This window comes from Pseudomonas sp. FP603 (genome assembly GCF_030687415.1).
In the GTDB taxonomy this organism is placed as follows: Bacteria; Pseudomonadota; Gammaproteobacteria; order Pseudomonadales; family Pseudomonadaceae; genus Aquipseudomonas; species Aquipseudomonas wuhanensis.
Map to the genome: position 1 here is coordinate 346,029 of NZ_CP117431.1, position 56,791 is coordinate 402,819.

A 56,791-nucleotide genomic window follows, 5' to 3' on the forward strand; every position below is an offset into this window, starting at 1 on the left:
CCTGCGGGTTCCGGATGCCGGGCCGCAGAATCGTCGGGTGGAAAACCGTCTGCCGGGCGCCGATGCCAACCCTTACCTGGCCATCGCCGCCAGCCTGTTGTGCGGCTTTATCGGCATGGTCGAAGGGCATAACCCGAGTGCTCCGGTCGTGGGTCGTGGTTACGAGCGGCGCAACCTGCGCCTGCCACTGACGATTGAAGACGCCCTGGATCGCATGGAAAACAGCAAGACCATCGAAAAGTACCTGGGCAAGAAATTCATCACGGGCTACATCGCGGTCAAGCGGGCCGAGCATGAAAACTTCAAGCGCGTGATCAGTTCGTGGGAGCGGGAATTCCTGCTCTTCGCCGTCTGATGCGCCGGGCGCTGCGCTTGGCGGCGCCCTCCACTCGAATCTTAGGAGAATTCGCATGACCAGCAACAACCCGCAAACCCGTGAATGGCAAGCCCTGAGCAGCGATCACCACCTGGCCCCGTTCAGCGACTTCAAGCAGCTGAAAGAGAAAGGCCCACGAATCATTACCAATGCCAAGGGTGTTTACCTCTGGGACAGCGAAGGCAACAAGATCCTCGACGGTATGGCCGGCCTGTGGTGCGTCGCGATCGGCTACGGTCGCGATGAGCTGGCCGATGCCGCCAGCAAACAGATGCGCGAACTGCCTTATTACAACCTGTTCTTCCAGACGGCTCACCCGCCGGTGCTGGAGTTGGCCAAGGTCATTGCCGACGTTGCGCCTGAAGGCATGAATCACGTGTTCTTCACCGGTTCCGGTTCCGAAGGCAACGACACCATGCTGCGGATGGTTCGCCACTACTGGGCGATCAAGGGCCAGCCGAAGAAGAAAGTCATCATCAGTCGCAAGAACGGCTATCACGGTTCCACCGTGGCCGGCGCGAGCCTGGGCGGCATGACGTACATGCACGAACAGGGCGACTTGCCGATCCCGGGCATTGTCCACATTGCCCAGCCGTACTGGTTCGGCGAAGGCGGCGACATGACGCCGAACGAGTTCGGTATCTGGGCGGCCAATCAGCTGGAAGAGAAAATCCTCGAAGTCGGCGTCGACAACGTCGGTGCCTTTATTGCCGAGCCGATCCAGGGCGCCGGCGGCGTGATCATTCCGCCAGACAGCTACTGGCCGCGCATCAAGGAAATCCTCGCCAAGTACGACATTCTGTTCGTGGCCGACGAAGTGATCTGCGGTTTCGGCCGTACCGGTGAGTGGTTCGGTACCGATTTCTACGACCTCAAGCCCCACATGATGACCATCGCCAAAGGCCTGACCTCCGGCTACATCCCGATGGGTGGCCTGATCGTGCGTGACGACGTGGTCGAGGTGCTTAACGAAGGCGGTGATTTCAACCACGGTTTCACGTATTCCGGGCACCCGGTGGCCGCTGCGGTGGCGCTGGAAAACATCCGTATCTTGCGCGATGAGAAAATTGTCGAGCGCGTGCGTACAGAAACGGCACCTTATTTGCAGAAGCGTCTACGGGAGCTGAGCGATCACCCGTTGGTGGGGGAAGTGCGCGGGGTCGGTCTGTTGGGGGCCATCGAACTGGTTCAGGACAAAGCCACCCGCAAACGTTACGAAGGCAAGGGCGTCGGCATGATCTGCCGCACGTTCTGCTTCGAAAACGGCCTGATCATGCGCGCCGTCGGCGACACCATGATCATTGCTCCGCCACTGGTGATTACACCGGCTGAAATCGACGAGTTGGTGACCAAGGCACGCAAGTGTCTGGACCTGACCCTGAGTGCGTTGCAGGGCTAAGTGCTAGGCTCTGAGCGAGGTGCGAAGATTGCACTTCGCTCAGTGCAAACAAAGGATGGGCCTTTCCTTGAAAGCCTGCCTTGGATCTTGCCAGACTAACGGTTGTTCGGATGCCCAGTAACAGGCCGCTGAGCACGTGGTTAAAAAGAAAAATTGGAGCATTACCCATGAAGGCATTAGGTATGAAGATAGCTGGCAAGACCCTCCTCGCCATGTCCCTGATGGGCGTGATGGCGGGTGCCGTTCAGGCGGACGACAAGGTGCTGCACGTGTACAACTGGTCCGATTACATCGCACCGGATACCGTCAAGAAGTTCGAAGCCGAGTCGGGTATCAAAGTCGTCTACGACGTGTTCGACAGTAACGAAACCCTTGAAGCCAAGTTGCTGGCGGGCAAGTCCGGCTACGACATCGTCGTGCCGTCGAACAACTTCCTGGCCAAGCAGATCAAGGCCGGCGTCTACCAGAAGCTGGACAAGTCCAAGCTGCCTAACTGGAAAAACCTGAACACGGACCTGCTCAAAGCGGTATCGGTGAGCGACCCGGGTAACGAACACGCGTTCCCTTACATGTGGGGCTCGATCGGTATCGGTTTCAACGCCGAGAAGGTCAAGGCTGCACTGGGTGCCGATGCGCCGACCAACTCCTGGGACTTGCTGTTCAAACCTGAAAACGCTGCCAAGTTGAAGTCGTGCGGTATCAGCTTCCTCGATTCGCCAACCGAGATGATTCCGGTGGCGTTGCATTACCTGGGCTATCCAACCGACAGCCAGGACAAGAAACAACTGGCCGAAGCCGAAGCGCTGTTCCTGAAGATTCGTCCTTCGGTGGGCTACTTCCACTCGTCCAAGTACATCTCCGACCTGGCCAACGGCAACATCTGCGTCGCCGTGGGTTACTCGGGTGACATCTACCAGGCCAAGGCTCGCGCCGCTGAAGCCGGTGACAAGGTGAAAGTCAGCTACAACATTCCGAAAGAAGGTGCCGGCAGCTTCTACGACATGGTCGCCATCCCTAAAGATGCCGAAAACGTCGAAGGCGCCTACAAGTTCATGACCTTCCTGCAGAAGCCGGAAATCATGGCTGAAATCACCAACGCCGTGCGTTTCCCGAACGGTAACGCGGCGTCTACCGCACTGGTTGATAAAGAAATCACCAGCGATCCAGGCATCTACCCGCCAGCGGAAGTGTTGGCCAAGCTGTACGCGATTGCCGACTTGCCGGCCGCGACCCAGCGGATCCTGACTCGCAGCTGGACCAAGATCAAATCCGGTAAATAAGTAATAAACCCTGTAGCAGCTGCCGCAGGCTGCGTCCAACTGCGAAGCAGTTGTACTGTTGAAAACGCGGGAAGGTCCTTCGGACCTTAACGCAGCCTTCGGCAGCTGCTACAGGATCTTCATAAAGTTTGCTGGAACGGTTTTTCGAGGGTAAGTTGCGCGCCGGTTTTGTTGCCAGGCAGCCATGGCTGTCATGTAACGCGGGGCAACTTGGGCCCAACTAATTTTAGAGGACCTCCACTTGCCTATTTTTTCTTTGTTGCGCAATGCCCTGCTGGTCGGCACCGGGCTGACACTTGCTGTCAGTGTTCAGGCCGCCGGCACAGTGCATATTTATAATTGGTCGGACTACATCGGTGAGACCACCCTGGCCGACTTCCAGAAAGAAACCGGTATCAAGCCGGTGTATGACGTATTCGATTCCAACGAAACCCTGGAAGGCAAGTTGCTGGCCGGGCGTACCGGTTATGACGTGGTCGTGCCGTCCAACCACTTCCTTGGCAAGCAGATCAAAGCCGGAGCTTTTCAGAAGCTCGATAAATCGAAGCTGACCAACTATTCCAACCTCGACCCGGTGCTGCTCAAGCGCCTGGAGCAGAACGATCCGGGCAATCAGTACGCCGTACCGTATCTGTGGGGCACCAATGGCATCGGTTACAACGTCGACAAGGTCAAGGCAGTGCTGGGCCTGGACAAGATCGATTCCTGGGATGTGGTGTTCGAGCCGCAGAACATCAAGAAGCTGCACAGTTGTGGCGTGGCGTTCCTCGACTCCGCCGATGAAATGATGCCCACGGTCCTCAACTATATGGGCCTGAACGCCAACAGCACCAACCCTGAAGACTACAAAAAGGCTGAAGCCAAGTTGCTGGCGGTGCGGCCTTACGTGACGTATTTCCACTCGTCCAAATACATCGCAGACCTGGCCAACGGTGACATCTGCGTGGCGATCGGTTTTTCCGGCGATATGTTCCAGGCCAAGGCGCGCGCGGCTGAAGCCGGCAAAGGCATGAACATCGCCTACTCGATTCCGAAAGAGGGCGGCGCGCTCTGGTTCGACATGCTGGCGATCCCCAAGGATGCGGCCAACGCCAAAGAAGCCCACGCCTTCATTAACTATTTGCTCAAGCCTGAGGTGATCGCCAAGGTCAGCGATGCCGTGGGCTACGCCAACCCGAACCCCGGGTCGGACAAACTGATGGAGCAGTCGATACGCACCGACGCATCGGTTTATCCACCACAAGCGGTCCTCGACAAGACGTATGTCTCCACCGAGTTACCACCGAATATTCAACGTTTGATGACCCGCAGCTGGACCAAGGTCAAGTCGGGCAAATAGCGTCAAACTATCCAGGTTCGCCATGTTGAGCGAACTGCAAATTCTGTTGGGAGTTTCGTAAATGGCAGTTGCCTCCGGCGCCTATAAGAAAGCCCTCGAGGGCGACCAGACACCTAAACAGGTGCTGGTCAAAATCGACCGGGTCACCAAAAAGTTCGACGAGACGATTGCCGTGGACGACGTGTCCCTGGAAATCAAGAAAGGCGAAATATTCGCCCTGCTCGGCGGCTCGGGTTCGGGCAAATCCACTTTGCTGCGGATGCTGGCAGGTTTCGAACGGCCCACGGAGGGGCGCATTTTCCTCGATGGCGTAGACATCACGGACATGCCGCCGTACGAGCGGCCGATCAACATGATGTTCCAGTCCTACGCCCTGTTCCCGCACATGACGGTGGCGCAAAACATCGCCTTCGGCCTCAAGCAGGACAAGATTCCGTCGGCTGAAGTCGACGCTCGCGTGGCCGAGATGCTCAAGCTGGTGCAGATGAGCCAGTACGCCAAGCGCAAACCCCATCAATTGTCCGGCGGTCAGCGTCAGCGTGTGGCCTTGGCGCGTTCTTTGGCCAAGCGGCCGAAGCTGTTGCTGCTCGACGAACCGATGGGCGCGCTGGACAAGAAACTGCGCTCGCAAATGCAGCTGGAACTGGTCGAGATCATTGAGCGGGTCGGCGTGACCTGCGTGATGGTGACCCACGACCAGGAAGAGGCCATGACCATGGCCGAGCGCATCGCGATCATGCACCTGGGCTGGATTGCCCAGATCGGCAGCCCGATCGACATCTACGAAACCCCGACCAGCCGTCTGGTCTGCGAATTCATCGGCAACGTCAACATTTTCGACGGTGAAGTGATCGACGACGCCGAAGGCCACGCGACCATCACCTGCAAGGACCTGGACCGGCAGATTTATGTGGGCCACGGCATCAGCACTTCGGTGCAGGACAAGTCCGTGACCTACGCGATCCGTCCGGAAAAACTGCTGGTGACACCGACCATGCCGACCTGCGAATACAATTGGTCCAGCGGCAAAGTGCATGACATCGCCTACCTCGGTGGACACTCGGTGTTCTACGTCGAACTGCCGAGCGGCAAGATCGTCCAGTCTTTCGTCGCCAACGCCGAGCGCCGTGGCCAGCGCCCGACCTGGGGTGACCAGGTTTACGTGTGGTGGGAAGATGACAGCGGCGTGGTGCTTCGCTCATGAACACGCGCAAATTCAAACGCAGGCTCAATCGAATAATTCCCGGTGGCCGTCAGCTGGTCATCGGGGTTCCGTTCATCTGGCTGTTCCTGTTCTTCATGCTGCCGTTCTTCATCGTATTGAAGATCAGCTTCGCCGAAGCCGACGTGGCCATTCCGCCGTACACCGAAATCTACAGCTTCATCGACCAGAAGCTCCAGGTGCTGCTTAACCTGAGCAACTACGCGATGCTCGGCGACGACGAGTTGTACATCGCCGCTTATCTCGGTTCGCTGAAGATGGCGCTGATCAGCACCGTCCTCTGTTTGCTGATCGGCTACCCGATGGCCTACGCCATTGCCACCGCCCGCAAAGAGCTGCAAACGGTGCTGGTGCTGCTGATCATGATGCCGACCTGGACCGCAATCCTGATCCGCGTTTACGCGTGGATGGGCATCCTCAGCAACAACGGCCTGCTCAATGGTTTTCTGATGACCATGGGCTGGATCGACGAGCCGCTGCAGATCCTCAATACCAACCTGGCGGTCTATATCGGGGTCGTTTACTCCTATCTGCCGTTCATGATCCTGCCGCTCTACGCCAACCTGGTCAAACACGACACCAGCCTGCTGGAAGCCGCGTCGGACCTTGGTTCGAGCACCTTCAACAGTTTCTGGAAGATCACCGTGCCGCTGTCGAAAAACGGCATCATCGCAGGCTGCATGCTGGCTGGTGTTCATCCCGGTGGTGGGTGAGTTCGTGATCCCGGAACTGCTCGGTGGTCCAGAAACCCTGATGATCGGTAAAGTGCTCTGGCAAGAATTCTTCAACAACCGTGACTGGCCGGTGGCATCAGCGCTTGCGGTGGTGATGCTGGCGATCCTGATTGTGCCGATCATCCTGTTCAACCGTAGTCAGGCCAAAGAAATGGAGGGCAAGGAATGAAGCGCTTCCGTTTCTCAAGTTTCATGCTGGTAGCGGGTTTGCTGTTCATCTACGCGCCGATGCTGATCCTGGTGATCTACTCGTTCAACGCCTCGAAACTGGTGACGGTGTGGGGCGGCTGGTCGATCAAGTGGTACGTGGGGTTGATGGACAACACCCAACTGATGGGCTCGGTGGTGCGCTCGCTGGAAATCGCCTGTTACACGGCGATTGCCGCAGTGGCACTGGGGACGCTGGCGGCATTCGTGCTGACCCGTATCACCCACTTCAAGGGCCGCACGCTGTTCGGTGGCCTGGTTACTGCGCCGCTGGTGATGCCGGAAGTGATCACCGGTCTGTCGTTGTTGCTGCTGTTCGTGGCCATGGCGCAGATGATCGGCTGGCCACAGGAACGCGGCATCGTCACCATCTGGATCGCCCACACCACGTTCTGTGCCGCGTATGTGGCGGTGGTGGTGTCGGCGCGCTTGCGTGAACTGGACCTGTCGATCGAAGAGGCGGCCATGGATCTGGGCGCGCGGCCGTGGAAGGTGTTCTTCCTGATCACCATCCCGATGATCGCGCCGTCGCTGGCGGCGGGCGGGATGATGTCGTTTGCCTTGTCGCTGGATGACCTGGTGCTGGCGAGCTTCGTGTCCGGTCCGGGTTCCACGACCCTGCCGATGGAAGTGTTCTCGGCGGTGCGCCTGGGCGTGAAGCCCGAGATCAACGCCGTGGCCAGCCTGATTCTACTGGCGGTGTCGCTGGTGACGTTCCTGGTCTGGTACTTCAGCCGTCGTGCCGAAGAGATTCGCAAGCGTGCGATTCAGCAGGCCATCGAAGAAGGCGCCGCCGATTCCTGGAAACAACCGGACGTGCGCCGGGCGCAGGCGCCGGAAGCGGCTTGAGCCTGATGCCGGGTTGACCACCGTTGCGTGGCCAACCCAAATCCCTGTGGGAGCGGGCTTGCCCGCTCCCACAGGTTTTTAGGAAATCCAAGGTGATTTGCGGATGATCTCGACGAAGTTCATCGGCTTGAAGCCCGGCTCGCTGTCCACCAGTACATCCGCGTTCACGGTGCCAAACGTGCTGTCCGGCTTATGTTTGAAGCCGTTGGCGAACGCACACAGAATGCACTCCTTGAACCCTTCACCCCGTGGATGCGCATGCACCACTGCTTCACGCTGCACAGTGGAAAACGCCGCGTAGTCGATGCCCAGCACATCCATCTCGACGCCGGCCGTCACCAGCGCCACGTTGGGACGCAAGTGTTGCGGCACGCCCGGTGTGGTGTGCAGGGCAATCGACAACCACACCTGTTCGATATCGTCGTCAGACAAACCGTAGGGTTTGAGGAACGCTTTGGCTGCGTTGGCACTGTCGACTTCGAAGCGTTCGTCATCGCTGCGGTGACCTTCTACCAGACCCAAATCATGGAACATCGCGCCGACGTACAGCAGCTCCGGGTCGTAGGCCAACTGCTTGCGCTCACCGCTCAAGGCACCGAACAGAAACACCCGGCGTGAGTGGTGGAACAGCAGATCGGACTCGACGTCGCGAATGTATTCAGTGGTGGCCATGGCCAGCGCGCTGTCGGGGATTTTGATACCGGCGATGATGCTGCTCATGGTGCTTTCCTCATGGGGAACGCCGTGGCGGCGCTGATGGGGTCAGTCTGTTCGCGCAGCCGAAACCGGACAATCGATCCATGGCTGCGATCCCGGCCAATGAGCCTGCATATCGCGCCAACCTCGCTTGTTGGGCGCGGATTGGCTACGGTGAGTCGCAGCCAGTGAGCTTTTTGTGGCGAGGGAGCTTGCTCCCGCTGGGCTGCGAAGCGGCCCTAAAATCTGCAATCGAATTATGTCAGGCACACCGCGTCCGACGGTTTTGCGACTGCTGCGCAGTCGAGCGGGAGCAAGCTCCCTCGCCACAGGTATGCGTGATCCTTAGAGGCGTTTCGTACCATGAGTAAAACCATTGCCATCGTGGTGTTCCCAGGCGTCCAGTCGCTCGACGTCACCGGCCCCATGGATGTGTTTTCCGAAGCCAATCGTTTCCTGGCCCCGGAGGATCACTATCGGCTGGAGGTGATCGGTATCGAGCATGGGGTGATGGTGTGTTCCAACGGTTTATCGCTCAATGCCCATCGGCATTTCAGTGAAGCACTGGAGGCTTATGACCTGCTGTTGGTGGCGGGTGGGCCGCAGTTGCCGTTCCTGAATTTTGGCGCGGCGTTCGATGCCTGGTTGCGTGATGCCTGTGCGTTGGCGCAACGGTTTGGTTCGATCTGCAACGGCGCCTTCATGCTCGCCCGGGCCGGATTGCTCGACGGGCGAACCGTCACCACTCATTGGGGCGACGCCGCGGCGCTGGCGCAGTTGTGCCCGTCGACTCAGGTCGAGGCTGATCGTTTGTACGTGCAGGATGGCGAGCTTTACACCTCGGCCGGGGTCACGGCGGGAATCGATCTGTCGCTGTATCTGCTGGCCCGGGATCACGGGCCGGACGTGGCACTCAGCGTGGCCAAGCGGCTGGTGGTGTTCACCCAGCGCTCGGGCGGGCAATCGCAGTTCAGTCCGTTCCTCACGCCCCATGCCGAACCGACTTCGGCGGTAGCGTTGGTCCAGCTCTATGTGTTGGCCAACCTCAATGGCGACCTGACCATTGCTGATCTGGCCAACGCCGCCAACATGAGCACGCGCAACTTTTCCCGGGTGTTCGCCAAGGAGGCGAAAATCACCCCGGCGGAATTCGTCGAACGGGCGAGGGTGGACGCAGCGCGGGTGATGCTCGAAAGCACCCATGCGCCGCTGAAAACCGTGGCGTACCAGTGCGGGTTTCGCGATGCCCAGCACATGCGCAGTGTGTTCAACCGCAGGCTGGGGGTGACGCCGCAGCAGTTCAGGTTGAATTTTGCGGCGATGGTTTGAGCCAGGATTTGGGTTGTTTTTGTGGGCCTCTTCGCGGGCAAGCCCGCTCCCACAGTGATCGGTGTGAAGCAACAATCGTGTGATCAACACAAAACCTGTGGGAGCGGCGGTGCGGCGGTCCGACTTGCCCGCGATGACGTCAGTTCAACCAACAGAAATCTATTGCCCTGAACGCGCTGGCAACAGCTTCAACGTACTACGGGTATTGGCTGTCACTTCTTCATCATTGAAATGCGCCTGGTAGTAAACCCCTTCGATATACGCCTCGGCCTGATCGGCATAGTGGCTGTCGAACGGCACGCCGCTCTGGCCGACCGGGTTGATGGTCAGGCTGTGGGCCGGGTCGGCGAAGTCGATCAGCCGCCGCGTCGACGGGCCGTAGGTCACGGGCCACGGCGCAGGGCCGATCTTGGCCGAGAGGTTGTTCGGCACTTCGTGGGTGCCGGGCGCCGCGAACGGGCCGACGTTGAAGATCCGCTCCAGCGGTTTCTGCATCCCTAGCGGATGGCCGTGAGTCAAGGTGTGCGCCTTGCCCCACTGCCATTGTGTGGAATCGGCGCCCAGGGTGATTTTGAGGTGAGCCATGCTCGCTTGCCAGGCCACCTTGACCGTATCGGCGCGGGTTTCCTTGCCGGGGGTGTTGCGGTTGTCCCACCACGGTGAATCGGCGGAGGCCGCCAGACGCGGCAGTGCGGCATCGATCACCCGGGTCGGGAGCAGCGTTTCGAAGAAGTCATTGCCCAGTTCATCGCGCAGTGCCGCGTCGGTGAGGTTGAACAGAAACTGGTTAAACAGCGTGGCGCTGATGGAGTCCAGCGGGTAATCGCCGCTCCACTGTGCCAGTTGCTCCACCCGTTTGAGCTCGGCGGGATCGCTCACCACTTCACGCAGTACCGGTAGCAACGGCGCCAGCAAACGCGGACCGTAGTCGGTGGTGGTGCCCAGTTGCAGCTTCTGGTTGGAATCGTTGTCCCACTTCACGTTCTTGTCACTGAGTTGACGATTGAGCTGCTGACCGCGATCAGCGAGGTTGTAGTAACCGGGAATTTCCATGCCGGTCGGCGACACCGGCTGGAAGTTAGCCGAGACGATATAGCCCCGCGCCGGGTTCTCTTCCTGTGGGTTGGCGCTGAACGGGTAAAAACCTTCCTTGTCTGCCTGAGGGGTGCTGCCGTCGAGGATGAACCCGGGCTTCACCCCGGCCGGGCGCTTGGGCAGCAGCGCCGAGGCCCACCAACCGATGTCGCCCTTGGCGTTGGCGTAGACGATGTTCAGCCCCGGTGCCTGAACCTTGGCCGACGCGGCGCGGGCCTTGGCCAGGGTGTCGGCGCGGTTGAGCTGGTAGAAGCCGTCGAGGATCGGATTCGGCGTCTCGAGGAAGGCCCACCACATGGCAACCGGCGTCTTGCCGGCGGCGGTGCCGAGCGCATCGTTGATGATCGGGCCGTGGGGCGACTGGCGCAGGGTCAGGGTGACCGGTGACTGGCCTTTGACCGCGATCTGTTGTTCGGTGTTGACCATGTCGACCCACTGGCCGCGATACCAGACCTGGTTCGGGTTGTCCGGGTTGACCTTCTCGGCGATCAGGTCCAGATCGTCGTTCTGGAACATCGTCAGGCTCCAGCCGAAGTCCAGGTTGTGGCCAAGAAACGCAAACGGTACCAGCGCCTGATGGTAGCCATAGAGCTCGAAACCCGGCGCTGACAGGTGCGCTTCGTACCACACCGACGGCACCGAGAAGCGGATGTGCGGGTCACCGGCCAGCAGCGGTTTGCCGCTTTTGCTGCGGTTGCCGGAAATCACCCAGGCATTGCTGCCTTCGAATTGCGGCAGGCCATTGTCGGCCAGCGCCTGCTCACTCAAGCGGGCGAGGGCGTTCAGATCCTTCCAGTCATTGGCGGTGAGGGCCGGCGCAGGGTTGGCGCGCCCTTTGGCCAGCACGCCCTTGGGCTGCCAGTCGAGGTCGAAGATGTTCAGGTACTCGGCGCCCAGTTGGTCACGCACGTAAGTCAGCAACGGTTCGGTGCGAAACGCCGCGGCAAAGCTGTAGGCCATGTAGCCGGCGATGCTGATGCTGTCTTCGGCGGTGAAAGGGCGCTTGGGGATCCCCAGCACGTCGAACTCTATCGGCGCAGCGTGGCTGTCCTGATATTGATTGATGCCATCCAGATAGGCTTGCAGAGCCTTCCACGCCGGCGACTGACGATCCAGCGCCGCCACGTAGCTTTCAGCCCGTTCGCGGATGCGCAGGCTGCGAAACAGTTTGTCGGTGTCGATCAGTTTCGGGCCGAGGACTTCGGCCAGCTCACCACGGGCCAGGCGTCGCATGGCTTCCATCTGGAACAGGCGGTCCTGGGCATGCACATAGCCGAGGGCACGGTAGAGGTCGGTTTCGTTTTCGGCACGAATGTGCGGCACGCCGCGCACGTCGTAGCGCACGGTCACCGAACCTTGCAGGTGCTGCAACTCCACCTGGCCCTGGCGCGTCGGTTGCTTGCTGTACACATACCAGCCGCCCCCGGCGACGAGTACGACGATCAGCAAGGCAAGTACGGTGAGGGCGCGTTTCATGCAGACTCCTTGTTCTTTCGGGATTGCCGCCCGTGTGGGCTGCAAACGTGTAGCACAGACCTCCTGTGCCGGGCATTGCGGTCCTGGAAAAGTCGGGAATGCCTTACTTCCCCTCAGCAGGCCACGGGCAGTAGCAACCCACCGCCAGCGTGTGGGTGGCGTTCACCGCCCGGCCTTCATTCAGCGCTTGCAGAATAGGCTCGATAAAGCTGTTGCTCGAATTGCAGGTCAGGCCTTCGCTGTAAGGACCGAAATACGCCAGCCGGCCACTGCGGTCCCAGATCGCCACCGCCGGGCTGGCGGGGATCTGTTCGGAACCTGGCAGGACAGTAATGGTTTTAAGGCGACTCAACGTGCTGGGCAATTGACCGTGGCTGCCGGGCTTTTGGACCGCATAGAACTCGACGCCCTGCGGTAGATACTGCTCAACCAGTTCGGTCAGGTGTTGTTGGTTGCCGACATTGCACGGGCAGGCCGGGTCCCAGAAGTGCACCAGGCGAATGGCGCCGGGGCCGGCAAGTTCGTCCGGAAGGCGCAACGGGTCGCCGGAGAACACTGCTGTGTGCGAACTGAAGGCGCGCAAGTAGCGCCCCTGAAACCAGTCATAGGCGGCCCACAGCACGCCGGCGCACACAAGGGCGAGCAGGCTGGCAAGCAGTGTGGTGCGGTAGGCCGGACGCATGAGTTTCAATCCTCGAAGGTCGGCTAGCTTGCCATGCTTGCCGCGACAGATGAATATCGCAGGCCCATAAAGTCCGTTTCGCGCTCTGGAATAGCCCATGTCCGCCACTTTCGCCCCCGATCATTTGCGTGCCAGCCTGCGGCCATTGGCCGAGTGGCAGCCGCTGTCGACGGAGGCCATGGCCTATCAGCATTTTTATGGGCTGGATTTTCCCCAGCGACCCTTGCGCAGTGGCCTGGGGCGTTTCGAGGTCGATGGCTATGAAGTGGTCAGCCAGCTCTGGTGGCCCGAGCGGGCGAAGGCGACGCTGTTTCTGTTTCACGGTTTCTACGATCACACCGGGCTCTACCGGCATGTGATCGAATGGGCGCTGGACCAGGGTTTTGCGGTGATCGCCTGTGACCTGCCGGGGCATGGCCTGTCCAGTGGCGAACGAGCGAGCATCAAGGATTTCGCCGAGTATCAGAACACCCTGCAAGGGCTATTGGCCGAGGCGCAATCGCTGGGCCTTCCGCAGCCCTGGCACCTGTGCGGGCAAAGCACTGGTGGGGCGATCGTGATCGATCATGTGCTCAATCAGGGCGCGAACAGTCCCGCCCAAGGGCAAGTGATTCTGTTGTCGCCACTGGTGCGGCCGCGAGCCTGGGGTTGGTCGCAGCTCAGTTATTACCTGCTCAAGCCGTTCGTCAAAGGCATCGCCCGGCGTTTCAGCGAGAACTCCAACGACCCTGACTTCCTGGCGTTCCTGCAAGCCGATCCGTTGCAACCGCTACGCCTGCCAACGGCTTGGGTCGGTGCGCTGGGGCGGTGGATCAAGCGTATCGAAGCGGCACCGAGCAGCCCTCGGCGGCCGCTGATTGTGCAGGGGCAGGCGGACATGACCGTGGACTGGCAGCACAACCTTGACGTATTGCGGGGCAAGTTCGATCGGCCTCAGGTATTGATGTTGCCTGAGGCGCGGCATCATCTGGCGAATGAGACACCGGGGTTGCGGCAGGAGTATTTCGGGTTTTTGAGCAAGCGGATCAAGGGGCGAAATCTTTAGTGGTAGTCAGGGTCTCATCGCGGGCAAGCCCGCTCCCACAGTATCTGTGCAAGTTCCCCATTTTGTGACCAGTACAAAACCTGTGGGAGCGGGCTTGCCCGCGATGGGGATCTGGCGGACACCGAAAAACTACTGGGCAAGGCTCGACGTACTCTGCCCCACCGCCAACCCCGCCCGAATCGCCGCCAATGCCGCTTGGTAGTAAGCCTGGCCTTCAGTGGACTCGGCAAAGGTCGCGAACTCTTCCAGCTCTTCATCCGACAGGTCGCGATAGACATACAGCAGCGTGTTGTTCAGGTCAGCGCCGATCTGCTCCATCAGGCGCTGGCGCTGACCGTTCAACATGCCTTGAGCCTGACCGCCACCGAGCAGGCCGGGGATCATCGAGCTCAGGCTGTCGGCCGCCACGCCCGCAATTGCCAGGCTGACTTCAGCGCCGGCCTCGCGGGCGGGCAGGGCCTGGGCCAGGTGGCCGATGATGAGTTGACGGGTATCGCTGGCCTGCATTTTCGGCAAGCCCTTGGCGTTTTTCGCCAATTGATCGCGACGGGTCGCCAGCAGTTCGGCGGCGACGATTTTCTTGCCCAGGGGCGATTGAAAGAAGGTCAATGCAGGTTTCGGGTCGGCAAGTTTTTTGCGCAGCTGCGCTTCGGCACGCTGATCCATGGCTTTGGGCGCAAAGCGCTGATTGCTGTTGTTGACCAAGGCCTGAAACACCGCTGGTGGCAGGCTGTTCTGGTAACGCTGCTGAGCAGCCGAGAGAGCATCGTTGAAATGCGCGCGTTGTTCTGGCCAACCGGCGACCTTGTACAACTGGTCGTGGCCGTCCGCCCAGGCGGGCAAAACGCAGAACATCAACAGTGAGAAAAGCAAGCGACGCATAGGGACTCCTGTCAGCAGGCGACTATTCTCCGTGCGGCATCCGTACTTGTCGAGAATTCGTATCAGGTTGCGTGCCTTATCCGACCAATCCTCCGCTGCGCGGCTCTGTCGGATTTGCGGGCACAGGAATACTATGCGCGCCATGCAAATATCCTCTGATCATCCGCTGCTGTTACGTATCGTCGACGACCTGGCTGAGCGCGGCTGGTCGCAGCAGAATATTTTCCTGCCTCTGGATCTGACCCGAGCGCTGGCGGCCGAGTGCCGCAAACGTGCCGCCGAGGGCGAACTTGCCCCCGCCGCCGTGGGGCGCGGGCCGTTTTCGGAGATCCGCGAGGGCATTCGCGGTGACCATATCCAGTGGCTCGAACCCGGTCAGGTCGAGGCTTGCGACCGCTATCTGGGGTTGATGAACAGCCTGCGTGAGACGATGAATCGCAGTTTGTTTCTGGGCCTGGAAGATTTCGAGAGCCATTTCGCGCTGTACCCGCCCGGTGCTTTCTACCTCAAGCATGTCGACCGGTTCCGCGATGACGACCGGCGCATGGTCTCGGCGGTGATCTACCTCAATGACGGCTGGCTGCCCGAGCATGGCGGCCAGCTGCGCATGTACCTCGACGAAGGCGTCGAACACGATGTGGTGCCCATCGGAGGATGTCTGGTGGTGTTCCTGTCGGGTGAAGTCCCCCACGAAGTCCTGCCCGCGACCCGAGATCGCCTGTCGTTGACGGGCTGGTTCCGCCGTCGTGGCAACGAGCCGTTCTGATCATGCAAAAGATTCTGGTAAGCCGCTGTTTGCTCGGTCACCGCGTCCGTTACGACGGTGGTGCCAGTGGGCCATTCAATCTGTTGGACCAGTGGATTGCCGAAGGCCGGGTGGTGCCGTTGTGCCCGGAAGTCGCCGGTGGTTTACCGACGCCAAGGGCTGCGGCGGAGATTCCGGGCGGGCAGGGCGGTGAAGTGCTTGATGGCCTTGCATCGGTCATCACCACCGAGGGCGAGGACGTCAGTGCCGAGTTTCTTTCGGGCGCTTACCAGGCGCTGGAACTGGTGCAACAGCACGGCATCCGGATTGCCGTGCTCAAGGCCAACAGCCCGTCATGCGGGAATCTGTTGACCTATGACGGGACGTTCAGTGGTGTGAAGGTCAGCGGTGAGGGGGTTACCGCGGCATTGCTCAAGCGCCATGGCGTGCAAGTCTTCAGCGAGCTGGAGTTGCCGCAAGCTGCACAGGCCCTGGCAATACTCGACTAACAATCCACGAAACAAACTTGTGGGAGCGGGCTTGCCCGCGATGACGGTCTTCCATTCAACATCAATATTGACTGTTATGGCCTCATCGCGGGCAAGCCCGCTCCCACAGGGTTACTTGTCAGCCTTAAATCAGGGTTTCGGCGCCACACCCGCATCCGCCCCAAACCACTTCTGCTCCAGCGTCTCCAGCCGGCCATCGGCCTTGATCCGCTGCAAGGCGTTTTCGAGGCTGGCATGAAATGCCGGGTTACCTTTCTGAAATGGAATCGCCAGGTCCACAGCCGGGGCGGTTTTCGGTTTTTGCTCCGTCAGCGACTGGACCAACAGGATTGAGCGCGGCGGCTCTTCTTTCTGCGCGATCAATTGCGCATTGGTGTGAATGTAAGGCTCGCTGAAGTCGAAACGATCCTTCAGGTCCGCGGTCAGTGGTATGTGATTGATAGCGACGTCGTACTTGCCGCTTTCGACGCCGGTCAACAGATCGCCGGAATCGGTGACGACGAAGTCAGCCCGTACATCCAGCTCATTGGCCAGCAATTGACCCAACTCGACTTCGAAGCCGGTCAGTTTGTCGTCATCCTTGAAATTGAAGGGCGGCGTATTAGCCTCAAGGGCAATGCGCAATTCGCCGCGGTCGTTTACATCGTCCATCAGTTCGGCATGAGCCAAAGGGCTCAAAAGGGGTAGCAGGCAGATCAGGCCAGGCAAAAAGCGCATGGTCACTCCTTTGAATTCATTTATTGCGACGCGCTGTTCAGGCTCGCTTTGCTATGGTTGTCGTGTGCCTTCGACAACGAATGGCCGTTAAGTTGTCACGGTCGAGCGAATTTTACGGAAAAACTGGAGAAGAGAATGAAAAGCTTTATGTCACGTGCAGCACTGGCTGGCCTGTTGCTGGGTGCATCGATGCTGGCAACGGCTGCTACGCCGGCTCCCAAAGGTGCAGAAGTGTCCATCGTTTCTCCTGCGGACGGAGCCACGGTTCCGCAAACCGTCGTCGTCAAGTTCGCGGTCAAGAACATTGCGCTAGCGCCTGCGGGCGATGTCACCAAAAACACCGGCCATCACCACTTGCTGATCGATGTCGATAAACTGCCAGCCGCCGGTGCACCAATCCCCAACGATGCCAACCACCTGCACTTCGGCAAGGCGCAGACCCAGGCTGAAGTAAAGCTGACGCCGGGTAAACACACCTTGCAGCTGGAGCTGGGTGATAGCGGCCACATGCCGTTCGATCCGCCTATCGTGTCGGAAAAAATCACCGTCAACGTTAAGTAACATTCGTCACACCCATGAAAAAGGAGACCCGAAGGTCTCCTTTTTTTGTCACTCAAGTCACTATCAGAACAGCACGCGGCAACGAATGGTGCCTTTGATGTGCTGCAGCTTCTCTTGAGCCATTTCCGAGTACTCGGCATCGACGTCGATGACGACGTAGCCGACTTTCTCGTTGGTCTGCAGGAACTGACCGGAAATGTTGATGCCGTTTTCGGCGAAGACCTTGTTGATCTCGCTCATCACACCCGGAATGTTCTCGTGGATGTGCAGCAGACGGTGCTTGCCAGGGTGAGCCGGCAGCGCCACTTCCGGGAAGTTCACGGACGATACCGAAGTACCGTTGTCGCTGTACTTGACCAGTTTTTCCGCCACTTCCAGGCCGATGTTGGCTTGCGCCTCAGCGGTGGAACCACCGATGTGCGGAGTCAGGATCACGTTGTCCAGGCCACGCAGCGGGCTTTCGAACTCTTCTTCGTTGGAGCGCGGCTCCACCGGGAATACGTCGATGGCCGCGCCGATCAAGTGCTTGTCCTTGATCGCGTCTGCCAGGGCGTCCAGTTCGACAACAGTGCCGCGAGCAGCGTTGATCAGAATGCCGCCCTTCTTGATGGCGCGGATTTCCTTCTCGCCGATCATCCACTGGGTGGCAGCGGTTTCCGGAACGTGCAGGGTAACGATGTCGGACATGCCCAGCAGTTCATGCAGGTTGCCGACCTGGGTGGCGTTACCCAGTGGCAGCTTGGTCACGGTGTCGTAGAAGTACACCTGCATCCCCAGGCCTTCAGCCAGGACCGACAGCTGAGTACCGATCGAGCCGTAACCGACGATGCCCAGCTTCTTGCCACGGATCTCGAAGGAGTTGGCAGCGCTTTTGATCCAGCCGCCACGGTGGCAGGAAGCGTTCTTCTCAGGAATGCCGCGCAGCAACAGGATCGCTTCGGCCAATACCAGCTCGGCGACGGAGCGAGTGTTGGAGTACGGGGCGTTGAATACCGCGATACCGCGTTCGCGAGCCGCGTTGAGGTCGACCTGGTTGGTGCCGATGCAGAAACAGCCGACAGCCACCAGTTTCTTCGCGTGATCGAAGATCTCTTCGGTCAGTTGAGTGCGGGAGCGAATGCCGATGAAGTGAGCATCAGCGATCTTTTCCTTCAACTGGGCTTCCGGCAGAGAACCTGTGAGGTACTCGATGCTGGTGTAGCCCGCCGCCTTGAGGACGTCGACAGCCGATTGGTGGACGCCTTCGAGAAGAAGGAACTTGATCTTGCTCTTATCGAGAGAAGTCTTGCTCATCTGCGTAAACCTGTGTCCCGGAGAAAAAATGGCAGGAAGGGAGCAGCCAGAGCTGACCCGGACGGCAAGAAAGCCGTCGCCGCAGAACAGCCTTTGGGCACTATCCTGCGGGGTCGGTATGCTAGCATATGCACCCCGCTAAACACTCATTCCTGCGACGTGAAGCGTTCTCAGGATGACCATGAATTGTTCGAGAGTTCTGTCGATGACCAATCCCGCGCTGATTGATGAGCTGAAGACCCTGGTTGAGCCTGGCAAGGTGCTGACCGACGCCGACTCCCTGAATGCTTACGGCAAGGATTGGACCAAGCATTTCGCCCCGGCCCCGACGGCCATTGTGTTCCCCAAGACCACCGAGCAGGTCCAGGCCATTGTCCGTTGGGCCAATGAACACAAGGTGGCGCTGGTGCCTTCCGGTGGTCGTACCGGGCTTTCCGCTGCGGCCGTGGCAGCCAATGGCGAAGTGGTCGTGTCCTTCGACTACATGAACCAGATTCTCGACGTGAACCTGACTGACCGCACGGCCGTTTGCCAGCCAGGCGTGGTTACCGAGCAATTGCAGAACAAGGCCGAAGAGCACGGGCTGTATTACCCGGTGGATTTCGCATCGGCAGGTTCCAGTCAGATTGGTGGCAATATCGGCACCAATGCCGGCGGGATCAAGGTGATTCGCTACGGCATGACCCGCAATTGGGTCGCCGGCATGAAAGTTGTCACCGGCAAGGGCGATCTGCTGGAACTGAACAAAGACCTGATCAAGAACGCCACCGGCTACGACCTGCGTCAGCTGTTCATTGGCGCCGAAGGCACGCTGGGCTTTGTGGTCGAGGCCACCATGCGTCTGGACCGTGCGCCGAAAAACCTCACCGCGATGGTCCTCGGCACCGCCGATTTCGATTCGATCATGCCGGTATTGCACGCATTCCAAAGCAAACTTGACCTGACCGCGTTCGAATTCTTCTCTGACAAAGCTCTTGCCAAGGTCATGGCCCGCGGCGATGTGCCGGCGCCGTTCGAATCCGATTGCCCGTTCTACGCACTGCTGGAATTCGAAGCGACCACTGAAGAAGTGGCCAACCACGCCCTGGAAACCTTCGAGCACTGCGTCGAGCAGGGCTGGGTGCTGGATGGCGTGATGAGCCAGAGCGAAACCCAGCTGCAGAACCTCTGGAAGCTGCGCGAGTACATCTCCGAAACCATTTCCCACTGGACGCCGTACAAAAACGACATTTCAGTCACTGTGTCGAAAGTCCCGGGGTTCCTGAAAGAAATCGACGCAATCGTCGGCGAACATTACCCGGATTTCGAAATCGTCTGGTTCGGCCACATCGGCGACGGCAATCTGCACTTGAACATCCTCAAGCCGGATAACCTGAGCAAGGACGAGTTCTTCGCCAAGTGCGCGACCGTCAACAAGTGGGTGTTCGAAACCGTCGAGAAATACAACGGTTCGATTTCCGCCGAACATGGCGTGGGCATGACCAAGCGTGACTACTTGACCTACAGCCGCTCGCCGGTTGAGATCGAGTACATGAAAGCCGTCAAAGCGGTGTTCGACCCCAACGGCATCATGAACCCGGGCAAGATTTTCGCTGTTTGACTTTTGAATTTAAGAGCTACGAACCAGGAGTCGGTCCATGAGCTATCAGCACCAGTATGTCGACGGTACGCGCATTCATTTCCCGTTGGGGAAAGTGGTGTGCATCGGCCGCAACTACGCCGAACACGCCAAGGAACTGGACAACCCGGTGCCTACCGAGCCACTGCTGTTCATCAAGCCGGGCAGTTGCGTGGTGCCGCTGGAAGGCGGTTTCAGCATTCCGACCGAGCGTGGCTCGGTGCATTACGAAGCGGAAATCGCCGTGCTGATCGGCAAGCCGTTGTCGACCAAGCCCAGCCGTGAAGAAGTGCTGGATGCCATCTCCGGCATCGCCCCGGCCCTGGACCTGACCCTGCGCGACAAACAGGCCGAGCTTAAAGCCAAGGGCTTGCCGTGGGAAATCGCCAAGTGCTTCGACGGTGCGGCAGTGATTGCGCCATTCGTGGCGGGCAGTACCTTCGCCGACCTGACCGACATTGGCATCCGCCTGACCATCAATGGCGAAGTCCGCCAGGATGGCAACAGCAAGGACATGCTCAATCCGATCGTGCCGATGATCCAGTACATGGCCGGCTGCTTCTCGCTGCAGGCCGGTGATGTGATCCTTACGGGTACGCCGGTGGGCGTTGGCCCGCTGAATGTCGGTGACGAACTGGTGCTCGAATTGCCGGGCGCCAGCCGCTTCACCAGCAGCGTCCGCTGATTTACACATAACCCTGTGGGAGCGGGCTTGCTCGCGAAGAGGGAGTGTCAGTCGACATCAATGTTGGCTGACACACCGCATTCGCGAGCAAGCCCGCTCCCACATTGGTTTGTAATCCTTCCCGCAAATTGCATCTGCCCACACAGGGCAATCCCGCCATTTCCCGTTTTTTTCACATTTTGTCCGGATAATTCCGAGGCTTCTGGCGTCTGACCCAGTCCCAATTGTGCTATTACCCATAGCCTGAATTTCTGGAACGCATCCCTGCATGACCACCCAACCGCTGCCCAAGCTGAAAACTGCCCGCCGCTCGCGCTTTGTCATGCGTTGGTATTCCTGGCTTTTGCTGGTGGCTGCTGCTGTGTATGGCCTCGTGTTTACGATGCATTGGGATGATCGCGGCGTGCTCTGGGTGATGGAGCGTTTCGAAAGCCCGGCCGAGCGAAAAGACAGTATCTGGCTGCCGGATTACCGGGCGGTGATCGACGCCAAGTTGCTGCCGGGCATGGAGAAGGATGAAGCGTCAGACGTATCTTATGACCCGCAGACCAAAACCCTGTTTGCGGTGATGGGCAAGAACCCGTTCCTGGTCGAGCTGACATTGCAGGGCGACGTGTTGCGCAAGATGCCGCTGGTGGGTTGGGGCAACCCGGAAGCGGTGGCGGTCATGGGCAACGGTTTGCTGGCGATTACCGATGAGCGCAAACACCTGCTTTCCATCGTCAAGGTCGACGCCGATACTCGCGAATTGAATATCGCCAGTTTCCCGAAATACGACCTGGGCCCGTCGAAAAACCAGAATAAGGCCTTCGAGGCGGTCGTCTGGGATGCGCGCAACCAGCAACTGTTGCTGGGTGAAGAGCGTCCACCGGCGCTGTTCAGCTGGAAAAGCGACGGTAGCCAAATCCTCAAGGGCGACAAGCAAAAGCTGTCCAGCGACGAACTGGATATTCGCAACCTGTCGGCCCTGGCCATCGATTCACGCACCGGTCATACCCTGGTGCTGTCCGCCGATTCTCACTTGTTGCTGGAATTGGATGAGAAAGGCGAGCAGGTCAGCTTCATGACTCTGCTGGGTGGTTTCAATGGTCTGAAAAAAACCATTCCCCGTGCCGAAGGCGTGACCATGGACGAAGCAGGCACGCTGTACATAGTGAGTGAGCCGAACCTGTTCTATCGCTTTGAAAAACAACGGTAGGAGCAGCCTTCGGCAGCTCCTGCGAGTTCGGTCATTGTGGTCGAAGGCCACTGGCCATTAAGCTTGAATTCATGCAGCCGTGGTATTTCATCCTCCCGTCTTGTTTCCGAGCTCGCCTGAATGCGCCGACTTGCCCGTCCCAAACCCTTGATGCTGATCTTGTCGGTAATTGCGCTGATTGTGCTGGTTGCCATCGGCCAATATCTGCGTCTGTTCGAGCGCACCTGGTTCAATGTGCAGGCGCTCTGGCAGCCGATGAAATGCTCAGTCCATTGGCCTGGATCAGTATCAGGTAGCGATCGAGGCGCGAGTCATTGACGGTCTGGACGATGATGTTTCGGCGCTGACCTTCGATCCCGTGCGAAAAAGCCTGTTCACCGTCACCAACAAAAATGCCGAACTGATCGAATTGTCCCTGGAGGGCAAAATCCTGCGGCGTGTGGCGCTGGTCGGGTTTGGCGACCCGGAGGCGGTGGAATTCATCAGCGCTGACACTTACGTGATCACTGACGAGCGTCAGCAGCGGCTGATCAAGATTCATCTGGAGAAAGATACGACGTTCCTCGATGCAGCGGACGCCGAACAGATGACCCTCGGTGTGCACATGAGTGGCAACAAGGGGTTTGAAGGGTTGGCCTATGACTCGGTGGGCAAGCGCTTGTTTGTCGCCAAGGAACGCGATCCGATGCTGATTTACGAAGTGCAGGGCTTTCCGCATTACAACCCGGAGAAGTCGTACGCGGTGCATGTGGTGAACAACCCCAAACGTGATGCCGGAATGTTCGTGCGAGACCTGTCGAGCCTGCAGTACGACGAACGCAGCGGCCATTTGCTGGCGCTGTCCGATGAGTCGCGACTGATTCTGGAGCTGGATGTCGATGGGCGACCGCTGACCACAATGTCACTGAGCAAGGGGCGTCAGGGATTGCAGAAAACTGTGCCGCAAGCAGAAGGCATCGCCATGGACGACGACGGCACCCTGTACCTCGTCAGCGAGCCGAATCTTTTCTACGTCTTCAAAAAACCACCGCAAAACTAACAAGCACCCCAAAAACACTGTGGGAGCGGGCTTGCCCGCGATAGCGGTCTGTCCTTCAACAATGATGTTGAATGGGACGGCCTCATCGCGGGCAAACCCGCTCCCACAGGTTTATCTGTGTGTCTGATTTATTGGGCGCGCAGGGTTTTCACGCCTTCACTCGTCCCCAGCAGCAGAAGATCAGCCGGGCGGGCTGCGAACAAACCGTTGGTGACCACGCCGACGATGGCATTGATCTGTGTTTCCAACTCCACCGGGTTGGTGATCTGCATGTTGAATACGTCGAGAATGATGTTGCCGTTGTCGGTCAGAACGCCTTCACGGTAAACCGGGTCACCGCCGAGCTTCACCAGTTCGCGGGCCACGTGGCTGCGGGCCATCGGGATCACTTCCACCGGCAGCGGGAAGGCACCGAGGACCGGCACCAGTTTGCTGGCGTCGGCGATGCAGATGAAAGTCTTGGCCACGGCCGCAACAATCTTCTCGCGGGTCAGGGCCGCGCCGCCGCCCTTGATCAGGTGCAGGTGCTCGTCACTTTCATCGGCGCCGTCGACGTAGAACTCAAGGTTGCTGACAGTATTGAGCTCATACACCGGAATGCCATGGCCCTTGAGGCGGGCGGCGGTGGCTTCGGAACTGGCGACCGCGCCATCGAACGCGCCTTTGTGCTTGGCCAGGGCATCGATGAAGCAGTTGGCGGTGGAGCCGGTGCCGACCCCGACGATGCTCTTGTCGTCGAGTTTCGGGAGGATGAAGTCGACGGCGGCCTGGGCTACGGCCTGTTTGAGTTGATCCTGGGTCATGCGGGCTCCGAAGTGCCGAAAGGGGACGAAAGGCCGGCATTATAGGCTTCGCGATGGGGAAGGTCATTGCCCGATTGGCGGGTCAAATGCGCACATCGCACGATTCCTGTACCTGTAGAGCGAGGTTTGCCCGCGAAAGCGATCTAACCGCCAACATTTATGTTGGATGTTAAGACCTCTTCGCGGGCAAGCCTCGCTCCTACAAATGTCATGATCCTCCCTGGTGAACCTAAAACCTCTTGATTCGTATGGTCGCCCGCCCAAAAGCCGGGTTAGACTCCTTGGCCCTGCCCAACCCGCTCAGTGATGCTTTCCGATGCTCGAACAGTACGTCAAAAAGATCCTCACCTCGCGCGTTTATGACGTTGCCGTAGAAACCCCATTGCAGACTGCCCGCCAGCTCTCCGAGCGGCTGGGTAATGAAATCTGGCTCAAGCGTGAAGACTTGCAGCCGGTGTTCTCGTTCAAGATTCGTGGCGCCTACAACAAGTTGACGCAATTGAGCGATGAAGAACGTGCTCGCGGCGTGGTCACCGCGTCGGCGGGCAATCATGCGCAAGGCCTGGCCCTGGCGGCCAAGGTATTGGGCGTGAAGGCGACCATCGTGATGCCCAAGACCACCCCCGAGATCAAGGTCGAAGGTGTGCGTTCGCGTGGCGGAAAAGTGGTGCTGCACGGGGATTCGTTCCCGGAAGCCCTGGCCTACTCGCTGAAACTGGTCGACGAAAAAGGCTACGTCTACATTCACCCTTACGATGACCCCCACACCATTGCCGGGCAGGGCACGGTGGCCATGGAGATTCTGCGCCAGCACCCGGGGCGTCTGGATGCGATTTTCGTTCCAGTGGGCGGCGGCGGCCTGATCGCCGGCATCGCGGCGTATGTGAAATACCTGCGCCCGGACATCAAAATCATCGGCGTCGAACCGGATGACTCCAACTGCCTGCAAGCCGCCATGGCGGCTGGCGAGCGCGTGGTGTTGCCGACCGTGGGGCTGTTTGCCGACGGCGTCGCGGTGGCGCAAATCGGTCAGCATACCTTCGATATCTGCAAAGACTACGTTGACGAGGTCATCACGGTCAGCACTGACGAGATCTGTGCGGCAATCAAGGATATCTACGACGATACCCGCTCGATCACTGAACCTGCCGGCGCCTTGGGCGTGGCCGGGATCAAGAAGTATGTCGAGCAACGCGGTGTTACGGGGCATACTTTCGTGGCCATCGATTCCGGTGCCAACGTCAACTTCGACCGCCTGCGTCATGTCGCCGAGCGTGCCGAACTGGGCGAGGGCCGCGAAGCCATCATCGCCGTGACCATTCCCGAGAAACCGGGCAGCTTCAAGGCGTTCTGCGAAGCCATCGGCAAGCGCCAGATCACCGAATTCAATTACCGCTACAACACCGGCAGCGAAGCGCACATCTTTGTCGGCGTGCAGACGCACCCGGAAAACGACCCGCGCAGTGCGCTGCTCGCCAGTCTCACCGAGCAGGGTTTCCCGGTACTCGACCTGACCGACAACGAACTGGCCAAGTTACACATCCGCCACATGGTCGGCGGGCGTGCTGTCCATGTGGTCGATGAAGTGGTGCTGCGCTTCGAGTTCCCGGAGCGTCCGGGTGCGTTGTTCAACTTCCTCAACAAGCTCGGCGGGCGCTGGAACATTTCGATGTTCCACTACCGCAACCACGGCGCGGCCGATGGCCGTGTGGTCGCGGGCCTGCAAGTGCCGCACGACGAGCGTCATCTGGTACCGGCCGCGCTGGAAGAAATCGGCTACCCATACTGGGACGAAAGCGACAATCCGGCTTATCAGCTGTTTCTCGGCTGAGCGGCTACGCTGACGAGCAAGTCATAAGGAAATCGAACAATGGAAACGTTAACCGCCCTCAAAATCGCTCATGGCGTGGCGACGGTGTTGCTGTTGATGAGCGCGCTGGGGCTGGCGATCTGGGTCTGGCGCACGCGCCGTAACGGCGACGCGACGGCTCACACCCGTACCTTGCAGCGACCGCTGGTGTTCATCTGGCTAGTGATGGGCCTGGCATTGCTGAGCATGCCGTTCACCGGCTGGTGGATGGTGCATCTGGTGGGCTGGCCGCTGGGGCAGACCTGGTTGCTGGCTTCCAGTGTGCTCTACACCGTGGCGGCGCTGGGCTGGTTCTGGCTGCTGGTGCGGCTCAATCGGCTGCGCAAGGCGCCCGCTGGGGGAAATGGGAAGTTTACGTTTGCGTTGGCGTTGTTCAGCTTTGTCTGCTTTATCGCCATTGCGGGGTTGATGGGGGCCAAGCCGGTTTAAGGCTTCAGGCCGAGTTGACCCAATCGCGGGCAAGCCCGCTCCCACAAGGTTTTGCTGTGTGACATAGATAGCATTTACAGCAGAGATCCCTGTGGGAGCGGGCTTGCCCGCGATGGCGATCTCAATCGCGCAACGAAATCACCGGCCAGCCCCGCTTCTCAGCCTCGGCCCGCAGATTAGGATCCGGATCAACAGCAATCGGATTCGCCACCTGCTCCAGCAACGCCAGGTCATTCATCGAGTCGCTGTAGAAATAGCTGTCTTGCAGATTGTGGCCAGTCTCCTCCAGCCAACGGTTCAACCGGGTCACCTTGCCTTCACGAAAGCACGGGACATCAGTGCTGCGCCCACTGTACCGGCCGCCGATCATTTCGCATTCGGTGGCGATCAGGGTCTCCACGCCTAAACGTGCTGCAATCGGCCCGGTCACAAAGCGGTTGGTGGCGGTGATGATCACCAGCTTGTCGCCGGCGTCACGGTGTTTGGCCAACAGTTCGAGGCCCTTGGGCAGCACGATCGGCTCGATGCAGTCGCGCATGTAGTCCAGGTGCCATTCATCCAGCGTGGCCATCTCGGTGCGGCCAAGCACTTCAAGGCAGAAGTTCAGGTACGCGTCGTTATCCAGCTTGCCGGCCAGGTAATCCTGATAGAACTCGTCGTTGCGTGCCTTGTAGGCGACGGCGTCGAGAAAACCGCGTTCGCACAGATAGTCGCCCCAGGCGTGGTCACTGTCACCGCCCAGAAGCGTGTTGTCCAAGTCGAATAAAGCCAGCCGCATTGCAGTTACTCGCTGAAAAAGTCTGTAGAAAGGTTTCAAGAATACGGACTTTTCACAAGAGTGCACATAAGGTAGGTCGGCTCGTTGCTGCTTTCACAACCTTTGTGGAACAATGCGGCGACATGCGTTTGCGAGGTTGTTGCCGTGATCGACCCCGATGGTTTCCGCCCCAATGTCGGGATCATTCTGACGAATGATGCCGGCCAGGTGCTATGGGCTCGCCGAATCAATCAAGATGCCTGGCAGTTTCCACAGGGAGGGATCAACCCCCAGGAGACGCCAGAAGACGCCTTGTACCGCGAGTTGAACGAAGAAGTGGGCCTGGAGCGCGAAGATGTTGAAATTCTCGCCTGCACCCGGGGCTGGTTGCGTTATCGTTTGCCGCAACGTTTGGTCAGGACGCACAGCCAACCGCTGTGCATCGGCCAGAAGCAGAAATGGTTTCTCCTGCGCCTGATCTCCAACGAGCAGCGGGTGCGGATGGATTTGACCGGTAAACCGGAATTCGATGGCTGGCGCTGGGTCAGTTATTGGTATCCGTTGGGCCAGGTGGTGACATTCAAGCGCGAGGTTTATCGCCGCGCTCTCAAAGAGCTTGCCCCGCGCCTTTTAGCGCGCGACTGACGACGGAGTTCGACCCCGAGCCATGCTCAATACGCTGCGCAAGATCGTCCAGGAAGTTAACTCCGCCAAGGATCTCAAGGCGGCGTTGGGGATTATTGTGTTGCGCGTCAAAGAGGCCATGGGCAGCCAGGTCTGCTCGGTCTACCTGCTTGACCCAGAGACCAACCGCTTCGTGCTGATGGCCACCGAGGGCTTGAACAAGCGCTCGATCGGCAAGGTCAGCATGGCACCCAACGAAGGTCTGGTCGGCCTGGTCGGCACGCGTGAAGAACCCCTGAACCTCGAAAACGCCGCGGATCACCCGCGCTACCGTTACTTCGCCGAGACCGGTGAAGAACGCTACGCTTCGTTCCTCGGGGCGCCGATCATTCACCACCGTCGCGTTGTCGGCGTGTTGGTCATTCAGCAAAAAGAACGCCGCCAGTTCGATGAAGGTGAAGAAGCCTTCCTCGTGACCATGAGCGCGCAACTTGCCGGCGTTATCGCCCACGCCGAGGCCACCGGTTCGATCCGTGGGCTGGGCCGTCAGGGCAAAGGTATCCAGGAAGCAAAGTTCGTCGGTGTACCGGGTTCGCCGGGCGCGGCGGTCGGAACCGCGGTCGTCATGCTGCCGCCGGCCGATCTGGACGTGGTGCCGGACAAGACCATCACCGACATCAACGCGGAACTTGGCCTGTTCAAGACCGCCATCGAAGGCGTACGCGCCGACATGCGTGCCTTGTCCGCCAAGCTGGCGACCCAGCTGCGGCCTGAAGAGCGGGCGCTGTTCGACGTTTACCTGATGATGCTCGACGATGCCTCGCTCGGCAGCGAAATCACCACGGTGATCAAGACCGGTCAGTGGGCGCAGGGCGCATTGCGTCAGGTGGTCACTGAACACGTCAACCGTTTCGAATTGATGGACGACGCCTACCTGCGTGAGCGCGCCTCGGACGTCAAAGACCTCGGTCGGCGCTTGCTGGCTTATCTGCAGGAAGAGCGGCAGCAGACGCTGGTCTACCCCGACAACACCATTCTGGTCAGCGAAGAACTGACGCCGGCAATGCTCGGCGAGGTGCCGGAAGGCAAGCTGGTGGGTCTGGTATCGGTACTCGGTTCCGGCAACTCCCACGTGGCGATCCTGGCGCGTGCCATGGGTATCCCGACGGTGATGGGCCTGGTCGACTTGCCGTACTCCAAGGTCGACGGCATCCAGATGATCGTCGACGGCTACCACGGTGAGGTCTATACCAACCCGAGTGACGTGCTGCGCAAGCAGTTCGCCGATGTGGTCGAGGAAGAGAAGCAACTGGCCCTGGGGCTGGACGCATTGCGGGACCTGCCGTGCGTAACGGTCGATGGTCATCGCATGCCGCTGTGGGTCAACACCGGCTTGCTGGCGGACGTGGCGCGGGCGCAGAAGCGCGGTGCCGAAGGCGTGGGTCTGTACCGCACCGAAGTGCCGTTCATGATCAACCAGCGCTTCCCGAGTGAAAAAGAGCAGCTGGCGATCTATCGCGAGCAACTCGCCGCGTTCCACCCGCAGCCAGTGACCATGCGCAGTCTGGACATCGGCGGCGACAAGTCGCTGTCGTACTTCCCGATCAAGGAAGACAACCCGTTTCTCGGCTGGCGCGGTATTCGCGTCACGCTCGACCACCCGGAAATTTTCCTGGTGCAGACCCGCGCCATGCTCAAGGCCAGCGAAGGCTTGAACAACCTGCGGATTCTGCTGCCGATGATCTCCGGCACCCACGAGCTGGAAGAAGCCCTGCACCTGATTCACCGAGCCTGGGGCGAAGTCCGCGACGAAGGCTGCGACGTGCCGATGCCGCCGATTGGCGTGATGATCGAGATTCCGGCGGCGGTGTATCAGACCAAGGAGCTTGCCCGACAAGTGGACTTCCTGTCGGTCGGCTCCAACGACCTGACCCAGTACCTGCTGGCCGTGGACCGCAACAACCCGCGGGTGGCCGATCTCTACGACTACCTGCACCCGGCGGTGTTGCAGGCGTTGCAGAGCGTGGTGCGCGATGCCCATGCAGAAGGCAAGCCCGTGAGTATCTGCGGTGAAATGGCCGGTGACCCGGCGGCGGCGGTGTTGTTGATGGCGATGGGTTTCGACAGCTTGTCGATGAACGCCACCAACTTGCCGAAAGTGAAGTGGATGCTGCGTCAGATCAACCTGAGCAAGGCCAAGGAATTGCTGGCGGAACTGATGACCATCGACAACCCGCAAGTTATCCACAGCTCGCTGCAACTGGCGCTGAAGAACCTTGGGTTGGCGCGGATGATTAATCCGGCTTCGGTCAAGACCCTTTAAACATTCAATGGCCCCATCGCGGGCAAGCCCGCTCCCACAGGGATCTCTGGTGTGAATGCTGTCTATGCCACACAGCAGAACCTTGTGGGAGCGGGCTTGCCCGCGATGACGTCAGGCCAGGCGCCGCCTAAACCAAAATCTCTACTTCCCCAAGATGCCCTCCATACGGCCCGAAACTCCTTTCGACCATATGCCGCACCCCGTCCGCCTGAACAATCAACGCCGTGCTCGCCCGTGTCCCATAAGCCTGGCTCTTGATAAACACACTCGACAACAACGTCTCGGTAGCCTGTCCCACACCCGTGTCCGGCAACTCGGCAAGCGGCGCCGTCTGCGGGTCGCTCAGCAAGGCCAATAACGCCTGCGGCTGCGGATCGCCCAACACCTCGCTCAATGCTGCCTTGGCCTTGAGCACTTTTGGCCACGGTGTATCCAGCCCCGCGTTCGATAACCCATAAATGCCCGGTTGGAGCATGACCGCCTCGGTCTCCCGGGCATTGAAGTGCCAAAGCTCGTGGGTATTGCCGACCAACAGATTAAATCCGGCATATTGAGGCGAACGTCCGACAATGTCCTTTAAATATTCGTCAATCGACATGTTCCCGCTGAGAAACTGCGCCACCAGTTCACCTCGCGACTTGGGCGCTGGCGGTTGAAGGGGATCACGGATGTTGGTCAGCGCGGCGAAACGCCCGTTGGCGCCGACACCGAGCCACGTACCGCCAGCTTCAAGGTCGCGACCGGCATACACGTGCGGGGCTTGCGGCCATTGCGTCAGGGGCAGGCTGGGTCGGGCATAGAATTCGTCGCGGTTGGCCGCCACGATCAGCGGCTGGGCATGACCCGGCCGCCAGGCAAAAACAATCAGGCACATAAGGTGGTCCTTGTGTGTTTTTTGCTCACTCTACGCAGACATCGCTCATCGATCCATCGCCATCCGCAGTGGAGCCCGAGGCCATGCATCCGTTACCATGCCGCTCCTGTTTTGGGATGACTGGGGATGCGGACATGGAATTTCTGCTTTATCTGGCGCTGGGCGCCTGTGCCGGCGTGCTGGCCGGGCTGTTCGGGGTGGGTGGCGGGATCATTATCGTCCCGGTGCTGGTGTTCAGTTTCACCTTGCAGGGGTTCGATGCATCGATTTTGACGCATCTGGCCGTCGGCACCTCCCTGGCGACGATCATCTTTACGTCGATCAATTCGGTTCGCGAGCACCATAGCCGTGGCGCTGTGCGTTGGCCGATTTTTGCCTGGATGACCCTTGGCATTCTGCTCGGTGCCGGTTTCGGCGCGCTGACTGCCGAAGCGATTTCCGGGCCGAATTTGCAGAAGATCATTGGTGTATTTGCGCTGATCATTGCCGTTCAACTCGCTTTGGACTTCAAGCCCAAGGCCAGCCGAACGGTACCGGGAAAAGTCGGTCTGACCGTGGCTGGTAGTGTCATTGGCTGGGCCTCGGCGATTTTCGGGATTGGCGGCGGTTCGTTGACCGTGCCGTTCCTGACCTGGCGCAGCGTACCGATGCAGCAGGCGGTGGCCACTTCGTCGGCCTGTGGCCTGCCAATCGCCTTGGCCAGTGCATTAAGTTTCATGATTTTGGGGTGGCACGATCCACTGCTGCCGGCCCATAGTCTCGGTTTTGTTTATTTGCCGGCGCTGCTGGGGATTGCCCTGACCAGCATGGTTTTCGCCCGCCTCGGTGCGCGACTGGCCCACACGCTGTCGCCGCGCTTGCTGAAAAGATTGTTTGCCGCTTTGCTGTTTTGCGTCGGCTTGAGCTTCTTGCTCTGACGCGTAGCGCAATCCTGGCTTAATCCTGGCGTGACAGCGTCGCCCGGGAATTTGAAGGTTTCAACTCTAACGAGGAGTCGCAATGCTGCCTTACCCGCAGATCGACCCGGTGGCCCTGGCCATCGGTCCGCTGAAAATCCACTGGTACGGCCTGATGTACCTGATCGGCATCGGCGGTGCGTGGTGGCTGGCGTCACGCCGGCTGAATCGCTTCGACCCGACCTGGACCAAGGAGAAACTCTCCGACATGGTGTTCTGGATGTCGATGGGTGTCATCGTCGGCGGCCGCTTGGGTTATGTGCTGTTTTACGATCTGAACGCCTATCTGGCCAACCCGACTCTGATCTTCGAAGTGTGGAAGGGCGGCATGTCGTTCCACGGCGGGTTTATCGGTGTGATGCTGGCGGCGCTGTGGTTCGGTAAAAAGAACGACAAGTCGTTCTTCCAGCTGATGGACTTCGTCGCGCCGATGGTGCCGATTGGCCTGGGTGCCGGGCGCATTGGCAACTTCATCAACGCCGAGTTGTGGGGCAAGGCGACCGACGTGCCGTGGGCGATGGTTTTCCCGACCGATCCGGCGCAACTGGCGCGTCATCCTTCGCAGCTGTACCAGTTCGCGCTGGAAGGCCTGGCGCTGTTCGCGATCCTCTGGCTGTTCTCGCGCAAGCCGCGGCCGACCATGGCGGTGTCCGGGATGTTCGCGCTGTTCTATGGCATCTTCCGCTTCATCGTCGAATTCGTTCGCGTGCCGGATGCGCAACTGGGTTATCTGGCCTGGAACTGGCTGACCATGGGCCAAGTGTTGTGCGTACCGATGATTGTCGGCGGGCTGTTCCTGATCTGGCTGGCTTATCGACGCGCCCCGGCGGCCCCCGCGGCGGCTGTATAAAGCGCAGGCGCTATAAATTCGAACCCCGGGGTTTTGGCCCCGGGTTCAAGGACACAGGTAATTCATGAAGCAATATCTCGAATTGGTCGCCCACGTCATCAAGAACGGCACCAAACAGGCCAACCGCACCGGCGTGAACACCATCAGCTTTCCGGGCGCGATGCTGCGCTTCGATCTGCAGGAAGGTTTTCCGGCAATCACCACCCGCAAGATGGCCTTCAAATCGGCCATCGGCGAGATGTGCGGTTTTCTGCGCGGGGTGAACAACGCCGCCGAATTCCGTGCGCTGGGCTGCAAGGTCTGGGACCAGAACGCCAACGAAAACGCCCAGTGGCTGGCCAACCCGTTCCGTCAGGGCGAAGACGACCTCGGCGAGATCTACGGCGTGCAATGGCGCAAATGGCCGGCGTACAAGCAGATCCCGGTCAGCAATCAGGCCGCCATCGAGCAGACCCTGAGCCAGGGTTATCGTCAGATTGCCGAAGGCGAAGAAGACGGCGAGGCTTATGTGGTGCTGTACAAGGCGATCGACCAGATCCGCCAGTGCGTCGACACCATCATCAAGGATCCAGGCAGCCGTCGCATCCTGTTCCACGGCTGGAACGTCGCCCAGCTCGACGAAATGGCCCTGCCGCCGTGCCACTTGCTGTACCAGTTCCACCCGAATGTCGAGACCAAAGAGATCTCTTTGACCCTCTACATCCGCTCCAACGACCTGGGCCTGGGCACGCCGTTCAACCTCACCGAAGGCGCCGCGCTGCTCAGCCTGATCGGTCGCCTGACCGGTTACACACCGCGCTGGTTCACCTATTTCATCGGCGATGCCCACGTCTACGAGAACCACCTGGACATGCTCAACGAACAGCTCAAGCGCGAGCCGTTCCCGATGCCGAAACTGGTGATTAGCGACCGGGTGCCGGAGTTTGCCAAGACCGGTGTTTATCAGCCGGAGTGGCTGGAGTTGATCGAACCGAGTGACTTCTCGCTGGAAGGCTATGAGCACCACGCGCCGATGACCGCGCCGATGGCGGTCTAAAGCTCGCCACTAAACCTGTGGGAGCGGGCTTGCCCGCGATGACGGCGTCACATCCAACATTGATGTGACTGACAAACCGCTATCGCGGGCAAGCCCGCTCCCACAAGGTTTTGTGGTGTTGCTAATGCCCATGACTTCTCCCGACATGGGAATGCTCAACCTCCGTCGCCACAACCCCGCCACTCACTTCCAACCGCTGCAAAATCCCGCATTGATCGATATCCGGCCCTTCGCTGCAGCGTTGGCGCAGGTCGAGCAGTTGTGTCTGCAAGGCCAGCAAACCATCGATACGCGCCTTCACATGGTGGATGTGTTCGTCGATCAGCGCGTTGACGTTTTCGCATTGATCCTGCGGGCTGTCGCGCAGGGCCAGCAGGCTGCGGATTTCCTCGAGGGTCATGTCCAGCGTGCGGCAGTTGCGGATGAAGGTCAGGCGCTCGGCGTGGGCCTGGGTGTAGACGCGGTAATTGCCGTCGCTGCGGGCCGGCTCCGGCAGCAGGTTTTCGCGCTCGTAGTAACGGATGGTTTCCACGGCGCAGTCGGTGAGTTTCGCCAGCTCTCCTATTTTCATCGCGACAATCTCCAAAAGGGTGCTTGACCCTATAGTGGCTACAGGGTCTTTACTTGGCAACAGGCACCTTCATGGACGCGACCAATGAGCGATTCTCTTCACACCCACAAACCCGAGGCCGGGCACGATCACAGCCACAAGCTGCAGCCTGTGCAGAAGCACAGCCATGACGGCCACGGGGATTCCTGCTGTTCCTCCAAAGCAGCAGCGCCGTCGCTGATCAAGTTGAGCGAGACGCCGACCGCCGGTGCGCGGCTGAGCAGCTTTCGCATCGAGGCAATGGACTGCCCGACCGAGCAGACGCTGATCCAGAACAAACTCGGGAAGCTTTCGGGTGTGCAGCAACTGGAATTCAACCTGATCAATCGGGTGCTGGGCGTGACCCATGACCTGCCAAGCACCATGCCGATCATCGACGCAATCAAGTCCCTCGGCATGCACGCCGAGCCGATGGAGCAGGGCGTTGAAGCGCCAGCGTCGAGCCCTGTACCTGCGAAAAAGCCCTGGTGGCCGCTGGCGCTGTCCGGCGTCGGCGCGCTGGCCGCCGAGTTTATCCACTTCACCGATGCGGCACCAAACTGGGTGGTGGCAGTTATCGCGCTGATCTCGATCCTCAGCGGTGGCCTCAGCACTTACAAAAAGGGCTGGATCGCCCTGAAAAACCTCAACCTGAACATCAACGCGCTGATGAGCATCGCAGTGACCGGCGCGATCCTGATCGGCCAATGGCCGGAAGCGGCGATGGTGATGTTTCTGTTCACCGTGGCCGAGTTGATCGAAGCCAGGTCTCTGGACCGGGCGCGCAACGCCATCGGCGGGCTGATGCAGATGGCCCCCGAGCAGGCCACGGTGCAGCAGGCCGACGGCAGCTGGGTCGCCCAACCGGTTAAAAACATCGAACTGGGTGCGCGGGTGCGGGTGCGTCCCGGCGAGCGGATCGGTCTGGACGGCGAAGTGCTGTCCGGCAACTCGACCATCGATCAGGCGCCGATCACCGGTGAAAGCCTGCCGGTGGAGAAAACCATCGGCGACAAAGTGTTCGCCGGCACCATCAACCAGTCTGGTTCGTTGGAATACACGGTAACCGCGGCGGCGAACAATTCGACCCTGGCGCGGATTATCCACGCTGTGGAACAGGCTCAGGGGGCACGCGCTCCGACCCAGCGTTTCGTCGACGCCTTCTCGAAAATCTACACCCCGGCGGTGTTCATCCTGGCCCTGGCCGTGGCAGTGATCCCGCCGCTGTTCATGGATGCGCTGTGGTTCGACTGGATCTACCGGGCGCTGGTGCTGCTGGTAGTCGCCTGCCCGTGCGCGTTGGTGATTTCCACCCCGGTGACCATTGTCAGCGGCCTCGCGGCAGCGGCGCGCAAAGGGATCTTGATCAAGGGCGGCGTCTATCTGGAGCACGGCCACAAACTCGATTACCTGGCCCTCGACAAGACCGGCACCCTCACTCACGGCAAACCGGTGCAGACCGATTATTTGTCCCTCGACCCAACCGCTGATGGAATAGCTCCGGCCATTGCGGCGGCACTGGCTGGTCGCTCGGATCATCCGGTGTCGCTGGCTATCGCCAATGCGGCAGTTGTGGATAACCAACGCGCACCACTGACTGTGGATAACTTCGAAGCCCTGGCCGGTCGCGGTGTGCGCGGCGAGATTAACGGTGAGCTCTACCACTTGGGCAACCACCGCTTGGTGGAAGATTTGGGCCTGTGTTCTCCAGCGCTGGAAGAGAAACTGTTTGCTCTGGAAAAACAGGGCAAGTCGGTGGTGCTGTTGCTCGACAAGTCGGGTCCCTTGGCGCTGTTTGCCGTCGCGGACACCGTGAAAGCGTCCAGCCGCGAAGCGATCCGGCAGTTACATGAGCTGGGCATCAAAACCCTGATGCTGACCGGCGACAACGTTCACACTGCCCAAGTCATCGCCGCCCACGTGGGCATCGATCAGGCACAGGGCGATCTGTTGCCAACCGAGAAGCTGCAAGCCATCGAAGCGCTGTATGCCCAAGGCCATCGGGTCGGGATGGTCGGCGACGGCATTAATGACGCCCCGGCACTGGCGCGGGCCGAGATCGGTTTTGCCATGGCGGCCGCCGGGACCGACACCGCCATCGAAACCGCCGATGTCGCCCTGATGGACGACGATCTGCGCAAGATCCCGGCCTTCATCAGCCTGTCGCGGCAGACCTCCAATATCCTCAAACAGAACATCGCCCTGGCATTGGTCATCAAAGCGATCTTTCTTGGGGTAACCTTCGCCGGGATCGCCACCATGTGGATGGCGGTGTTCGCCGACATGGGCGTGAGCCTGTTGGTGGTGTTCAATGGTTTGCGCCTGTTGCGTAAATAAGCGATGAGGAAAGGGTGTGCTGAGTGCCGAGCTGAAGGCGTTTTACATGGTTGCCCGGTTGGGCAGCATTACCCTGGCGGCGAAAAAGCTCGGCCTGAGCCAGCCGACGGTGACGACCCAGATTCGGCATCTGGAAAGCCAGTACTCGGTTGAACTGTTCTATCGTGGCGGTCGCCGCCTCAGCGTCAGCGACGAAGGCGCGCGGTTGCTGCCGATGGTCAAGGCGCTGTTGCAGCAGGAAGCCGACATCGAGTTTTTCCTGCGCAACAGTGGTCAGGTCCAGGGCACGTTGCGCATCGCTGCCACGGCGCCGTATTACATTCTCGATCTGGTGAAGACCTTTCGCGAACGTTTGCCGCAGGTGGAGGTGTCGGTGGAAATTGGCAATTCTCAACAGGTGCTCGAAGCGCTGGAGGATTATCGGGTCGATGTCGCCGCATCTTCACAGTTACTGGACGATGCGCGGCTGATTCGCCGGGTGCTCGGCAGCGATCCGCTGGTGCTGGCGGTGCACCGCCATCATCCGCTGGCGGTGCATGATCATGTACCGCTCAGTGCATTGGCGGGGCACACCTTGTTGATGCGTGAATCAGGCTCGACCACCCGGCGTTTGACCGAAGAATTGCTGGCCAGCGCGGGGGTGAGTTTTGGACCGTTGCTGGAGATTGGTAGCCGTGAGTCGATTCGAGAGGCGGTATTGCGCAACATTGGTATCAGCATCATTGCTCGGCAGGAAGTGCCTCACGATCCGCAATTGCGGGTGCTGACCATCGAGAATGCGCCGCAGATTCCTGAATATCTGTACTGCCTCAAGGAGCGAAAAGGTGCGCGGCTGCCGGCGGCGTTTCTGGGGTTAGCGCAGGAAATGGCTCCGGCCTGAAATCTCCATTGCCTGTACTGGCCTCATCGCGGGCAAGCCCGCTCCCACAGTGTTTCCGTGGTGTGAACATAATCTGAGTAGCACAACCTGTCCTTGTGGGAGCGGGCTTGCCCGCGATGGCGTCAGTTCAGTCACAGCATGACTTCAACCCAAATCCCCGAATACCACTATCGGCCGTTTTTGCCTCACTGCCACATGACCGACGCATTGCAAACCTAGGATGGCCCTCATCTGCTTGATGAGGCCTGCCCATGAACCACTCGATCGCAACTGCCCTGACCAACCCCGGCGCGCCGATGAAAGTGCGCGGCGTGCAGAAACGCTTCGGCGCGTTCACCGCGCTGGATAACGTTTCCCTCGACGTGGCGGCCGGTGAACTGGTGTGCCTGTTGGGGCCGTCGGGCTGTGGCAAAACCACCTTGCTGCGCTGCATCGCCGGCCTTGAGAAACAAGACAGTGGCGAGTTGTACCTCGGCGATCGCGAAGTTTCCCACCTGGCACCTCAGGCACGGGACTACGGCATTCTCTTCCAGTCCTACGCGCTGTTCCCCAATCTTAGCGTCGAGGCGAACATCGCCTACGGCCTCGCCGGCAGTGGTCGCGATGAAGTGCGCCAGCGCGTCGGTCAGATGCTGGAACTGGTCGGCCTGATCGGCAGTGAGAAAAAATACCCTGGCCAGTTATCCGGCGGTCAGCAGCAACGTGTCGCACTGGCTCGAGCCTTGGCGCCGGCACCGTCCTTGTTGCTGTTGGACGAACCGATGTCGGCGCTCGACGCCCGGGTCCGCGAGCATCTGTGCACCGAGTTACGCCAATTGCAGCGCAATCTCGGCATCACCACCCTGATGGTTACCCACAATCAGGACGAAGCCATGCTGATGGCCGACCGCATCGCCGTGATGAACAACGGCAAGGTCGAGCAGTACGCCACGCCGCAGGAAATCTACGACCGCCCGGCCACACCCTTTGTGGCGGAGTTCGTCGGTCAGGGTAACTGGCTGCCATTCCACCGGAGCAGCGACAGTCATGCCCAGGTTGGCGGGATGAACATGCGCCTGGCCGAAGGCAGCGCTAAAACCGCCTCGGGCCGTTTGTTCTGCCGCCCCGAGGCCATCAACGTCAACCCGTCGGTGCATGAAGAAAACCTGTTCCCGGCGAAGGTTCGCGAGATCACCTTTCTCGGCAACCGCTGCCGCATGAGCTTCGAACTCGATCAACTGCCGGGCCATGCGCTACTGGCGGAATTGGCACCGGAAGCCATGCCGCGTCTCGGTGCCCAACAGATCATGGTCGCCTTGCCGCCGCGCAGCCTGCAGGTGTTTGCCTGATGAGCGCGAACGTCGCGCTGCCGATACCGCACAAGCAGGTTCGGCAGACCTCCCGTGCCGAGATCGGCGACCGGCTGTTCGTAGTCGGCGGCAAAATCCTGCTGCTGGGATTGCTCGGCGTCGCGGTGTTGATGCCATTGCTGGCGATTTTCTGGCGTGGTTTCAGCTCCGAAGCTGGACAGGGTGGCGGTCTGATCGCCGCTCGCGAACTGCTGACCAGCGCCAATTTCCACTGGCTGCTGGGCAACAGCCTGAAAGTCTCTCTCAGCGTCGCGGCCATTGTCGTACCGTTGGCTTATCTGTTTGCCTACGCTCTGCAACGTACGCTGATTCCCGGTAAAGGCATTTGGCGCGGCATGTCGCTATTGCCACTAATGGCGCCGTCGATGCTGCCGGGGATCGCTTTGGTTTACCTGTTCGGCAATCAGGGCATGTTGCGCGGTTTGCTCTCGGACAATATCTACGGCTTCTGGGGCATTGTTCTGGGCGAGGTCATCTACACCTTCCCACACGCCTTGATGATTTTGCTGTCAGCGTTGTCCCTGGCGGACGCGCGACTGTTCGATGCTGCTTCAAGCATGGGCGCCAGCCCGGCGAAAGCCTTTCGTAGCATCACCTGGCCGGCGACCCGTCAGGCAGTGTTCGCGGCGTTCTGTCTGGTGTTCACCTTGACCATCACCGACTTCGGCGTGCCCGTGGTGGTCGGTGGCGACTACCAAGTGCTGGCGCTGGAAGCTTACAAAGCCGTGGTCGGCCAGCAACAATTCGGTCGCGGTGCGCTGATCGGCATGGTCTTGCTGCTGCCGGCGCTGTTCAGCTTCGGCGTTGATGCCTGGCTGCGTCGGCGTCACGGCGACTCCATGAGCGGTCGGGCGCAGGTCTTTCAACCGGCGGCGTCAAAACTGCGGGACGGCTGCTACCTGGCCATCGTGCTGTTGATCTGCGCGGCATTGCTGCTGGTGTTCGGCATGGCGGTGTACTCGTCGCTGGTGAAATTCTGGCCGTACAACCTGTCGCTGTCGCTCAACCATTACCAGTTCAACGACACGGCGGGCGGCGGCTGGCTGGCCTACGGCAACAGCGTGAAGATGGCGTTGTGTACGGCGTTGATCGGCAGCGTGCTGATCTTCACCGGTGCTTACCTGATGGAAAAAACCAAGGGCCAGCGCGGATTGAATCTGACACTGCGCATGCTCAGTTTCGTCCCGATGGCGGTGCCGGGTCTGGTGCTGGGGCTGGGTTACGTCTTCTTCTTCAACCTCAGCGGCAACCCGTTGCATGTGCTCTACGGGACCATGACCCTGCTGGTGGTCTGCACCATTGCTCACTATTTGACCACTGCGCAAATGACCGCCACCACCGCGCTGCGCCAACTCGATGCCGAGTTCGAAGCTGCCGCGCTGTCGCTCAAGGCGCCGCTGTACCGGCACTACCTGCGGGTCACCGTGCCGATCTGCCTGCCGGCGTTGCTGGACATCGTGCGCTACCTGTTCGTCTCGGCCATGACCACCGTCTCGGCGGCGATCTTCCTCTACAGCCCCGACACCATCCTCGCGGCGGTGGCGGTGCTGAACATGGACGACGCCGGCAACGTCGGCGGCGCGGCGGCGATGTCGACCCTGATTCTGTTCACCTCGGCGGGCGTGTCCCTGCTGCTGGCCTGGGCCTCGCGCGGTTTGTTGCGTCGCTCCCAGGCCTGGCGGCAGACCGCGCCCGGTCTTTGATTCACACCTTCAACTCACACAGGAATTGCACCATGTTCAAGCCTTTGGCCCTGGCCGCTGCTGTCCTCACCGCTTTCAGCCTGAACGCTTACGCGGCAAAAACCGAGTTGACGGTGTACACCGCCCTCGAAGCCGAACAACTGAAGACCTACAAAGAGGCCTTTGAAAAGGCCAACCCGGATGTCGAGATCAAATGGGTGCGCGATTCCACCGGCATCATCACCGCCAAGCTCCTGGCCGAAAAAGCCCGTCCGCAAGCTGACGCAGTTTGGGGGCTGGCAGCGTCGAGCCTGGCGATCCTCGATCAGCAAGGCATGCTGCAAAGCTATGCACCAAAGGACCTCGGCAAGATCGGCGGCAACTATCGCGACGCCGCTAACCCGCCAGCCTGGGTAGGCATGGACGTCTGGGCGGCGACCATTTGCTTCAACACCGTCGAGGCCGAAAAGCAGGGTTTGAGCAAACCCGTGAGCTGGCAGGACCTGACCAAGCCTGAGTACAAAGGCAAGATCGTCATGCCCAATCCGGCCTCGTCCGGCACCGGTTTCCTCGACGTCAGCGCCTGGCTGCAAACCTTCGGCGAGAAGCAGGGCTGGCAGTACATGGACGACTTGCACCAGAACATCGGCCAGTACGTTCACTCCGGTTCCAAGCCATGCAAACTCGCCGCCGCCGGCGAATTCCCGATCGGTATTTCCTTCGAATACCCGGCCGTTCAGTTGAAGCGCCAGGGTGCGCCGCTGGACATCATCCTGCCGAAAGAAGGCCTGGGCTGGGAGATCGAAGCCACCGCCGTGATCAAAGGCACACCGCACGAAGACGCGGCGAAGAAGCTGGCTGACTTCTCCGCGAGCCCGGCGGCGATGGAGCTCTATAAAGAGAACTTCGCAGTGCTCGCGCAACCGGGTATCGCCAAGCCGCAGACTGAACTGCCGGCCGACTACGAGCAGCGTTTGATCAAGAACGACTTTGCCTGGGCGTCGAAGAATCGCGACCAGATCCTGACCGAGTGGCGCAAGCGCTATGACGGTAAGTCCGAGAAAGTGGCTGCCAAGTAAATCTTCGTAGGCTGACAGGGCCCCATCGCGGGCAAGCCCGCTCCCACAGGGTCTGTGGCGTTCACAAAACCTGTGGGAGCGGGCTTGCCCGCGATAGCGGTCTCAAATTCAGGGACAAATCCCCATGACACACCACAACGACATGCTAATCGTCGGCGCCGGCATTCTCGGCCTGTCCCACGCCTATGCTGCTGCCAGACGCGGTCTGAAAGTCACCGTTTTCGAACGCAGCGAAACGCCGCTCGGCGCGTCGGTGCGTAACTTCGGCCAGGCACTGGTCACCGGCCAGCCACCAGGGCCGATGCTCGAATTGGCCAGGGCCAGCCGCGACATCTGGGGCCAATGGGCAGAACTTGTCGGCCTGCAACTCAAGCGCAACGGCTTATACCTGTTCGCCCGCACCGAAGCGGAAGAGCACCTGCTGGAAGCCTTCTGCGCCGGTCGCGCCATGGAGCACGGTTACCGCGTCGAGCTGCTGCGCGGTGCGGCATTGCGCGATTTATACGGTGGCCAGTTCAGCCATCACCGCGCCGCGTTGCACGGCATGGACGACCAGCAGCTGTATTCCCGCGAAGCGATTCCGGCGTTGATCGACTACCTGCGTTGCGAGTTGGGCGTCGAGTTTCATTTCTCCACGCTGGTGCGCGACATCGAACCGGGGCGCTTGCACAGCACCGCCGGTACCTTCAGCGCCGAGCAGATCATCGTTTGCTCCGGCCACGATTATCAAACCTTGCTGGCCGAGCCGATTGCCGAACTGGATCCGCAAATCTGCCGTCTGCAAATGCTCCGCGCCCGCCCGCAGATCAACCTCAACCTGCAACACGCGCTGCTCACCGGTCTGAGTTGCGTGCATTACGGCGCCTTCGCCGATTTGCCGGAAGCCGCCGCGATACGGGCGCAGATTCTGCGCGACGCACCCCATCTGCATGAAAACGGCATTCACCTGCTGATCAGTCCGACGCCTTACGGTGAATTGATCATCGGCGACTCCCACCATTACGGCAGCGATCCATCACCGTTCAATGCCGAGCAGGTGGATGACTGGATGATTGAACTGGCCGAGCAGACGTTGGGCTGCAAGGTGCAAGTGGTCGAACGCTGGCAGGGCGTCTATGGTTCACGCGGGCCGGGGCCGTTCTCCTTTCTGCGGCCGATGCCAGGTGTGAGCGTGGCGCTGATGCACACCGGTGTCGGCATGAGCGTCGGGCCGGCGCTGGCTGAGCGTAACGTCGCGACCTTATTGGGAGACAGTTGATGGACCACCATGAGCAAGTGATCGCAAAGGTGTTCGGTCTGTACGAGCGTTTTGGCGACAACGATTACATCGGCGAACCGGTGTCGCAGATCGAGCACATGTCGCAAGCCGCCGAACTGGCGATGGCCGAGGGCTTCGATGATGAAGTGGTGCTGGCGGCGTTCTTTCACGACATCGGGCACCTCTGCGCCGTGGGTGCCGAGAACATGGGTGGTTTTGGGATCGTCAGCCACGAGCGACTGGGCGCTGATTATTTACGCCGCGCTGGCTTCAGCGAACGCATGGCGTGGCTGGTGGAATATCACGTGCAGGCCAAGCGTTATCTGACGCTCAAAGAGTCTGGGTACTACGAGCGTTTGAGCGAAGCCAGTCGGCGCACGCTTGAGTATCAGGGCGGGGTGATGACGGCTACCGAGGCCGAGGCGTTCGAGCAGGATCCGTTGTGTGCCGTCAGTTTGCGGATGCGTCAGTGGGATGAGTTGGCCAAGGAGATGTGGGTGCCGGTGATGGATCTGGGCATCTTGAAGGAAAAGGCGTTGCGGCTGTTGGCAGAGTAAAGTTTCACAACCGAGTCGCGCCCATCGCGGGCAAGCCCGCTCCCACAGGGATCTTCGGTGTTCATACAATTTCTGTATCACCCAAGACCTTGTGGGAGCGGGCTTGCCCGCGATGAGGCCAGAGCTGACACCGCAGATTGCGGGTCTTTAAAGTTGTTGCGCCAACACCTCAACCTGCTCCTGCCGCTCCCCCTGACTCAACTTCGAATTCGGATTAAGCGACGACCACTGCGGATGCGCCCGCGCCTTGTTCAGCGCTTCCGGCAGTTTGCCTTCGCGCCAGGTTTTGTCTTGCGGCGTGGCGACCTGAATGCTGTCCATCGCCGCGTGCCCACGGGAATTCAGGGCCTGCAGCAGTTGCCGCTGGCGCAAGGCCAACAGTCGTAGCACGCCGTCGTCGACGGTCAGTTCGCGCTGCCCTTTGATCTTGCCCAGCAGCCGGCTGCCGTAGCTGCGGGCAGTTTGCAGGGCGCCGCCGGCAATCGCTCCGGCCAGTGCTGCGGCGCCGAGGGTCAGGCCACCCACCAGCAAATCGACACCGGCTCCGGCCGCCGCGCCAGCCGCGATACCGCCGCCGACCCGCACACCGAGCTGTTTCAAAGTTTCCGGGTTGAACAGGTCATCGCCCCAGCGGCCATCAAGTAGCGGCAGTTCACTGGCCGCCGCGTCTTGTGGGCGGAAGGCATAGAGCTTGAGCAAGGCCTCGACGCAGCGTTGTTCACGCTGACGCACAGCTTTGCGCAGTTCGCTGATCGCTTGCTGTTCCTGCGCCGCCTCGCTGACCACACTGCGGCGGCAGGCGGCGCAATCGATCAATAAATCGGCAATCAGCCGCGCTGCACTTTGCTGACGGGCCAGGCGTTGGGCCTGCTGGTCGGCGATCAAGCGCTCCAGCTGTTCGCGGGAGTTTTCCAGCAGCAGCGCGAGGCTTTCATAGAGTCGACGCTCGCCATCCTCCGGCGGGGCGACGCTGTCGAAACGCACCAATGCATGCAAGCCCAATCGCGCCAGGGCTTCACGCCAATCCGGTTCGCGATGCTGGGCGCTGCTGACAAAATTCAGCACCGGCAGCAGCGGCTTTCCGCAACTGGCCAACACTTCCAGTTCGTCGCGGTACTTGGCCAGCACCGGCTCCCGGGCGTCGATCACATAGAGGCCGGCGTCCGAGGCGAGCAGTTGCCGCAGCACCTTGGCTTCCTGTTCGAAGCGCTGCCGGGCTTCGCTACCCTCCAGAAAACGCGCCAATCGTGCCGGGCCGTCGAGGCGTTCGCCGGGTCGCTCCAGGCGCTCAAGGTAGTCGAGCAGGGCGATGGCATCTTCCAGGCCTGGAGTGTCGAAGAGATCAAGCAACGGCTCGCCGTCTACCGACAATCGCGCGCCTTCGACGTGGCGAGTGGTGCTGGGGCGATGGGACACTTCGCCGAAGCCGACATCTCGCGTCAGCGTTCTCAGCAACGAGGTTTTACCGACGTTGGTGTGGCCGACCACAGCGAGTTTCAGGGGATTAATCATGACCCGTCTCCAGCCAGTTCAATGGCGCGCAATCGGCGAATGGCAGGTCCAGTTGCTGTAGCGCAACATGCCAGTCGCCCAGGCGTTCGGCATCCAGCGCTTCGCCGGGCGGCGCTTGCAGCAACCACACACGGGTGGCGGTAGCGCTGCGAGCCAGTTCGGCAATCAGCGCCAGGCTGCCACGGTCCGGCGAACGCCGTGGGTCACAGGCGATGGCCAGACGAGCCGGGGGAAAACGACTCAGCTGTTCGAGCAGTTTGTGCCGGGATTCTCGGCTGTCGAGGACGCCGGCGTTGTTGACGTTTTTCGGCAACTGCGGCGGCCACGGGCGTTGGTCGTCCAGCTCGATGGCCACCAGCAGCGCGCCATCGCTTTGCAGATCGCTGGCAGTGTTTTCAACCCGATGAAGTTGCGCAGGCGCGGCATCGCTGATGCCCAGGCGTTCGCTGGTGGGCATCAGCCGTTCGCGCAGTTGGGCGTAGCCGGGCAGGTTCAAATCCAGACGCAGGGCTGCTTGACCGGTTTTCCAGCGCCACAGGCAGAACAATGCAAGCAGCAAGCGCGGCAAAACGCCGTACACCAGCAGCACCCCAACCAGCCACGCCGCCCAGGCCTGGCGAGCGCTTTCGATGTTCAGCGCGGCGTCGCCACTGGCGCGAATCATCTCCACGCTCGGCACACTGAAGCCGAGCAAGGCCGGCAGGGCGCCGAGGGCTTGGGTCATGGCGACGAAGGTGTCGCCGCCGAGAATGGTGGTCTCCCAGACGAAACCGTAGCGCCGGGTCGCCATCAGCGTCAGCACCATCACCAAGGCACTGAGCATCGCCAGCAACCACAATCCGTTGACCAGCACACCCAGCGCCCAACGATTGAGTTTCTGCCGTTGCAGCAACAGCAGCAGTGCCGGCGCCAGTTGCGCGGCGTTGGCATCGCGGGCGAGTTTTTCACTGAGCCACAACCACAAGCGTCCGAGGGCGGCGCCCTGTTCGCCGGCGAACACCAGGCCCAGGGCCCAGCTCAATAGCAGAATCAGGTTCAGCCCCAGCAGGCTGCCCAAGGCCCAGAACACATTGACCGGGGACTGGCCGTCGCCCAGCGCGGCAAACGCCAGGCCGGCGCCACTGATCACGGCCAGCACGGCGAGCACGATCAACGCCAGTCGTGCGCCTTGCAGCCAGTGTTTGAGGGCGCGGGTCTGCCCGTCGCGCTCGGCCAGCCACCGGGCGCGGCATTGAATGCGCGTCGGCAGGTCGCCGCCGGCGCTGCGGGCGATTCGGTTGGCTTCCAGATCATCCAAGGGGCCTGCGTGTTCTTCACGCAGGCGTATGGTTTCGCTCAGCCAGAGGCTTTGCAGTGGAGTCAGTTCAGTCACGCGGCATCCCGTCGCTTAATTGAGCGGTGAGCATAACCGCTGTGACGCTTATCGGGGTAAGGGAGGCTCTGGTATCCTCGCCGACATGACTAAATCACTCCCTCTCAGCCTGATCGCAGCCCTCGGTGAAAACCGCGTGATCGGCGTCGACAACAGCATGCCCTGGCACTTGCCGGGGGACTTCAAATACTTCAAGGCCACCACCCTCGGCAAGCCGATCATCATGGGTCGCAAGACCTGGGATTCTCTCGGTCGTCCGCTGCCGGGCCGGCTGAACATCGTGGTCAGCCGTCAGGCGGATCTGCAGCTGGAAGGTGCGGAGGTTTATCCGTCGCTGGAGGCCGCGGTGGTTCGCGCTCAGCAATGGGCGAACGAGCAGGGCGTCGATGAGGTGATGTTGATTGGCGGGGCGCAGTTGTATGCGCAGGGGTTGGCGCAGGCTGATCGGTTGTATCTGACGCGCGTAGCGCTGAGCCCCGAAGGGGATGCGTGGTTTCCGGAGTTTGATTTGAATCAGTGGAAACTGGTGTCGAATGTTCCGAATCCGGCGGAGGGTGACAAGCCTGCCTACAACTTCGAAGTCTGGGAAAAAGCCTAAAAGCATCGCGGGCAAGCCCGCTCCCACAGTAATCAAGGTGGAACACACATTGTGTAAGCACCAAAAAACCTGTGGGAGCGGGCTTGCCCGCGAAGAGGCCCGCTCAGACGATGAAAATCTTAAACGTGAGCCAACGCCCCATGCTCATCCGCATCCAGCAGATCTTTATCGGTCTGCTGCATCATCTGGCTGGTAATCGCACCCGCCGTGATCGAACCACTCACGTTCAACGCCGTACGACCCATATCAATCAGCGGCTCAACCGAAATCAGCAACGCCACCAGTGACACCGGCAAACCCATGGCCGGCAGCACGATCAACGCGGCGAAGGTCGCGCCGCCACCGACCCCGGCCACGCCGGCCGAACTCAGCGTCACAATCGCCACCAACGTCGCGATCCACAGTGGGTCCAGCGGGTTGATGCCCACAGTCGGCGCGACCATCACCGCCAACATTGCCGGGTACAGACCGGCACAGCCGTTCTGGCCAATGGTCGCGCCGAACGAGGCGGCGAAACTGGCGATGGACTGTGGAATACCCAAACGGCTGGTCTGGGCTTCGATGCTCAGCGGAATGGTGGCGGCGCTGGAGCGGCTGGTGAAAGCAAACGTCAGCACCGGCCAGATCTTGCGGAAGAAGCGCAGCGGGTTGATTCCAGCCGCCGACACCAGCAGGCCATGGACTACAAACATCAAGCCCAGGCCGATATAGGACACCACCACGAAACTGCCGAGCTTGATGATGTCTTGCAGGTTGGAGCCGGCGACCACTTTGGTCATCAGCGCCAATACGCCGTACGGGGTCAGCTTCATCACCAGACGTACCAGACGCATCACCCAGGCTTGCAGGGTGTCGATGGCGTTGATCACTTTCTGACCTTTCTCGACATCATCCTTGAGCAGTTGCAGCGCTGCGACCCCAAGGAATGCAGCAAAAATAACCACGCTGATGATCGAAGTCGGCTTGACGCGAGCGAGGTCGGCGAACGGGTTCTGCGGGATGAACGACAGCAGCAGTTGCGGCACATTCAGGTCAGCGACCTTGCCCGCGTAGTCGCTCTGAATGGTTTGCAGGCGAGCCATTTCCTGGGTGCCGGCGACCAGGCCTTCGGCGGTAAGGTCGAACAGGTTGGTCAGACCGATGCCAATCAGCGCCGCGATAGCGGTGGTGAACAGCAGCGTGCCGATGGTCAGGAAGCTGATCTTGCCCAGCGACGAAGCGTTGTGCAGGCGCGCCACGGCGCTGAGGATCGAGGCGAACACCAGCGGGATCACGATCATTTGCAGCAACTGCACGTAACCGTTGCCCACCAGATCGAACCAACTGATCGAGGCTTTCAGTACCGGGTTGCCCGCACCATAGATCGTGTGCAGAGCGACACCAAAGATCACGCCCAGGACCAGCGCCAGCAGAACCTTTTTGGCCAGGCTCCAGGTGGTGTGACGGGTTTGCGCCAGGCCAAAGAGCAAGGCGAGGAACACCAGCAGATTGAGGATCAGCGGCAGATTCATAAAAGCTCCAATAACTTTGTGCCAGCTGCATTCCGGGGCAGCTGCGAACCGGCAAGCCTAACAGCTTGATATGTAATGATTTAATATCAAAAACAACGATTAACTGTCGTTTTTGGAATAAGCCGCTGACGCTGTGGGGAATGCCGCTGACGGAATCAGGATGCAAGCGGTCGCGGGCAGGCGGGGACTGTCATACAGATTTGTTAGCGTCGATATCTTTGAATCAGGGAGAAACGCAGATGAAGTTCGCACCGAAAATGCTGGCTGCCGTACTCTGCTTGGGCCTTGCCGGCCAAGCGTTCGCTACTGACCTGAAACACTGGCCAGCCGATCAGGCCAAGGCGCTGGACGCGATGATCGCGGCCAATGCCAACAAGGGTAACTTCGCGGTGTTCGACATGGACAACACCAGTTACCGCTACGACCTTGAAGAGTCCTTGTTGCCGTTCATGGAAAACAAGGGCCTGATCACCCGCGAGAGCCTCGATCCCTCCCTGAAACTGATCCCGTTCAAGGACACGGCCGACCATAAGGAAAGCCTGTTCAGCTATTACTATCGCCTCTGCGAAATCGACGACATGGTTTGCTATCCATGGGTCGCCCAAGTGTTTTCCGGCTTCACGCTTCAGGAGCTCAAGGGCAACGTCGATGAGTTGATGGCGTCTGGCAAACCGGTGCCGAGCACTTATTACGAAGGCGACGTGGTCAAGACCATCGACGTCAACCCGCCGAAAATCTTCACCGGTCAGAAAGAGCTCTACAACAAGCTGATGGAGAACGGCATCGAGGTCTATGTGATGACCGCCGCCTCCGAAGAACTGGTGCGCATGGTCGCCTCCGATCCGAAGTACGGCTACAACGTCAAACCGCAGAACGTGATCGGCGTGAGCCTGCTGCTCAAGGACCGCAAGACCGGCGAGTTGACCACGGCACGCAAGCAAGTCACCGCGGGCAAGTATGACGAGAAGGCCAACCTGGGCCTCGAACTGACCCCGTACCTGTGGACCCCGGCCACCTGGATGGCGGGTAAACAGTCGGCGATCCTGACGTACATCGATGAATGGAAAAAACCGGTCCTGGTGGGCGGCGATACCCCGACCAGCGATGGCTACATGCTGTTCCACAGCGTCGACGTGTCCAAGGGCGGCATCCATTTGTGGGTTAACCGCAAAGACAAGTACATGACCCAGATTAACGGCATGATGGCCAAGAACGCAGCAGCCCAGGCGAAAGAAGGCTTGGCGGTGACGGCGGATAAGAACTGGGTGATCGTGAAGCCTGAAGAGATTCAGTAAGACCGAGTCGCGCCCATCGCGGGCAAGCCTCGCTCCCACAGGGTCTGAGGTGATACATAGATTGTATGAGCACCGAAGATCCCCTGTGGGAGCGGGCTTGCCCGCGATGGGGCCATGACATTCACCATTAATGTTGAATGACACACCGCTTTCGCGAGCAGGCTCGCTCCCACATTTAACCGTGTTCAAAAAAAATGCCCCGCACTTGGCGTAATGCTGTTCACTTAAGCATTTGAGTCTCAGCTGGGCTTATCCGAAAATCCGATGCCAGATATCTGGCATCGGATTTTTTATGTCTGTTCAACAGGACCTGCTCGACCTCGGCGACCTTTTCAACTTCTGCGACCTGAGCACCTTCACCCAAAACATCCCCATAGAGTGGGTCGCGTCTGCGCTGGATCTTTCCAGTCAGGCCACCATTCGTCGACGTCGCCTGCCCGCTGACCAAGTGCTTTGGCTGGTGCTCGGCATGGCGCTGTTTCGTGATGAACCGGTTCACGAAGTGGCCAGACGTTTGAACATCTGCGCCCAAGGCCTGGCCTCTGACCACCTGTTGGCCCGTAGCGGTCTGACCGAAGCGCGTAAGCGGCTCGGCGCCGATCCCGTTGAGTGGCTGTTCCGCAAGACGGGAACTCAATGGGGCGCGGAGCGCTATGACGGTGACGCCTGGCATGAACTGCAGGTGTTCGCAGTGGACGGAGCACTCTTGCGCACCCCGGATACGCCCGAGCTTCGGGACCACTTCGGGTCGGGAAACACCCCGAGCGACCGCCAGACTCCGTTTCCCATGCTGCGCCTGGTGGCGTTGATGAATGTACGTTCGCACGTGATCCTGGATGCGCAATTGAGCCCTTACCGACGCAGTGAAATGCGCTTGGCCGACGAGTTCCTGCAGCAGATCCCCGATCACTCGGTGACGTTGTTCGACAAAGGATTCTGGGGGGCCGAACTGCTGTCGAGCCTGAGCAGTGCTGGTAGCAACCGTCATTGGTTGATCCCGGCAAAAAAAGGAATGGTCTGCGAAGAAGTGACCCGCTACAGCCAGCACGATCGTTGGGTGCGCATGAAAGTCTCGCCGCAGGCCAGGAAGCGAAACCCGACCCTTCCAACGCATTGGGAGGCCCGCGAAGTCAGTTATGAAATTCAAGGCAAGCTAAAGACCGTCATGACGTCATTGCCGGCTAACGCCTACAACGCCAAGGCCGTGGCCAAGCTGTATCAGGAACGCTGGGAGATCGAATTGGGCTTCAGGGACATCAAGAGCTCGATGCAGCAGAACGCAGTGACCTTGCGTAGCAAAAAAGTCGACTTGGTCTATCAGGAGGTTTGGGGACTTTTGTTGGCTTATAACGTGATTCGTCGGGAAGCCAGCCAGGCGGCGGTGGCGTTTGGCCGAGCCCCCTCGGACATTCGTTTCAAACCGGCTTGCCAGTACATTGCCGTGCAACTGATAGTGATGGCAGCGGCCAACCCGATTTCAGCCACAGGCAGACGATTGGCAGAGTTAAGGGCAGGTATCGGAGGATTGTTTCTGGATCACCGTCCAAGACCTTCAAGGCCAAGGACGGTGAAAATATCAAAGACCCGGTTTCCAGTAGACCGTAAGGCTGCTCCGCTTAAGTGAACAGCATTACGCACTTGGCGGGGCATTTTTGTTTCTGCGACTGACGCTTACAACCCGTCGAGCATCGCCTTGTTACGTACCGCACCCTTGTCGGCGCTGGTGGCCAACAGGGCATACGCTTTCAGCGCAGTCGTCACTTTACGTGGACGCACTTCCACCGGTTTCCAGCCTTTCTTGTCCTGCTCGGCACGGCGCGCTGCCATTTCTTCATCGCTGATCAACAGGTTGATCGAGCGATTCGGAATGTCGATCAGCACCTTGTCGCCATCCTGCACCAGACCGATCGCGCCGCCGGCAGCCGCTTCTGGCGAAGCGTGGCCGATGGACAGGCCCGAAGTACCGCCAGAGAAACGGCCGTCGGTGAGCAGGGCGCAGGCTTTGCCCAGGCCTTTGGATTTCAGGTAAGACGTCGGGTACAACATTTCCTGCATGCCCGGGCCGCCTTTCGGGCCTTCGTAACGAATGATCACGATGTCGCCGGCCTTCACTTCGTCGGCGAGGATGCCGCGTACGGCGCTGTCCTGGCTTTCAAAGATCTTCGCGTTGCCTTCGAACACGTGGATCGATTCGTCGACGCCGGCGGTTTTCACCACGCAGCCATCCAGGGCGATGTTGCCGTACAGAACGGCCAGGCCACCTTCTTTCGAGTAAGCGTGTTCGACACTGCGGATGCAGCCGTTTTCACGGTCGTCATCCAGGGTTTCCCAGCGGGTCGACTGGCTGAACGCGGTTTGCGTCGGGATGCCCGCCGGGCCGGCCTTGAAGAAGTGGTGCACGGCTTCATCGGTGGTCTGGGTGATGTCCCACTTGGCGATGCCTTCAGCCAAGGACTTGCTGTGCACGGTCGGCAGATCGGTGTGCAACAGACCGCCACGGGCCAGGGAACCGAGGATGCTGAAGATCCCGCCGGCACGGTGCACGTCTTCCATGTGGTACTTCTGGATGTTCGGCGCGACCTTGCACAGTTGCGGTACATGGCGAGAAAGGCGGTCGATGTCGCGCAGGTCGAAATCGATCTCGGCTTCCTGGGCTGCGGCCAGCAAGTGCAGGATGGTGTTGGTGGAACCGCCCATGGCGATGTCCAGGGTCATGGCGTTTTCGAACGCCTTGAAGTTGGCGATGTTGCGCGGCAACACCGACTCATCGTTCTCGCCATAGTAACGTTTGCACAGCTCGACGATGGTGCGGCCAGCTTGCAGGAACAGTTGTTCGCGGTCGCTATGGGTGGCCAGGGTCGAACCGTTGCCCGGCAATGCCAGACCCAGGGCTTCAACGAGGCAGTTCATCGAGTTGGCGGTGAACATGCCGGAGCAGGAGCCGCACGTCGGGCAGGCGCTACGCTCATACTCCGCAACCTTCTCGTCAGAGGCGCTGGAGTCTGCGGCGATCACCATGGCGTCAACCAGGTCGAGACCGTGGCTGGCCAGTTTGGTCTTGCCGGCTTCCATCGGGCCGCCGGACACGAAGATCACCGGGATGTTCAGCCGCAAGGAGGCCATCAACATGCCAGGGGTGATCTTGTCGCAGTTGGAGATGCAGACGATGGCGTCGGCGCAGTGGGCGTTGACCATGTATTCGACGGAGTCGGCGATGATCTCGCGGCTCGGCAGCGAATAGAGCATGCCGTCGTGACCCATGGCGATGCCGTCATCCACAGCAATGGTGTTGAATTCTTTGGCGACGCCGCCGGCCCGTTCGATTTCGCGAGCGACCAGTTGCCCCAGATCCTTGAGGTGCACATGGCCCGGTACGAACTGGGTAAAGGAGTTGGCAATGGCGATGATCGGCTTCTTGAAGTCGTCATCTTTCATCCCCGTGGCGCGCCATAGTGCGCGAGCACCGGCCATGTTGCGGCCGTGGGTGGATGTTTTCGAGCGGTAATCAGGCATGAAGCACTCCGGGCGGCTAATCAGGTATCAAAAGGGAAGTGAGCTTCTATTGACGTCTGGAACACTCAGAAATGGCCGTGTGTCCGGAAGTTGCCGATAACTTTGCGGGATCGCCGCGCGCTTCAGCTTGAGCTCATAAACCCGCCGGGGGATGACTGGCGATGAATCTCGCGATTCTACACCGCTGGCGTCAGGAGGGAATGCCGGAAAGTGTTGAACCAGCGCTGATGGCGCGTATGGAGTGACGATCGGCGGGATTATTCGACGCTTGGACTGGCTCTTGGGCTTTTGGCTCGGCGATTGATGCGACTGTTCAGCGCCAGCGCCACGCTGCTCAAGAGGATGAAGCTGTATCCAAGGGTGGATTGCAGGTTGGCCGGGCTCAGGCTGATGAGCGCACTGATCAACCCGCCGCAGATGAATGTCACCGTGCTGCCGGCCGACGCCGAGGTTCCCGCATTTTCAGGGAACAGGCTCATGGCTTGGGAACTGGAGGCCGGTCGAGTGATGGTGGTGCCGGCGGTACAGATAAGCATCGGTACCAGGACGGTGATCGGGGACAGCGCAAAGTGGCTCGCGAGGTAAAGCAACATGAGGCCGGACAGCAGGATCAGGCTCAACCCGCTGATGATTTGATGACCGGGGCTGATGTGTTTACCCAATAGAGTCGCCACCATGCCGCCGACAATGTAGGCGCCGCCGTATATCAACAGAATCAGCGAGAAGTCATAGGCCGATAGTTGGAGTTGATCCATGAAAATCAGCGGCGAAATGACGATGAACGAAAAATGGCAGGCGAAGGCAAAGGCTGAGATCAACCAGTAGGGCAGGAAGTCAGCATCACGCAGGACCCGACCATAGGACTGGAGGATATTCGGCCGGGCGCCGGTTGCCACCGGACGGGTGTTTTCGAGAAACAGACAGGCTTTGAGCAGTACCACACCAGCCAGTGCGATAAACACCCAGAAGCTGCCCTGCCAGCCCAGCGTGGCTTGCAGGAATGTACCGGCCAGCGGCGAGACCGAGATGAAAATGCCGCTGGCGGTGACCATCAGGATCCGCAACCGGATACGTTCCTCACCCTCGAACAAATCCTGAACCAGCGCTTGTGACAGCACGAAACACCCGCAGCCCAGGGCCTGAATGACACGGAATAGCAGGAAGTAGGCATAGTCCGTGGTCAATAGGCAGCCCACTGCACCCAGCATCGAAACGGTTATTCCGGCGAGCAACAGTCCTTTGCGCCCGATCACATCCGACAGCGGCCCGATCAGCAGTTGAGAGGCCGCTATACCGACGGCAAACAGACTGACCGACAGCGCGATATCGGCGCGCGTGTTGCGAAAGTGGTCAGCCAGGGCGGGGAACGAGGGAAGCAGGACATCCAGTGGGAACACGCCAAGCAGTACCATTGACAACAACAGGCTGACCGCCCCCCGACGCTGTCTGACGGTTGCCGCAGGGCGTCCTTCATCCATCGACAAGCCCTGCCTTCATGAACAGTTGCTGGTTGTAAGGCAGGTCGAAGAAACCGGCTTTTTTCAACGCCTGAAGCGTCGCACCGGCGCCAGATCGCGCACGCCGAAGGGTGGCTTGGGGGCTGGTCAGTTCGCCAAGCACTTGCGTGATGGCGATGTCGCCGATACCCGCGCTGAGCAGGCTTTCCCGCAGCCATCGCTCATCGGCCTCGAAGAAAATCCGGATGCTGTCCAGCAGCAACCTGGCGGCGAATAGGCGTTGACGGCTGTTCAGCGTCAGCCACAGGTAATGGAACACTTCAGAGAAATAGCGACTGTGGCGCGCCTCGTCCGCGAGATGATCCCTGAGCATTGCCTGGACGCTGGACACCAGGTCGTCACGGCAGACGTCGAGCAGTTCCCTGGCAATGATCGTCTCCGATACGAACCCGACGAGAAACCAGGCCAGCGCCCGGTGTTTGTCAGGTGTGCGCTCGAGCAGGGCGTTCAATCGCGTGATGCGGTAGGGCATGACCGGGCGCAGGTTGATCCCGTAAACCCCGGCGATCTGCTCGGCGAGGTTATTGGAGAACAGGGCGTGATAACCCTCGTCGGTGTAAAGCTGAAGCGCGGCGGTCTTCATCCGCGGGGGAATGTTGACCTTCAATTCACCGTGGATGATGGTTTCCACGGAACGGTTGACGATGCGGTGTTCGAGCACGGTGGTGTAGTCGAGGAAGTACACCAGATGATTGGCCGACAGCCGATGGTTGACGGTTGGACCTAGCACTTTGATAGCCGGGTGATTCAGGTAAGCCAGCAAGCCTGGGGGAAACCAGTGACGTGTTTCCAGTTGCTGCTCCAGGTCTGTCGGTAATAGATAGTCGTGCTCGCTGGTTCGCACCGACGCGCGGGTATTCCAGTCGCCGAGGGTGAAACGCAGCGCCCAGGAAACGGGGAGGTCTGACGGAGCAATGATGGGGGCGGTCATTGTTGCGGCTCCCGACTGCTCAGCAGATCCTTCAATTCCTTGCACATCACTTGTCCGTCGCTGTGACCACAGCCAACGAAAAACAAGGGTTGTTCTGCGGTGTTCTCGAGCCCCAGCAATGTTTCGACCTGATCGTCCGTCAGTGCTCCGGTCAGCCACGTGTTCAACCCCAGTGCAGTGGCCACCAGTTGAAAGGTCTGGGAAATATGCCCCGCCTCCACGAAGGCCATTCGGTAGGCTCGCGAGTGTTCATATTTCCACCACAACTTGTCGAAGCGAGCGGTAATGAACAGGCCTACGGGCAGGTTATTGATGAAATGTTGGCCACACAGCAACTGCCCCAGTGGCGAGTCAGGTGCCGGGTTGACGAAGCTCAGTGCATGGTCGGTGGGATGGTAGGCGTAGAGCCCGGGTTTCAGGCCGTTGACGTTTTGCACATGAAGAAAGCCTTCGCAGGCATTCAACCCGCCGGCGGACGGGCTGCTGCGTCGGGCACCGAGACCTTCGACAATGGTTTCGTCGACGTCATTTTCGCGCTCATGCAAGTAGCCCAGGGACAGGTAAAGCAGTGTGCCGACCTCTTCCAGTGAAATCGCTTCATCCGTGAAGGTGCGGCAGGTTTTGCGGCCGATCAGGACGTTGGCAAGAGAGCCCTCCGGCAGGCAGGAAGGTTCTGGCAGGGCAATCAGCGAGTGTGCCTGGCGTTCTGTGAGCCTGGCGTCCGGCGCGGGTGAGTCCAGTACTTCGGTGCAATGGTCCAGATAGTGTCTCGACCATTCATGAATATTCTGAGGAATATGTTCGCAGGGAATGTTCTTGGTGCCGATATGGAATATTTTCGATAGTTCATCCCAGCCCCATTCAATAGTGTCTTGTATGGAGGTGGTCAGTATTCCGGAGTTCAGAAGTTGAGTGTCTACTATGTTGCTGTCGTTATACAGTTTTGGATTGCTGATGAGTTGTGCAAGCCGGGTTGAGTATTCCAGATTAAGTTCAAATTGTTTGTGATTCTTGTAATCCCAGACTATTTGGCCGGGCGTACGAGGAAGTATGAACAGGTATGGATTTATCTGCATGATGGGCGGTTCGCTCTGGGCTGTGCCATAGAAAACGCTGGGTAGCCGGCACTCCCCAGCGTTTTATTTACTTAGCGGGTTTTTGGCACAACCAGAAAAGCCAGGTTGGCGATTTTGTTTGTTTCCAGAGTAATTGCTTTCATGTTTTTGACTCCTTGTCATTGATAGTGAGTGTCACTTCGCGGTGACAACTCAATCATAGGCGGTAATGAGCCCTTATCAAGGAGATATTAAGTA

Annotated in this window: 48 protein-coding genes and 2 pseudogenes (1 of these 50 running past the window's edge); 33 read left to right on the top strand and 17 right to left on the bottom strand. The window is 59.8% G+C overall.

What is annotated here, in order from left to right; translation table 11 throughout:
* The 7 genes and pseudogenes from PSH65_RS01600 to PSH65_RS01630 all read left to right on the top strand — a co-directional run.
* Positions 1-355, top strand: the 3' portion of a protein-coding gene (locus tag PSH65_RS01600) for a glutamine synthetase family protein (RefSeq protein ID WP_305424631.1). It extends 1,004 nt beyond the left edge of the window; the window shows 355 of its 1,359 coding nt (coding positions 1,005-1,359); its start codon lies off the left edge, out of view; the stop codon is at positions 353-355.
* Positions 356-410: 55 nt separating this feature from the next.
* Positions 411-1,775, top strand: coding sequence for an aspartate aminotransferase family protein (locus PSH65_RS01605; protein ID WP_253546336.1), 1,365 nt, complete (start codon positions 411-413; stop codon positions 1,773-1,775).
* Between the two features lie 182 nt (positions 1,776-1,957).
* Entirely contained in the window at positions 1,958-3,055 is a 1,098-nt protein-coding gene (locus tag PSH65_RS01610) for a polyamine ABC transporter substrate-binding protein (RefSeq protein WP_217857542.1), read from the top strand.
* A 241-nt stretch (positions 3,056-3,296) separates the two neighbouring features.
* Complete coding sequence (locus tag PSH65_RS01615) at positions 3,297-4,394, top strand: polyamine ABC transporter substrate-binding protein (RefSeq protein WP_305424633.1); 1,098 nt, start codon at positions 3,297-3,299, stop codon at positions 4,392-4,394.
* A 61-nt stretch (positions 4,395-4,455) separates the two neighbouring features.
* Positions 4,456-5,598 carry an ABC transporter ATP-binding protein gene (locus PSH65_RS01620; protein ID WP_305424634.1) on the top strand — a complete coding sequence of 381 codons (1,143 nt, stop codon included), beginning with the start codon at positions 4,456-4,458 and terminating at the stop codon, positions 5,596-5,598.
* 35 nt (positions 5,599-5,633) lie between these two features.
* Positions 5,634-6,519 (top strand): annotated as a pseudogene (locus tag PSH65_RS01625) (ABC transporter permease subunit).
* On the top strand, positions 6,516-7,406 hold the full coding sequence (locus PSH65_RS01630; RefSeq protein WP_007897694.1) for an ABC transporter permease subunit: 891 nt from the start codon (positions 6,516-6,518) through the stop codon (positions 7,404-7,406). The pseudogene PSH65_RS01625 and the gene PSH65_RS01630 overlap by 4 nt, the downstream one beginning before the upstream one ends.
* 78 nt (positions 7,407-7,484) lie before the next feature.
* On the opposite strand, the gene PSH65_RS01635 is transcribed toward PSH65_RS01630, so the two are convergent.
* Entirely contained in the window at positions 7,485-8,126 is a 642-nt protein-coding gene (locus tag PSH65_RS01635) for an HD domain-containing protein (RefSeq protein WP_305424635.1), read from the bottom strand.
* Between the two features lie 339 nt (positions 8,127-8,465).
* Between PSH65_RS01635 and PSH65_RS01640 the strand changes: the two genes are divergently transcribed.
* Positions 8,466-9,431, top strand: coding sequence for a GlxA family transcriptional regulator (locus PSH65_RS01640; RefSeq protein ID WP_305424636.1), 966 nt, complete (start codon positions 8,466-8,468; stop codon positions 9,429-9,431).
* Between the two features lie 159 nt (positions 9,432-9,590).
* Here PSH65_RS01640 and PSH65_RS01645 read toward each other — a convergent pair whose 3' ends face one another.
* The gene (locus PSH65_RS01645) at positions 9,591-12,002 is read right to left on the bottom strand and encodes a penicillin acylase family protein (RefSeq protein ID WP_305424637.1); all 2,412 of its coding nucleotides are present in this window, start codon (positions 12,000-12,002) and stop codon (positions 9,591-9,593) included.
* 103 nt (positions 12,003-12,105) lie between these two features.
* Positions 12,106-12,684: a DUF6436 domain-containing protein gene (locus PSH65_RS01650; protein WP_305424639.1), complete on the bottom strand. Its 579-nt coding sequence runs from the start codon at positions 12,682-12,684 to the stop codon at positions 12,106-12,108.
* Between the two features lie 97 nt (positions 12,685-12,781).
* Between PSH65_RS01650 and PSH65_RS01655 the strand changes: the two genes are divergently transcribed.
* Positions 12,782-13,729: an alpha/beta hydrolase gene (locus tag PSH65_RS01655; RefSeq protein WP_305424641.1), complete on the top strand. Its 948-nt coding sequence runs from the start codon at positions 12,782-12,784 to the stop codon at positions 13,727-13,729.
* Positions 13,730-13,858: 129 nt separating this feature from the next.
* On the opposite strand, the gene PSH65_RS01660 is transcribed toward PSH65_RS01655, so the two are convergent.
* Positions 13,859-14,611: a DUF2059 domain-containing protein gene (locus PSH65_RS01660; RefSeq protein ID WP_305424642.1), complete on the bottom strand. Its 753-nt coding sequence runs from the start codon at positions 14,609-14,611 to the stop codon at positions 13,859-13,861.
* 133 nt (positions 14,612-14,744) lie between these two features.
* On the opposite strand from PSH65_RS01660, the gene PSH65_RS01665 reads away from it, so the two are divergent.
* Together PSH65_RS01665 and PSH65_RS01670 are read left to right on the top strand one after the other, a co-directional pair.
* Positions 14,745-15,377 (top strand): 2OG-Fe(II) oxygenase, encoded by a 633-nt coding sequence (locus tag PSH65_RS01665; protein ID WP_305424644.1) that lies wholly within the window; start codon positions 14,745-14,747, stop codon positions 15,375-15,377.
* 2 nt (positions 15,378-15,379) lie between these two features.
* Positions 15,380-15,865, top strand: coding sequence for a DUF523 domain-containing protein (locus PSH65_RS01670; RefSeq protein ID WP_305424645.1), 486 nt, complete (start codon positions 15,380-15,382; stop codon positions 15,863-15,865).
* A 129-nt stretch (positions 15,866-15,994) separates the two neighbouring features.
* On the opposite strand, the gene PSH65_RS01675 is transcribed toward PSH65_RS01670, so the two are convergent.
* Positions 15,995-16,582 carry a transporter substrate-binding domain-containing protein gene (locus PSH65_RS01675; protein WP_305424646.1) on the bottom strand — a complete coding sequence of 196 codons (588 nt, stop codon included), beginning with the start codon at positions 16,580-16,582 and terminating at the stop codon, positions 15,995-15,997.
* 135 nt (positions 16,583-16,717) lie between these two features.
* Here PSH65_RS01675 and PSH65_RS01680 point away from each other — a divergent pair, with 135 nt between their 5' ends.
* On the top strand, positions 16,718-17,143 hold the full coding sequence (locus tag PSH65_RS01680; protein WP_305424647.1) for a DUF4399 domain-containing protein: 426 nt from the start codon (positions 16,718-16,720) through the stop codon (positions 17,141-17,143).
* Between the two features lie 63 nt (positions 17,144-17,206).
* Here PSH65_RS01680 and serA read toward each other — a convergent pair whose 3' ends face one another.
* On the bottom strand, positions 17,207-18,436 hold the full coding sequence (gene serA, locus PSH65_RS01685; RefSeq protein WP_305424648.1) for a phosphoglycerate dehydrogenase: 1,230 nt from the start codon (positions 18,434-18,436) through the stop codon (positions 17,207-17,209).
* A 205-nt stretch (positions 18,437-18,641) separates the two neighbouring features.
* On the opposite strand from serA, the gene PSH65_RS01690 reads away from it, so the two are divergent.
* The 4 genes and pseudogenes from PSH65_RS01690 (at position 18,642) to PSH65_RS01710 (ending at position 22,976) form a co-directional block, all read left to right on the top strand.
* Positions 18,642-20,036: an FAD-binding oxidoreductase gene (locus PSH65_RS01690; protein WP_032835036.1), complete on the top strand. Its 1,395-nt coding sequence runs from the start codon at positions 18,642-18,644 to the stop codon at positions 20,034-20,036.
* 37 nt (positions 20,037-20,073) lie between these two features.
* Positions 20,074-20,739, top strand: a complete 666-nt coding sequence (locus tag PSH65_RS01695) for a fumarylacetoacetate hydrolase family protein (RefSeq protein WP_305424649.1) — start codon at positions 20,074-20,076, stop codon at positions 20,737-20,739.
* A gap of 268 nt (positions 20,740-21,007) precedes the next feature.
* Positions 21,008-21,937 (top strand): SdiA-regulated domain-containing protein, encoded by a 930-nt coding sequence (locus PSH65_RS01705; protein ID WP_305424650.1) that lies wholly within the window; start codon positions 21,008-21,010, stop codon positions 21,935-21,937.
* A gap of 120 nt (positions 21,938-22,057) precedes the next feature.
* Positions 22,058-22,976, top strand: a pseudogene (locus tag PSH65_RS01710) (SdiA-regulated domain-containing protein).
* 128 nt (positions 22,977-23,104) lie between these two features.
* On the opposite strand, the gene rpiA reads toward PSH65_RS01710, so the two are convergent.
* The gene (gene rpiA / locus PSH65_RS01715; protein WP_305424651.1) at positions 23,105-23,779 is read right to left on the bottom strand and encodes a ribose-5-phosphate isomerase RpiA; all 675 of its coding nucleotides are present in this window, start codon (positions 23,777-23,779) and stop codon (positions 23,105-23,107) included.
* A gap of 316 nt (positions 23,780-24,095) precedes the next feature.
* Here rpiA and ilvA point away from each other — a divergent pair, with 316 nt between their 5' ends.
* Positions 24,096-25,610, top strand: a complete 1,515-nt coding sequence (ilvA, locus tag PSH65_RS01720) for a threonine ammonia-lyase, biosynthetic (RefSeq protein WP_305424652.1) — start codon at positions 24,096-24,098, stop codon at positions 25,608-25,610.
* A 39-nt stretch (positions 25,611-25,649) separates the two neighbouring features.
* Positions 25,650-26,078 carry a DUF2269 domain-containing protein gene (locus PSH65_RS01725; protein ID WP_305424653.1) on the top strand — a complete coding sequence of 143 codons (429 nt, stop codon included), beginning with the start codon at positions 25,650-25,652 and terminating at the stop codon, positions 26,076-26,078.
* A 121-nt stretch (positions 26,079-26,199) separates the two neighbouring features.
* Here PSH65_RS01725 and PSH65_RS01730 read toward each other — a convergent pair whose 3' ends face one another.
* Positions 26,200-26,856, bottom strand: a complete 657-nt coding sequence (locus PSH65_RS01730; protein WP_305424654.1) for an HAD family phosphatase — start codon at positions 26,854-26,856, stop codon at positions 26,200-26,202.
* A gap of 144 nt (positions 26,857-27,000) precedes the next feature.
* Between PSH65_RS01730 and PSH65_RS01735 the strand changes: the two genes are divergently transcribed.
* Positions 27,001-27,480 carry an RNA pyrophosphohydrolase gene (locus tag PSH65_RS01735; RefSeq protein ID WP_007897732.1) on the top strand — a complete coding sequence of 160 codons (480 nt, stop codon included), beginning with the start codon at positions 27,001-27,003 and terminating at the stop codon, positions 27,478-27,480.
* A 22-nt stretch (positions 27,481-27,502) separates the two neighbouring features.
* Positions 27,503-29,782 carry a phosphoenolpyruvate--protein phosphotransferase gene (gene ptsP, locus PSH65_RS01740; protein ID WP_305424655.1) on the top strand — a complete coding sequence of 760 codons (2,280 nt, stop codon included), beginning with the start codon at positions 27,503-27,505 and terminating at the stop codon, positions 29,780-29,782.
* A gap of 127 nt (positions 29,783-29,909) precedes the next feature.
* On the opposite strand, the gene PSH65_RS01745 is transcribed toward ptsP, so the two are convergent.
* Complete coding sequence (locus PSH65_RS01745) at positions 29,910-30,656, bottom strand: NRDE family protein (RefSeq protein ID WP_305424656.1); 747 nt, start codon at positions 30,654-30,656, stop codon at positions 29,910-29,912.
* A gap of 134 nt (positions 30,657-30,790) precedes the next feature.
* On the opposite strand from PSH65_RS01745, the gene PSH65_RS01750 reads away from it, so the two are divergent.
* The 3 genes from PSH65_RS01750 (at position 30,791) to PSH65_RS01760 (ending at position 33,498) form a co-directional block, all read left to right on the top strand.
* Complete coding sequence (locus PSH65_RS01750; protein ID WP_305424657.1) at positions 30,791-31,573, top strand: sulfite exporter TauE/SafE family protein; 783 nt, start codon at positions 30,791-30,793, stop codon at positions 31,571-31,573.
* Between the two features lie 82 nt (positions 31,574-31,655).
* Entirely contained in the window at positions 31,656-32,462 is an 807-nt protein-coding gene (gene lgt / locus PSH65_RS01755) for a prolipoprotein diacylglyceryl transferase (protein ID WP_305424658.1), read from the top strand.
* Between the two features lie 64 nt (positions 32,463-32,526).
* Entirely contained in the window at positions 32,527-33,498 is a 972-nt protein-coding gene (locus PSH65_RS01760; RefSeq protein ID WP_305424659.1) for a thymidylate synthase, read from the top strand.
* A gap of 121 nt (positions 33,499-33,619) precedes the next feature.
* Here the strand turns inward: PSH65_RS01760 and cadR are convergent, their stop codons facing one another.
* On the bottom strand, positions 33,620-34,069 hold the full coding sequence (cadR, locus tag PSH65_RS01765) for a Cd(II)/Pb(II)-responsive transcriptional regulator (protein WP_007897786.1): 450 nt from the start codon (positions 34,067-34,069) through the stop codon (positions 33,620-33,622).
* An 84-nt stretch (positions 34,070-34,153) separates the two neighbouring features.
* Here cadR and PSH65_RS01770 point away from each other — a divergent pair, with 84 nt between their 5' ends.
* The 7 genes from PSH65_RS01770 (at position 34,154) to PSH65_RS01800 (ending at position 43,229) form a co-directional block, all read left to right on the top strand.
* Positions 34,154-36,424 carry a heavy metal translocating P-type ATPase gene (locus PSH65_RS01770; RefSeq protein ID WP_305424660.1) on the top strand — a complete coding sequence of 757 codons (2,271 nt, stop codon included), beginning with the start codon at positions 34,154-34,156 and terminating at the stop codon, positions 36,422-36,424.
* Between the two features lie 16 nt (positions 36,425-36,440).
* A complete protein-coding gene (locus tag PSH65_RS01775) occupies positions 36,441-37,304 on the top strand; it encodes a LysR family transcriptional regulator (RefSeq protein ID WP_305424661.1) in 864 nt (287 codons plus the stop codon).
* A gap of 251 nt (positions 37,305-37,555) precedes the next feature.
* A complete protein-coding gene (locus PSH65_RS01780; protein ID WP_305424662.1) occupies positions 37,556-38,632 on the top strand; it encodes a putative 2-aminoethylphosphonate ABC transporter ATP-binding protein in 1,077 nt (358 codons plus the stop codon).
* Positions 38,632-40,356 carry a putative 2-aminoethylphosphonate ABC transporter permease subunit gene (locus tag PSH65_RS01785; protein WP_305424663.1) on the top strand — a complete coding sequence of 575 codons (1,725 nt, stop codon included), beginning with the start codon at positions 38,632-38,634 and terminating at the stop codon, positions 40,354-40,356. Before PSH65_RS01780 ends, PSH65_RS01785 begins: the two co-directional genes overlap by 1 nt.
* A 32-nt stretch (positions 40,357-40,388) precedes the next feature.
* The gene (locus PSH65_RS01790; protein ID WP_305424664.1) at positions 40,389-41,414 is read left to right on the top strand and encodes a putative 2-aminoethylphosphonate ABC transporter substrate-binding protein; all 1,026 of its coding nucleotides are present in this window, start codon (positions 40,389-40,391) and stop codon (positions 41,412-41,414) included.
* Between the two features lie 124 nt (positions 41,415-41,538).
* On the top strand, positions 41,539-42,672 hold the full coding sequence (locus PSH65_RS01795) for a TIGR03364 family FAD-dependent oxidoreductase (protein ID WP_305424665.1): 1,134 nt from the start codon (positions 41,539-41,541) through the stop codon (positions 42,670-42,672).
* Positions 42,672-43,229, top strand: a complete 558-nt coding sequence (locus tag PSH65_RS01800; RefSeq protein WP_305424666.1) for a phosphonate degradation HD-domain oxygenase — start codon at positions 42,672-42,674, stop codon at positions 43,227-43,229. Before PSH65_RS01795 ends, PSH65_RS01800 begins: the two co-directional genes overlap by 1 nt.
* 147 nt (positions 43,230-43,376) lie before the next feature.
* On the opposite strand, the gene PSH65_RS01805 is transcribed toward PSH65_RS01800, so the two are convergent.
* Positions 43,377-44,741: a GTPase/DUF3482 domain-containing protein gene (locus PSH65_RS01805; protein WP_305424667.1), complete on the bottom strand. Its 1,365-nt coding sequence runs from the start codon at positions 44,739-44,741 to the stop codon at positions 43,377-43,379.
* Entirely contained in the window at positions 44,734-46,113 is a 1,380-nt protein-coding gene (locus tag PSH65_RS01810; protein WP_305424668.1) for a DUF2868 domain-containing protein, read from the bottom strand. Before PSH65_RS01810 ends, PSH65_RS01805 begins: the two co-directional genes overlap by 8 nt.
* An 85-nt stretch (positions 46,114-46,198) precedes the next feature.
* Between PSH65_RS01810 and PSH65_RS01815 the strand changes: the two genes are divergently transcribed.
* Positions 46,199-46,711, top strand: coding sequence for a dihydrofolate reductase (locus PSH65_RS01815; RefSeq protein WP_084322472.1), 513 nt, complete (start codon positions 46,199-46,201; stop codon positions 46,709-46,711).
* Positions 46,712-46,830: 119 nt separating this feature from the next.
* Here PSH65_RS01815 and PSH65_RS01820 read toward each other — a convergent pair whose 3' ends face one another.
* Complete coding sequence (locus PSH65_RS01820; protein WP_305424669.1) at positions 46,831-48,222, bottom strand: L-cystine transporter; 1,392 nt, start codon at positions 48,220-48,222, stop codon at positions 46,831-46,833.
* A gap of 239 nt (positions 48,223-48,461) precedes the next feature.
* On the opposite strand from PSH65_RS01820, the gene PSH65_RS01825 reads away from it, so the two are divergent.
* Both PSH65_RS01825 and PSH65_RS01830 read left to right on the top strand, forming a co-directional pair.
* A complete protein-coding gene (locus PSH65_RS01825; protein WP_305424670.1) occupies positions 48,462-49,517 on the top strand; it encodes a haloacid dehalogenase-like hydrolase in 1,056 nt (351 codons plus the stop codon).
* Between the two features lie 292 nt (positions 49,518-49,809).
* Positions 49,810-51,141, top strand: a complete 1,332-nt coding sequence (locus PSH65_RS01830) for an IS4 family transposase (protein ID WP_305424671.1) — start codon at positions 49,810-49,812, stop codon at positions 51,139-51,141.
* A gap of 47 nt (positions 51,142-51,188) precedes the next feature.
* Here PSH65_RS01830 and ilvD read toward each other — a convergent pair whose 3' ends face one another.
* The 4 genes from ilvD to PSH65_RS01850 form a co-directional block, all read right to left on the bottom strand.
* Positions 51,189-53,030, bottom strand: coding sequence for a dihydroxy-acid dehydratase (gene ilvD, locus PSH65_RS01835; RefSeq protein WP_007897835.1), 1,842 nt, complete (start codon positions 53,028-53,030; stop codon positions 51,189-51,191).
* Positions 53,031-53,287: 257 nt separating this feature from the next.
* Positions 53,288-54,508, bottom strand: a complete 1,221-nt coding sequence (locus PSH65_RS01840) for an MFS transporter (protein WP_305424672.1) — start codon at positions 54,506-54,508, stop codon at positions 53,288-53,290.
* Positions 54,501-55,478, bottom strand: coding sequence for a diiron oxygenase (locus PSH65_RS01845; RefSeq protein WP_305424674.1), 978 nt, complete (start codon positions 55,476-55,478; stop codon positions 54,501-54,503). Before PSH65_RS01845 ends, PSH65_RS01840 begins: the two co-directional genes overlap by 8 nt.
* The gene (locus PSH65_RS01850; protein ID WP_305424675.1) at positions 55,475-56,554 is read right to left on the bottom strand and encodes a SagB family peptide dehydrogenase; all 1,080 of its coding nucleotides are present in this window, start codon (positions 56,552-56,554) and stop codon (positions 55,475-55,477) included. Before PSH65_RS01850 ends, PSH65_RS01845 begins: the two co-directional genes overlap by 4 nt.
* Between the last annotated feature and the right edge of the window lie 237 nt (positions 56,555-56,791).

Excerpts from the sequence above, each read along its gene's own strand:
- PSH65_RS01605 (WP_253546336.1), top strand. The coding sequence starts at position 411 with ATGACCAGCAACAACCCGCAAACCCGTGAATGGCAAGCCCTGAGCAGC.
- PSH65_RS01610 (WP_217857542.1), top strand. The coding sequence starts at position 1,958 with ATGAAGATAGCTGGCAAGACCCTCCTCGCCATGTCCCTGATGGGCGTG.
- PSH65_RS01620 (WP_305424634.1), top strand. The coding sequence starts at position 4,456 with ATGGCAGTTGCCTCCGGCGCCTATAAGAAAGCCCTCGAGGGCGACCAG.
- PSH65_RS01630 (WP_007897694.1), top strand. The coding sequence starts at position 6,516 with ATGAAGCGCTTCCGTTTCTCAAGTTTCATGCTGGTAGCGGGTTTGCTG.
- PSH65_RS01635 (WP_305424635.1), bottom strand. The coding sequence starts at position 8,126 with ATGAGCAGCATCATCGCCGGTATCAAAATCCCCGACAGCGCGCTGGCC.
- PSH65_RS01640 (WP_305424636.1), top strand. The coding sequence starts at position 8,466 with ATGAGTAAAACCATTGCCATCGTGGTGTTCCCAGGCGTCCAGTCGCTC.
- PSH65_RS01645 (WP_305424637.1), bottom strand. The coding sequence starts at position 12,002 with ATGAAACGCGCCCTCACCGTACTTGCCTTGCTGATCGTCGTACTCGTC.
- PSH65_RS01650 (WP_305424639.1), bottom strand. The coding sequence starts at position 12,684 with ATGCGTCCGGCCTACCGCACCACACTGCTTGCCAGCCTGCTCGCCCTT.
- PSH65_RS01655 (WP_305424641.1), top strand. The coding sequence starts at position 12,782 with ATGTCCGCCACTTTCGCCCCCGATCATTTGCGTGCCAGCCTGCGGCCA.
- PSH65_RS01660 (WP_305424642.1), bottom strand. The coding sequence starts at position 14,611 with ATGCGTCGCTTGCTTTTCTCACTGTTGATGTTCTGCGTTTTGCCCGCC.
- PSH65_RS01665 (WP_305424644.1), top strand. The coding sequence starts at position 14,745 with ATGCGCGCCATGCAAATATCCTCTGATCATCCGCTGCTGTTACGTATC.
- PSH65_RS01670 (WP_305424645.1), top strand. The coding sequence starts at position 15,380 with ATGCAAAAGATTCTGGTAAGCCGCTGTTTGCTCGGTCACCGCGTCCGT.
- PSH65_RS01675 (WP_305424646.1), bottom strand. The coding sequence starts at position 16,582 with ATGCGCTTTTTGCCTGGCCTGATCTGCCTGCTACCCCTTTTGAGCCCT.
- PSH65_RS01680 (WP_305424647.1), top strand. The coding sequence starts at position 16,718 with ATGAAAAGCTTTATGTCACGTGCAGCACTGGCTGGCCTGTTGCTGGGT.
- serA (WP_305424648.1), bottom strand. The coding sequence starts at position 18,436 with ATGAGCAAGACTTCTCTCGATAAGAGCAAGATCAAGTTCCTTCTTCTC.
- PSH65_RS01690 (WP_032835036.1), top strand. The coding sequence starts at position 18,642 with ATGACCAATCCCGCGCTGATTGATGAGCTGAAGACCCTGGTTGAGCCT.
- PSH65_RS01695 (WP_305424649.1), top strand. The coding sequence starts at position 20,074 with ATGAGCTATCAGCACCAGTATGTCGACGGTACGCGCATTCATTTCCCG.
- PSH65_RS01705 (WP_305424650.1), top strand. The coding sequence starts at position 21,008 with ATGACCACCCAACCGCTGCCCAAGCTGAAAACTGCCCGCCGCTCGCGC.
- rpiA (WP_305424651.1), bottom strand. The coding sequence starts at position 23,779 with ATGACCCAGGATCAACTCAAACAGGCCGTAGCCCAGGCCGCCGTCGAC.
- ilvA (WP_305424652.1), top strand. The coding sequence starts at position 24,096 with ATGCTCGAACAGTACGTCAAAAAGATCCTCACCTCGCGCGTTTATGAC.
- PSH65_RS01725 (WP_305424653.1), top strand. The coding sequence starts at position 25,650 with ATGGAAACGTTAACCGCCCTCAAAATCGCTCATGGCGTGGCGACGGTG.
- PSH65_RS01730 (WP_305424654.1), bottom strand. The coding sequence starts at position 26,856 with ATGCGGCTGGCTTTATTCGACTTGGACAACACGCTTCTGGGCGGTGAC.
- ptsP (WP_305424655.1), top strand. The coding sequence starts at position 27,503 with ATGCTCAATACGCTGCGCAAGATCGTCCAGGAAGTTAACTCCGCCAAG.
- PSH65_RS01745 (WP_305424656.1), bottom strand. The coding sequence starts at position 30,656 with ATGTGCCTGATTGTTTTTGCCTGGCGGCCGGGTCATGCCCAGCCGCTG.
- PSH65_RS01750 (WP_305424657.1), top strand. The coding sequence starts at position 30,791 with ATGGAATTTCTGCTTTATCTGGCGCTGGGCGCCTGTGCCGGCGTGCTG.
- lgt (WP_305424658.1), top strand. The coding sequence starts at position 31,656 with ATGCTGCCTTACCCGCAGATCGACCCGGTGGCCCTGGCCATCGGTCCG.
- PSH65_RS01760 (WP_305424659.1), top strand. The coding sequence starts at position 32,527 with ATGAAGCAATATCTCGAATTGGTCGCCCACGTCATCAAGAACGGCACC.
- cadR (WP_007897786.1), bottom strand. The coding sequence starts at position 34,069 with ATGAAAATAGGAGAGCTGGCGAAACTCACCGACTGCGCCGTGGAAACC.
- PSH65_RS01770 (WP_305424660.1), top strand. The coding sequence starts at position 34,154 with ATGAGCGATTCTCTTCACACCCACAAACCCGAGGCCGGGCACGATCAC.
- PSH65_RS01780 (WP_305424662.1), top strand. The coding sequence starts at position 37,556 with ATGAACCACTCGATCGCAACTGCCCTGACCAACCCCGGCGCGCCGATG.
- PSH65_RS01785 (WP_305424663.1), top strand. The coding sequence starts at position 38,632 with ATGAGCGCGAACGTCGCGCTGCCGATACCGCACAAGCAGGTTCGGCAG.
- PSH65_RS01790 (WP_305424664.1), top strand. The coding sequence starts at position 40,389 with ATGTTCAAGCCTTTGGCCCTGGCCGCTGCTGTCCTCACCGCTTTCAGC.
- PSH65_RS01795 (WP_305424665.1), top strand. The coding sequence starts at position 41,539 with ATGACACACCACAACGACATGCTAATCGTCGGCGCCGGCATTCTCGGC.
- PSH65_RS01800 (WP_305424666.1), top strand. The coding sequence starts at position 42,672 with ATGGACCACCATGAGCAAGTGATCGCAAAGGTGTTCGGTCTGTACGAG.
- PSH65_RS01805 (WP_305424667.1), bottom strand. The coding sequence starts at position 44,741 with ATGATTAATCCCCTGAAACTCGCTGTGGTCGGCCACACCAACGTCGGT.
- PSH65_RS01815 (WP_084322472.1), top strand. The coding sequence starts at position 46,199 with ATGACTAAATCACTCCCTCTCAGCCTGATCGCAGCCCTCGGTGAAAAC.
- PSH65_RS01820 (WP_305424669.1), bottom strand. The coding sequence starts at position 48,222 with ATGAATCTGCCGCTGATCCTCAATCTGCTGGTGTTCCTCGCCTTGCTC.
- PSH65_RS01825 (WP_305424670.1), top strand. The coding sequence starts at position 48,462 with ATGAAGTTCGCACCGAAAATGCTGGCTGCCGTACTCTGCTTGGGCCTT.
- PSH65_RS01830 (WP_305424671.1), top strand. The coding sequence starts at position 49,810 with ATGTCTGTTCAACAGGACCTGCTCGACCTCGGCGACCTTTTCAACTTC.
- ilvD (WP_007897835.1), bottom strand. The coding sequence starts at position 53,030 with ATGCCTGATTACCGCTCGAAAACATCCACCCACGGCCGCAACATGGCC.
- PSH65_RS01840 (WP_305424672.1), bottom strand. The coding sequence starts at position 54,508 with ATGGATGAAGGACGCCCTGCGGCAACCGTCAGACAGCGTCGGGGGGCG.
- PSH65_RS01845 (WP_305424674.1), bottom strand. The coding sequence starts at position 55,478 with ATGACCGCCCCCATCATTGCTCCGTCAGACCTCCCCGTTTCCTGGGCG.
- PSH65_RS01850 (WP_305424675.1), bottom strand. The coding sequence starts at position 56,554 with ATGCAGATAAATCCATACCTGTTCATACTTCCTCGTACGCCCGGCCAA.